The 56031-nt window shown below is 72.2% G+C and carries 51 protein-coding genes (1 of these 51 only partly in view); 25 read left to right on the plus strand and 26 right to left on the minus strand.

Translation table 11 applies throughout. The features are described from left to right. Positions 1-350: 350 nt before the first annotated feature. The 4 genes from VQ02_RS02495 to VQ02_RS02510 all read left to right on the plus strand — a co-directional run bounded on the left by VQ02_RS02495 (position 351) and on the right by VQ02_RS02510 (position 3478). Positions 351-956 carry a glutathione S-transferase family protein gene (locus tag VQ02_RS02495; RefSeq protein WP_048442579.1) on the plus strand — a complete coding sequence of 202 codons (606 nt, stop codon included), beginning with the start codon at positions 351-353 and terminating at the stop codon, positions 954-956. Positions 957-1032: 76 nt separating this feature from the next. Then, complete coding sequence (locus VQ02_RS02500) at positions 1033-1287, plus strand: hypothetical protein (protein ID WP_048442580.1); 255 nt, start codon at positions 1033-1035, stop codon at positions 1285-1287. Positions 1288-1460: 173 nt separating this feature from the next. Then, positions 1461-2249, plus strand: a complete 789-nt coding sequence (locus VQ02_RS02505; RefSeq protein ID WP_048442581.1) for an SDR family NAD(P)-dependent oxidoreductase — start codon at positions 1461-1463, stop codon at positions 2247-2249. Positions 2250-2587: 338 nt separating this feature from the next. Then, a complete protein-coding gene (locus VQ02_RS02510) occupies positions 2588-3478 on the plus strand; it encodes a DUF3313 domain-containing protein (RefSeq protein WP_048442582.1) in 891 nt (296 codons plus the stop codon). Between the two features lie 43 nt (positions 3479-3521). Here the strand turns inward: VQ02_RS02510 and VQ02_RS02515 are convergent, their stop codons facing one another. From VQ02_RS02515 to VQ02_RS02525, 3 genes are all read right to left on the minus strand, one after another. Next, positions 3522-3995, minus strand: coding sequence for a DUF2269 family protein (locus VQ02_RS02515; RefSeq protein WP_048442583.1), 474 nt, complete (start codon positions 3993-3995; stop codon positions 3522-3524). Between the two features lie 3 nt (positions 3996-3998). Beyond that, positions 3999-5294, minus strand: coding sequence for an SDR family oxidoreductase (locus tag VQ02_RS02520; protein ID WP_048442584.1), 1296 nt, complete (start codon positions 5292-5294; stop codon positions 3999-4001). Positions 5295-5452: 158 nt separating this feature from the next. After that, a complete protein-coding gene (locus VQ02_RS02525; protein ID WP_048442585.1) occupies positions 5453-6637 on the minus strand; it encodes an amidinotransferase in 1185 nt (394 codons plus the stop codon). Between the two features lie 298 nt (positions 6638-6935). Between VQ02_RS02525 and VQ02_RS02530 the strand changes: the two genes are divergently transcribed. From VQ02_RS02530 to hpnK, 6 genes are all read left to right on the plus strand, one after another. Further along, the gene (locus VQ02_RS02530) at positions 6936-8009 is read left to right on the plus strand and encodes a lysylphosphatidylglycerol synthase domain-containing protein (RefSeq protein WP_048442586.1); all 1074 of its coding nucleotides are present in this window, start codon (positions 6936-6938) and stop codon (positions 8007-8009) included. A gap of 4 nt (positions 8010-8013) precedes the next feature. After that, on the plus strand, positions 8014-8685 hold the full coding sequence (locus VQ02_RS02535) for an MlaC/ttg2D family ABC transporter substrate-binding protein (RefSeq protein ID WP_245239607.1): 672 nt from the start codon (positions 8014-8016) through the stop codon (positions 8683-8685). Between the two features lie 118 nt (positions 8686-8803). Next, positions 8804-9988, plus strand: a complete 1185-nt coding sequence (gene hpnI / locus VQ02_RS02540) for a bacteriohopanetetrol glucosamine biosynthesis glycosyltransferase HpnI (RefSeq protein WP_048442587.1) — start codon at positions 8804-8806, stop codon at positions 9986-9988. A gap of 91 nt (positions 9989-10079) precedes the next feature. Then, positions 10080-11516 carry a hopanoid biosynthesis associated radical SAM protein HpnJ gene (gene hpnJ / locus VQ02_RS02545; RefSeq protein ID WP_048442629.1) on the plus strand — a complete coding sequence of 479 codons (1437 nt, stop codon included), beginning with the start codon at positions 10080-10082 and terminating at the stop codon, positions 11514-11516. Positions 11517-11816: 300 nt separating this feature from the next. Then, positions 11817-12593, plus strand: coding sequence for an SPFH domain-containing protein (locus VQ02_RS02550; protein ID WP_053080161.1), 777 nt, complete (start codon positions 11817-11819; stop codon positions 12591-12593). Between the two features lie 2 nt (positions 12594-12595). Beyond that, entirely contained in the window at positions 12596-13471 is an 876-nt protein-coding gene (gene hpnK / locus VQ02_RS02555; RefSeq protein ID WP_048442588.1) for a hopanoid biosynthesis-associated protein HpnK, read from the plus strand. Between the two features lie 94 nt (positions 13472-13565). Here the strand turns inward: hpnK and VQ02_RS36665 are convergent, their stop codons facing one another. The 3 genes from VQ02_RS36665 to VQ02_RS02565 form a co-directional block, all read right to left on the minus strand. Further along, complete coding sequence (locus VQ02_RS36665) at positions 13566-13931, minus strand: hypothetical protein (protein WP_157080464.1); 366 nt, start codon at positions 13929-13931, stop codon at positions 13566-13568. 271 nt (positions 13932-14202) lie between these two features. Continuing rightward, positions 14203-15678 (minus strand): SulP family inorganic anion transporter, encoded by a 1476-nt coding sequence (locus VQ02_RS02560; protein WP_048442589.1) that lies wholly within the window; start codon positions 15676-15678, stop codon positions 14203-14205. Positions 15679-15951: 273 nt separating this feature from the next. Further along, positions 15952-18594 (minus strand): MMPL family transporter, encoded by a 2643-nt coding sequence (locus tag VQ02_RS02565; RefSeq protein ID WP_048442590.1) that lies wholly within the window; start codon positions 18592-18594, stop codon positions 15952-15954. Positions 18595-19026: 432 nt separating this feature from the next. Between VQ02_RS02565 and ispH the strand changes: the two genes are divergently transcribed. Then, positions 19027-19977: a 4-hydroxy-3-methylbut-2-enyl diphosphate reductase gene (ispH, locus tag VQ02_RS02570; protein ID WP_048442591.1), complete on the plus strand. Its 951-nt coding sequence runs from the start codon at positions 19027-19029 to the stop codon at positions 19975-19977. 101 nt (positions 19978-20078) lie between these two features. Continuing rightward, positions 20079-21233 (plus strand): adenosyl-hopene transferase HpnH, encoded by a 1155-nt coding sequence (gene hpnH, locus VQ02_RS02575; RefSeq protein ID WP_048442592.1) that lies wholly within the window; start codon positions 20079-20081, stop codon positions 21231-21233. On the opposite strand, the gene VQ02_RS02580 is transcribed toward hpnH, so the two are convergent. Together VQ02_RS02580 and VQ02_RS02585 are read right to left on the minus strand one after the other, a co-directional pair. Then, positions 21156-21896, minus strand: a complete 741-nt coding sequence (locus VQ02_RS02580) for a phosphorylase (protein ID WP_048442593.1) — start codon at positions 21894-21896, stop codon at positions 21156-21158. The genes hpnH and VQ02_RS02580 overlap by 78 nt on opposite strands. A gap of 184 nt (positions 21897-22080) precedes the next feature. Further along, positions 22081-22287, minus strand: coding sequence for a hypothetical protein (locus VQ02_RS02585; RefSeq protein ID WP_157080465.1), 207 nt, complete (start codon positions 22285-22287; stop codon positions 22081-22083). A gap of 256 nt (positions 22288-22543) precedes the next feature. On the opposite strand from VQ02_RS02585, the gene VQ02_RS02590 reads away from it, so the two are divergent. Beyond that, the gene (locus tag VQ02_RS02590; RefSeq protein WP_048442594.1) at positions 22544-23770 is read left to right on the plus strand and encodes a hypothetical protein; all 1227 of its coding nucleotides are present in this window, start codon (positions 22544-22546) and stop codon (positions 23768-23770) included. On the opposite strand, the gene VQ02_RS02595 is transcribed toward VQ02_RS02590, so the two are convergent. The 3 genes from VQ02_RS02595 to VQ02_RS02605 all read right to left on the minus strand — a co-directional run bounded on the left by VQ02_RS02595 (position 23758) and on the right by VQ02_RS02605 (position 26824). After that, positions 23758-24192, minus strand: coding sequence for a GtrA family protein (locus VQ02_RS02595; RefSeq protein WP_048442595.1), 435 nt, complete (start codon positions 24190-24192; stop codon positions 23758-23760). The two genes, VQ02_RS02590 and VQ02_RS02595, sit on opposite strands and share 13 nt — an antisense overlap. Beyond that, entirely contained in the window at positions 24192-25703 is a 1512-nt protein-coding gene (locus VQ02_RS02600; protein WP_425339876.1) for a UbiA family prenyltransferase, read from the minus strand. The genes VQ02_RS02595 and VQ02_RS02600 overlap by 1 nt, the downstream gene beginning before the upstream one ends. A gap of 227 nt (positions 25704-25930) precedes the next feature. Next, complete coding sequence (locus VQ02_RS02605; protein ID WP_048442633.1) at positions 25931-26824, minus strand: 3'-5' exonuclease; 894 nt, start codon at positions 26822-26824, stop codon at positions 25931-25933. A gap of 602 nt (positions 26825-27426) precedes the next feature. On the opposite strand from VQ02_RS02605, the gene ada reads away from it, so the two are divergent. The 3 genes from ada (at position 27427) to VQ02_RS02620 (ending at position 29960) form a co-directional block, all read left to right on the plus strand. After that, complete coding sequence (ada, locus tag VQ02_RS02610) at positions 27427-28602, plus strand: bifunctional DNA-binding transcriptional regulator/O6-methylguanine-DNA methyltransferase Ada (RefSeq protein ID WP_083469000.1); 1176 nt, start codon at positions 27427-27429, stop codon at positions 28600-28602. Positions 28603-28725: 123 nt separating this feature from the next. After that, positions 28726-29430: a DUF4142 domain-containing protein gene (locus tag VQ02_RS02615; RefSeq protein ID WP_048442596.1), complete on the plus strand. Its 705-nt coding sequence runs from the start codon at positions 28726-28728 to the stop codon at positions 29428-29430. Positions 29431-29744: 314 nt separating this feature from the next. Further along, positions 29745-29960, plus strand: coding sequence for a hypothetical protein (locus VQ02_RS02620; RefSeq protein ID WP_048442597.1), 216 nt, complete (start codon positions 29745-29747; stop codon positions 29958-29960). A gap of 31 nt (positions 29961-29991) precedes the next feature. On the opposite strand, the gene VQ02_RS02625 is transcribed toward VQ02_RS02620, so the two are convergent. From VQ02_RS02625 to VQ02_RS02675, 11 genes are all read right to left on the minus strand, one after another. Next, positions 29992-30708 (minus strand): ribonuclease activity regulator RraA, encoded by a 717-nt coding sequence (locus VQ02_RS02625; protein ID WP_048442598.1) that lies wholly within the window; start codon positions 30706-30708, stop codon positions 29992-29994. 469 nt (positions 30709-31177) lie between these two features. Next, a complete protein-coding gene (locus VQ02_RS02630) occupies positions 31178-31654 on the minus strand; it encodes a hypothetical protein (RefSeq protein WP_048442599.1) in 477 nt (158 codons plus the stop codon). Between the two features lie 83 nt (positions 31655-31737). After that, on the minus strand, positions 31738-33324 hold the full coding sequence (locus VQ02_RS02635) for an ABC transporter ATP-binding protein (protein ID WP_048442600.1): 1587 nt from the start codon (positions 33322-33324) through the stop codon (positions 31738-31740). Between the two features lie 18 nt (positions 33325-33342). Further along, on the minus strand, positions 33343-34464 hold the full coding sequence (locus VQ02_RS02640) for an ABC transporter permease (protein WP_048442601.1): 1122 nt from the start codon (positions 34462-34464) through the stop codon (positions 33343-33345). After that, positions 34461-35384 carry an ABC transporter permease gene (locus VQ02_RS02645; RefSeq protein WP_048442602.1) on the minus strand — a complete coding sequence of 308 codons (924 nt, stop codon included), beginning with the start codon at positions 35382-35384 and terminating at the stop codon, positions 34461-34463. The genes VQ02_RS02640 and VQ02_RS02645 overlap by 4 nt, the downstream gene beginning before the upstream one ends. A gap of 111 nt (positions 35385-35495) precedes the next feature. Beyond that, positions 35496-37592, minus strand: coding sequence for a methyl-accepting chemotaxis protein (locus tag VQ02_RS02650; protein ID WP_053080164.1), 2097 nt, complete (start codon positions 37590-37592; stop codon positions 35496-35498). 264 nt (positions 37593-37856) lie between these two features. Continuing rightward, complete coding sequence (locus tag VQ02_RS02655) at positions 37857-39449, minus strand: peptide ABC transporter substrate-binding protein (protein WP_083469001.1); 1593 nt, start codon at positions 39447-39449, stop codon at positions 37857-37859. Between the two features lie 8 nt (positions 39450-39457). Beyond that, positions 39458-39892, minus strand: coding sequence for a GlcG/HbpS family heme-binding protein (locus VQ02_RS02660; RefSeq protein ID WP_048442637.1), 435 nt, complete (start codon positions 39890-39892; stop codon positions 39458-39460). Between the two features lie 150 nt (positions 39893-40042). Further along, entirely contained in the window at positions 40043-40906 is an 864-nt protein-coding gene (purU, locus tag VQ02_RS02665) for a formyltetrahydrofolate deformylase (protein WP_048442603.1), read from the minus strand. Between the two features lie 49 nt (positions 40907-40955). Then, a complete protein-coding gene (locus VQ02_RS38660; protein WP_048442604.1) occupies positions 40956-41585 on the minus strand; it encodes a class I SAM-dependent methyltransferase in 630 nt (209 codons plus the stop codon). Further along, a complete protein-coding gene (locus VQ02_RS02675) occupies positions 41582-43450 on the minus strand; it encodes an ABC-F family ATP-binding cassette domain-containing protein (RefSeq protein WP_048442605.1) in 1869 nt (622 codons plus the stop codon). The genes VQ02_RS38660 and VQ02_RS02675 overlap by 4 nt, the downstream gene beginning before the upstream one ends. Before the next feature lie 162 nt (positions 43451-43612). On the opposite strand from VQ02_RS02675, the gene VQ02_RS02680 reads away from it, so the two are divergent. From VQ02_RS02680 to VQ02_RS02690, 3 genes are all read left to right on the plus strand, one after another. After that, positions 43613-44944, plus strand: coding sequence for a nucleotide sugar dehydrogenase (locus VQ02_RS02680; RefSeq protein WP_048442606.1), 1332 nt, complete (start codon positions 43613-43615; stop codon positions 44942-44944). Positions 44945-45075: 131 nt separating this feature from the next. Next, complete coding sequence (locus VQ02_RS02685; RefSeq protein WP_048442607.1) at positions 45076-45762, plus strand: Crp/Fnr family transcriptional regulator; 687 nt, start codon at positions 45076-45078, stop codon at positions 45760-45762. A 394-nt stretch (positions 45763-46156) separates the two neighbouring features. After that, on the plus strand, positions 46157-47149 hold the full coding sequence (locus VQ02_RS02690; RefSeq protein WP_048442608.1) for a Rossmann-fold NAD(P)-binding domain-containing protein: 993 nt from the start codon (positions 46157-46159) through the stop codon (positions 47147-47149). Here the strand turns inward: VQ02_RS02690 and VQ02_RS02695 are convergent. Continuing rightward, a complete protein-coding gene (locus VQ02_RS02695) occupies positions 47128-47760 on the minus strand; it encodes a TetR/AcrR family transcriptional regulator (RefSeq protein ID WP_083469002.1) in 633 nt (210 codons plus the stop codon). The genes VQ02_RS02690 and VQ02_RS02695 overlap by 22 nt on opposite strands. A 169-nt stretch (positions 47761-47929) precedes the next feature. Between VQ02_RS02695 and VQ02_RS02700 the strand changes: the two genes are divergently transcribed. The 3 genes from VQ02_RS02700 (at position 47930) to VQ02_RS02710 (ending at position 51986) form a co-directional block, all read left to right on the plus strand. Then, complete coding sequence (locus VQ02_RS02700) at positions 47930-49189, plus strand: HlyD family secretion protein (protein WP_048442610.1); 1260 nt, start codon at positions 47930-47932, stop codon at positions 49187-49189. Positions 49190-49442: 253 nt separating this feature from the next. After that, positions 49443-51005, plus strand: a complete 1563-nt coding sequence (locus tag VQ02_RS02705; RefSeq protein ID WP_048442611.1) for a DHA2 family efflux MFS transporter permease subunit — start codon at positions 49443-49445, stop codon at positions 51003-51005. Between the two features lie 156 nt (positions 51006-51161). Beyond that, a complete protein-coding gene (locus VQ02_RS02710; protein WP_048442612.1) occupies positions 51162-51986 on the plus strand; it encodes a class I SAM-dependent methyltransferase in 825 nt (274 codons plus the stop codon). A gap of 7 nt (positions 51987-51993) precedes the next feature. Here the strand turns inward: VQ02_RS02710 and VQ02_RS02715 are convergent, their stop codons facing one another. After that, positions 51994-52410: a hypothetical protein gene (locus VQ02_RS02715; RefSeq protein WP_053080166.1), complete on the minus strand. Its 417-nt coding sequence runs from the start codon at positions 52408-52410 to the stop codon at positions 51994-51996. A gap of 603 nt (positions 52411-53013) precedes the next feature. On the opposite strand from VQ02_RS02715, the gene VQ02_RS02720 reads away from it, so the two are divergent. Genes VQ02_RS02720 through VQ02_RS02730 form a run of 3 tightly spaced genes read left to right on the plus strand, consistent with a single transcriptional unit; the run spans position 53014 to position 55818 of the window. Further along, on the plus strand, positions 53014-54111 hold the full coding sequence (locus tag VQ02_RS02720) for an ABC transporter ATP-binding protein (protein ID WP_245239608.1): 1098 nt from the start codon (positions 53014-53016) through the stop codon (positions 54109-54111). Beyond that, positions 54108-55013 carry an ABC transporter permease gene (locus VQ02_RS02725; RefSeq protein WP_048442614.1) on the plus strand — a complete coding sequence of 302 codons (906 nt, stop codon included), beginning with the start codon at positions 54108-54110 and terminating at the stop codon, positions 55011-55013. The genes VQ02_RS02720 and VQ02_RS02725 overlap by 4 nt, the downstream gene beginning before the upstream one ends. Before the next feature lie 28 nt (positions 55014-55041). Further along, complete coding sequence (locus VQ02_RS02730) at positions 55042-55818, plus strand: ABC transporter permease (RefSeq protein WP_048442615.1); 777 nt, start codon at positions 55042-55044, stop codon at positions 55816-55818. Here VQ02_RS02730 and VQ02_RS35300 read toward each other — a convergent pair. Together VQ02_RS35300 and VQ02_RS02735 are read right to left on the minus strand one after the other, a co-directional pair. After that, positions 55792-56019 (minus strand): type II toxin-antitoxin system HicA family toxin, encoded by a 228-nt coding sequence (locus tag VQ02_RS35300; protein ID WP_083469004.1) that lies wholly within the window; start codon positions 56017-56019, stop codon positions 55792-55794. The genes VQ02_RS02730 and VQ02_RS35300 overlap by 27 nt on opposite strands. Then, a protein-coding gene (locus tag VQ02_RS02735) for a DUF1902 domain-containing protein (RefSeq protein WP_048442616.1) crosses the window boundary here: on the minus strand, positions 56016-56031 show its 3' portion. The gene runs 218 nt beyond the window's last position; the window shows 16 of its 234 coding nt (coding positions 219-234); its start codon lies beyond the right edge, outside the window; it ends in the stop codon at positions 56016-56018. Before VQ02_RS02735 ends, VQ02_RS35300 begins: the two co-directional genes overlap by 4 nt.

The raw sequence follows: 56031 nt of genomic DNA on the forward strand, positions 1-56031 counted from the left end.
GCCGATCAACACGCCCCGACGCGAGAGATCCGGCGATGACGCTGGGCTTTCTTGCGTCGGAGCCTGCTCCCCTCTCGGAACGGCATTGACACCCTCCCCTGTCATCCGGCGCCGCGCCGTCGAACGGCCTCGTTCGACGGGGCACACCAAGCGAATGATACCCTCGCGCCTTCGCATCGACACGTCGATGCGAAGGCGCGAGGGTATCAGCGCCGGCGCCCGTTCGGGCTTGCCTTGCGCCTCCGAACGGGTCCGTTCGAAGGCGCGGCGGTATGACAGTGGAGAACGTCGCTCCCGTCATTCCGGACGATCGAACGCTCGACGAAAAAGAACCCACCAGGAGGAAACACATGAAGCTGTTCTACGCCAAGGCGTCGCCGTTCGTCCGCAAGGTGCTGGTCGTCGCCCACGAGCTCGGGCTCGCCGACAGGATCGAGCTGCTGCCGACCGCCGCCCACCCGATCAACCGCGACGCCGGCATCGTGGCGCAGAACCCCCTCGGGCAGGTGCCGACGCTGCTCCTCGACGACGGCACGGTCCTGGCCGACAGCCGGGTGATCTGCGAGTACCTCGACCATCTGGGCCAGGGCGGTTTCTTCCCGGCCCCGGGCCCGGCCCGCTGGGCGGCCCTCACCGCGCAGACGATCGGCGACGGCCTGCTCGATGCGGCCCTGCTCTGCGTCTACGAGACCCGGGTGCGCCAGGAGACCGAGCGCTCGCCGGCCTGGGTCTCCGGCCAGCGGGAGAAGATCGCCGACGCGCTCGGGAGGATCGAGGCGGCGGCGCCGGAGTTCGGCGAGCGGGTCGACATCGCCACCATCACGTATGGCTGCGGCCTCGGCTACCTCGACCTGCGCCTGCCCGACCTGGGCTGGCGCGAGCGCGCCCCGGCGGCGGCGCAGTGGTTCGCGCGCTTCGGGGACCGGCCGTCGATGCAGGCGACGCGGCCCGAATGAGCCGCAGGGCCGGGACCGGCCTGGCGCGGCTCTTGCTGGGCCCGCGAGGCGCGTCCCTGCCCGCGGGGTCTCTCCCATGCACGATACCCCCACGAACGACACCCCCGGGGTGGCCGATCTCCCCAGGAGCGACTTCGTCGCGCTCCTCCTCGCCGCCCTGACCTTCTGCCTCGGCTACTGGGCCGCGGGCGCGGCCGTGCGCCTCGCCGTGCGGCTCGGGCTCGGCCACGCCCATCTGGGCGAGGGCAGCCTGGCCCAGCTCTGCCTCGCCCTCGCGGCGGGGGTCGCGGCCTGGCGCTGGGCCCGGGCCGCCGGCCCCGCCCGGGCCTGAGCCCGCGGGCCCGGCGCCGCGCACGGCCGCCCAGCAGAGCCCGGACCAGGTGCCATCGGGGCAAAGCCCTGGTCAGGTGCCATGCGGGCGAATACTGGCGGCCCTGCTTCCTCGCCCGTTGCGCGGGCGGGGGATTTCTCGCGACTGTCCTCCGAGCACGCGGAGGCCGCGCCATGTCGACACGCCTGGTGAAGAAGATCGCGATCGTGTTCGGGGCGGGCTCCGCCGGCACCGGATGGGGCAACGGCAAGGCCGTCGCGGTGGCCTTCGCCCGGGAGGGCGCCCGGGTGATCTGCGTCGACCGCCTGCTCGCGGCCGCTGAGGAGACGGCCCAGATCATCGCCGAGGAGGGCAACGAGGCCGAGGCGCTCTGCGCCGACGTCACCGACTTCGATGCGGTGGCGAAGGCCGTCGCCGCCGGCGAGAGGCGATTCGGCCACATCGACATCCTGCACAACAATGTCGGCCTGCCGGAGGCGGGCGGCCCGGAGGACCTCGACGAGGAGGCCTGGCGCCAAGCGCTCGAGGTCAATGTCGGCGGCGTCTGGCGCACCTGCAAGGCGGTGCTGCCGGGGATGCGGGCCCGGCGCCGGGGCGCGGTGGTCAACATCTCGTCGGTGGCCTCCCTGCGCTGGACCGGGACACCGTCCTTCGCCTATGCGGCCGCGAAGGCGGCGGTGAACCAGGCCACGGTCTCGGTGGCGATGCAGTACGCCCGCGATGGCATCCGGGCGAACGCGATCCTGCCGGGACTCCTCGACACCACGGTCGCCGACGAGTGCCGGGGCGCCGGCACCCTGGATGCCGGCCGCGACCGACGGGTGCCCCTGGGCCGCCTGGGCGAGGCCTGGGACATCGCCCACGCGGCAGTCTTCCTCGCCTCCGACGAGGCCCGCTTCATCACCGGCGTCTGCCTGCCTGTGGATGGCGGCCAAAGCTGCAGCATGGCGGCGATGGCCTGACGAGGCCCGGAGCAACGTCCGACGACGGGGATGCCGGCTCGTCGAGGACGATTGCGGCCCATCGACAACCAGGAGGCTCGCCCGGCCGCAACGCGGTCGGGCGAGGCGATAGGGCTCCGGCCGCCAGAAACAATGTGGCCGAAGCGTTACAGCTCGGGCCGAACCGTCCGCTGCCGCCAAGCTCGTCTTCCCGGCCCGGGCCGCGGGCGTTAGGCTTCGGACCATCACGGCGCGGCGGCCCGGAACGGGCCCGTCCTGCGCCGCCAGGAGCCGGTCTCCGGGAGCCTCCGCCAGGGTCCCCGCGGGTCCGGCTACGCGTCATCCGGGAAAGCGACCGAATGCGGACGACAATCAAGGCTGCCCTGGGCGCGCGGACCATACGCCGCGGTGCGACCGCGGCGGCGCTGGCCGCGCTCGCAGGCTGCGCCACGCCGGTGCTGACCCAGACCGGCCTGCTGACGCGCTACGATCACCTGACGGCGAGCGACGCCACCGCCACGAAGTCGCGGATCTTCATCGACAAGGCGGCGATGGCCCAGGTGCGGACCGTCCGCATCATCCCGACCACCTTCCCCGAGGCGGTCTCCGGCCCCGGCCTGACCGAGCAGGAGCGCCGGGTCGTCGCCAACGCGGCGGACCGGGCGCTCTGCTACGAGCTGTCGCTGCGCTACGACGTGGTCTCGTCCGGCAAGGCCGACCTGACCGTGCGGTCCAGCATCACCCGCGTCGGGCTGACCAACGTGCCGGCGGCGGGCGTCGCGGTCGGCGCCTCCGCGGCGATCTCGATCGCCGCGCAGGTCGGCGTCGGCTTCGCCGACACGATCGGCAAGGTGCCGGTGCCGCGCCTGCCGATCGGCCTCGGCGACCTGACGGTGGAGGCCGAGGCCCTCGACGCCCGCCGCCAGCAGCGCGCCGCCATGGTGTGGGCCGGGGGCGCCAACTCCTTCACCAACCAGGCCCGCTTCTCGCCGGCCGCCGACGCCTACGACCTCGCCGGCGATTTCGGCCAGGATTTCGGCTCGTTCCTGGCCACCGGCGAGGACCCGTTCGAGGCCGAGCTCACCATCCCGACCTACGATCGCGTCCGCGTGACGGTGCTGGGCGAGATGCCCCGCGACCCCGACTGCCAGGCCTTCGGCCGTGCCCCGGGCATCGACGGCATCATCGGCGATTCGTTCGGCCTGCCGCCGGACTGGACCGACAAGGGCCCTCTCGCCGGGCGCCCGTGAGGCGGGACTTGGCCTTGAGGCGGGATCTGGCTTTGAGTTCGCCTCAGCCCAGCGTCGGCTTGGCAGTCATCAGCCAGAGGATCGCCAGCATCGCGGCGAAGGCCGGCCAGCCGCAGGCGAACCAGATCCGGAACAGCCGGTCGTAGGCCGCCAGCAGCTCCTGCCCGCCCGCGGCCGCCGCCCGCGCGAGGTCGCGCAGGCGGAGCTGAATCCGCACCACCGGCAGCCAGAACAGGCCGACGAGGACGTAGAGCCCGATCGACGCGAGGAGCCAGCCCTCGGTCAGCGGCCAGCCGACGAGACGGGCGAGGGCGTAGCCGGTCAGCGGCTGCACCACGGCGGCGGTGGCCGTGAACAGCGCGTCGGCGATCACCACCGTGCCGGCGACGTGGGCGACGAGGGCCGGGTCGCGGGTGCGGTGCGCGGCCAGCATGAAGAAGGCGATCCCCGTCCCCGTGCCGAACAGCACCGTCGCGCCGATCACGTGCAGCCAGCGCAAAAGGTCGATCCAGGGCACCGCTCAGCGCTCGGCGGCGAGGGCCAGGGCGACGAGCGCCAGGAGGGCGGCGGGCAGCGTCTTCACGAAGGGGCCGAGGGGGTCGGCCCAGAGGTCGGGAGCGAGCAGCGTTCCGGCCGCCAGGTAGGCGAGGGTGCCGCCGACCATCGCCAGGGCGGCGAGCGGCATGGTGCGCCGCACCAGCATCGCGGCCCCGAGGGCGAGGTCGAGGGCGATGCCGGCCGCGACCGCGGCGCCGGCGAGGCCGGGCCCGATGCCCCGCGTGGTGAGCACGGAGGCCGCCGCGTCGAACCGGGCGAGGCCGACGAGGCCGGAGACGAGCCAGAACAGCGCCAGACCGCCGACGACGAGCGGCTTCAGCAGCCAGAGCCGGCCGAACCAGCGCTCCTGCACCGTGGAGGGCAGGCGGCGCAGGCTCGCCCGGAGACCGGACGGCGCCGGCCCGCCGGCCCGCCGCCAGGGGCCGGGATCGCCGGTGACGCCCTCCGTGACCTGAACGAGCGCCGTGCACCGTAGGGGCGAGCGCCAGCCGAGCCGGCCGAGGCCGTCGCTGACCGCCGCCACCAGCCGCACGAGGGGCCGCGGCACGGTCGCGACCGCGGCCGGGGGATGGCCGAGCCAGGCCCGGAACGCCGCGACCACGGCGCACATGGCATGCGCCTCGTCCTCCACGAGGTCGTAGGCCGCCCTGGGCGGCACCGTGCCTGCGACGGCGAGGCGCACGGCCTCGGCGACGTCGTCGACGTGGACGGTCTGGATCGGCCCGGCCCCGCCGACGACCGACACGACCAGCGGGACGGAGGCCAGCGCCCGCAGCAGCGCCGTGCCGCCATAGGCGGTGGGGCTGAGCACGAGGCCCGGGCGCAGGATCGTCCAGTCGAGGTCGAGCGCGGCCAGGGCCGCGTCGGCCTCGGCCTTGGTGCGCATGAAGGCGGTTCGCGCATCGGATGAGGCGCCGACGGCAGAGACCTGCACGACCGTGCGAAGTCCCGCCTCGGCGCAGGCCCGGAAGAGCGCCCGCATGGCGGTTGCCTGCACGGCGCGCACGTCGTCGCGCGGGCCGTCCTGGAGCACCCCGGCGCAGTTCACCACCGCGTCGCAGCCGGCGATCACCGGGTGCCACGAGGCGGGATCGGTGAGGGCCGCGAGGTCGCGCGTGATCCAGGTCGCCTCGGGGAGGCGGCGCCGCGCCGCGGCGGTGTCGCGCCCGAGGGCGCAGACCTCGTGGCCCGCCTCGAGCAGGCGCGCGAGCACGGCGGAGCCGATCAGGCCGTAGCCGCCGAGTACCAGGATCCTCATCGGGCGACGGCCTTCGGGGTGCGGGCGGCTCCCCGCGGTTTCACCCGCCGGGCGGCCGGGGCGCAAGCCGATTCCGCCGCCCGGTCACCCGCCTGTGGCCGAACGGCAACCCGATCGGAAACGGCGTCCCGCGCTCCCGGCGGGCCGCCGTACCTTGCTCAGAAGTACGACTTCAGCGGGCCGCGCCGGCGCACGTCGAGCGTGGCGCAGTGGAACGAGCCGCCGAACGGGCCGTAGGACAGGAACGGCGTCGGGATCGGGTCGAAGCCCCAGTCCTTGAGCGCCTTGATCAGCGTCGGCTGGCTCGAATCGACCACGATCTTCTTCTCGTCGATGGCGAGCACGTTGATCGAGGTCCAGGGCGAGCACATCGAGATCTTGCTCATGAAGCCCTCGACGGGGTCGGGGCGGGGGGCGATCAGCACGTCCCACTTCTTGAGCACCGCCGGCAGCTTCTCGACGTCGATGTAGTCGGGGTTGACCAGCACCTTGCCGGGGGCGAGCGGCATGAACGACGAGTCGATGTGCATCGGCTGCGGGCAGCGGCTCTCGATCTCGTGGATGCGGAAGCCCGGCCCGAGGTGGCGGCGCAGCCACTCGATGCCCATCAGGTTCGTCACGTTGGAGCGGGTCACGAACAGGTCGCGGCCGCAGCGCACGAAGTCGGCCGCGTCGAAGACCGGCTCGAACTCGTTGACCGTGAACTGCATCGGCTCGCCGGCCTTCAGGTTCGGCACCCGGTAGCCGTAGTTGTAGAGCTCGTCGGTGAGCTGGGGCCGCGGCGCCGAGGTCCAGCGCGCGCCGGCCCGGAAGTACTCCTTGAACAGCGAGCGGTAGGCGTCGCCCTCGAAGTAGCGCGAGCGCCAGCACATCGGGCTCTCGATGATCTCGTCGCCGATCACCAGGTACGGGTCGCGCGGGCAGGCGACGCAGAAGCCGCGCGACGACCAGCGCGGCGCCTTGAACTTCTTCGAGAAGTCGACCGAGTCGGGACGGCGGATCTTCACGCCCTCGCCGGCCAGGATCTTGATGAAGCCGTCCAGCTCCTGCTGGGCGAGCTTCTTCATGAACCCGGGGTACTTCCAGCCGGAGGCGAGCCGGTAGAACGGCTGGGCGGCCCGCGGCAGGTTGAAGATCACCGTCAGGTGGTGGGTCGGGATCGTGGCGCCGTCGAGCGAGCCGACGATCACCTCCTCGAGCGGGTCCCACTCGTTCCAGGCCATCACCGGCGATTGCGGCGCCGGAGCGCGGCCGGGACCGTCGCCCTGGAAGGCCGGCAGGTCGTGCGCGGCCGCATCGTCGAGCGGGCTGCGCTCGGCCTCGAAGGTCGTCTCCCGATCCATGCCTCGTCCATCCCCTGACGGCCGTCACAAGCGGCCTTCTCTCGCGTGATTCCAGAGCCCCGCCGGTCCGCGCCGGCCGGGGAGGAAGCTGCGCCATAACATAAGCTTGCGGCGATGCTTGGTCGGGCTCGCCGGGCCGGTGGGACATGCCGGATTCACCGGCAGTGTGTCCGGGCGGTGATAGACAGGGCCCATCAAAGCTGCAACGTGCCGGGATGCAACGGCGCTGCTTTGTTTCGCCTCCGTTGCCGGAATGGCGCGCCCCCGCGGTCGCTGCCGCGACGACAGAAAGAGGGTCATGAAGCGACTGACGACTCTGGGCCTGATCGCCGGCCTGTGCACCGTGATCGGCCTGTTCGTCTCCTCGGGACCGGAGGCGGTCGCGGATGCCCTGTGGGCCTCCGGCTGGGGCGCCGTGCTGGTGGTGGCGGCGCGCTTCGTGGCCGTGGCCTGGGCGGGCCTCGGCTGGTGGGTGGTGTTTCCCCGCGACGAGAGACCGCTGCTGCGCACCTGCGTCGGCGTGCGCTTCGTGCGCGAGGGCGTGAACACCCTGCTGCCGGTGGCGCAGGTCGGCGGCGACCTGATCGGCGCCCGGCTGCTGACGCTCCAGCGCGTGCCGGGGGCGCTCGCGGGCGCGACCACGCTGGTGGACCTGATGATCCAGGCGCTCACGCAGTTCCTGTTCACGGTGGCGGGCCTCGGCATCCTGGTCGCCCTCGGGGGCGACGGGCCGATCGTGCACTATGTCGGCCTCGGCCTCGTCGTGGCGGCCCCGGCCCTCGTGGCGTTCTACCTGGTGCAGCGGCGCTTCGGCCAGGCCCTGCTGCAGGCGGCGATCAACCGCTTCGCCGGCGGGCGCGAGTGGCGGATCTTCGGCGCGGTCGACGTGCTGTTCGAGCGCCTGCGCGGCCTCTACGCCGCGCGCGGCCGCATCGCCACCGCCATCGGGACCCACCTGATCGGCTGGATCATCGGCACCCTCGAGGTCTGGATCGTCCTGCGCTTCATGGGCTACGAGGTCGGCTTCCTCGAGGCGATCGTGATCGAGAGCCTGGCGCAGGCGGTGCGCGGCGCCGCCTTCGCGGTGCCGGGCGCGCTCGGCGCGCAGGAGGGCGGGCTGATCGCGCTCTGCGCGGTGTTCGGCATCCCGGCGGAGGCGGCCCTGGCCCTGTCGCTGATCAAGCGCCTCGCCGACCTGACGGTCGGGCTGCCGAGCCTGCTGCTCTGGCACGCCCTGGAGGATAACGCCGATCAAGGCCGCCGCCCGGCGGCCGGGATCGGCGCGGCCCTGCGGGCGCGCCTGCGCCCGCGCCAGGGCCTCGGGCCCGCCTTCGGCTACGCCGCGGCGCCCGTCGATGGCAAAGGAGAGTGACCTGGTGCAGACCCGACGCGAGATCCTGCGCAGCCTGACGATCGCCGGCCTCCTGGCGGCGGCCGCCCAGGCGATGCCGCTGCCGGCCGCGGCCCAGAGCGCCGCCGCGCCGGCGGCCGAGGCCGGGGAGGGCGACCCGGCGGTGGCCACCGTGCGGCGCATGACGGAGGCTCTCGAGGCCGCCCTGAAGGCCGGCGACGTACGCGCCCGGGCCGAGATCCTGTCCGGACCGATGCAGCAGAACTTCGACCTGCCGGCGATGCTGCGCCTGGGCGTCGGCACGCGCTGGAAGGAGATCCCGGCCGACAAGCAGGAGGCCCTGACCGCCGCCTTCGGGCCCTACCTGACCGCGACCTACGCCACGCGGCTCAGCGCCGCCGCCGGCAGCAAGTTCGCGATCGACCCGAAGAGCGAGGCGCGCGGCAACGGCCGCATCGTGCACGTCACCGTGACCGACGGCAGCGGCGACACCTCCCCGGTCGACTACGTGCTGAACGCCGAGAACCGGATCACCGACGTCTACCTCCAGGGCACGGTGAGCGAGGCCGGCACCCTGCGCACCGGCTTCTCCGAGCCGCTGCAGGAGGGCGGGCCGGACGGCCTGCTGGCCCACCTGCGCAAGTCCACCGAGACGATGCTGGCGGCCCCGCCGCCGAAGGCGGCGCCTAAGCCCTGAGCCGGATCACGGTGCCGGCGACAACCGGGCACGAACGATCCGTCCGTAGCATCAGAGCCATAAGACAGCCCGCCGCGCCCCGCGCGGCCAACTCCTCCCAGGGATCGTGCGTTTCGCCATGGACTGGACCTGGATCTCCACCCTGCTGATCATCCTGGCGCTCGCGGGATGCGTGTACGGCCTGACCACGGCCTGGCTCGCCGGGCGCCTCGCCCGGCGCCCGGTGCCGCACCTGGCCGCGCAGGCGCCGCGCCCCTCGGTGACCGTGCTCAAGCCGCTCTGCGGCGACGAGCCGAACCTGCACCAGAACCTCACCACCTTCTGCACCCAGGCCTATGCGGGCGCCGTGCAGGTGATCTTCGGGGTGCAGACCGCGACCGACCCGGCGATCGCGGTGGTGCACCGGCTGCAGGCCGAGCACCCGTCCCTGCGCATCGACCTGGTGATCGACGCCCGCCAGCACGGCGCGAACCGCAAGGTCTCGAACCTCATCAACATGGCGGGCCTGATCGCCCACGAGATCGTGGTGCTGGCCGACAGCGACATGGTGGTGGCGCCCGACTACCTCGAGCGGATCGTCGCCGAGCTGGCGCAGCCCGGCGTCGCCGGCGTCACCTGCCTCTACCACGGCGTGCCGGCCAACCGGGGCGTGTGGGCCCACCTCTCGGCGCTCGCCATCGACACCCAGTTCCTGCCCAACGTGCTGATGGGCACGGGCTTGGGCCTCGCCGATCCGTGCTTCGGCTCGACCATCGCGTTCCGCACCGAGCTCCTGCCCAGCATCGGCGGCTTCGAGGCGATCCGCGACGACCTCGCCGACGACTACGCCCTCGGGGCGGCGCTCCGGGCACAGGGCGGCATCGTGGCGATCCCGAGCTTCACCATCGGGCATACCTGCGTCGACACCTCGCTTGCCGGGCTGTGGCGGCACGAGACCCGCTGGAACCGCACCATCCGCAACCTCGATCCGGTCGGCTACGCCGGCACCCTGGTCACCCACGCCTTCCCGCTGGCGCTCATCGCCGCGCTGCTGCCCGGCTCGGGCGTCACCGCCCTGGCGGCGGCGGCCCTGGCGCTGGCCTGCCGCATCGTGCTGTGCGTGCGGATCGAGCGGGCCTTCGGCCTCGAGCCGCACCCCTACTGGCTGCTGCCGATCCGCGACCTCCTGTCCTTCGCCGGCTTCGCTTGGTGCTTCGTATCCGGCGCCGTGACTTGGAAAGGTCATGATTATCGGGTCGTTGCGGACGGCACGCTGATCCCCGAGCCCGGCCTCGCCCGCGAGTCCGGCGCTCCCTCGACCTGACGACACGACATCGGCCGTTCGACGGCCTCATCGGCCGCGCAGGCGGCCTCACGGCCGCTCTGGCGGCCCCTCCTCAGAGACGACCCCGATGATGCGGACCCTCTTCCTCCAGGCCCCCACCTTCGACGGCTTCGACGGCGGCGCCGGCTCGCGCTACCAGGCCAAGCGCGAGATCAAGTCGTTCTGGTACCCGACCTGGCTCGCCCAGCCGGCGGCCCTGGTGCCGAACTCCAAGCTGATCGACGCGCCACCGCACGACATCAAGCTGCCGGAGATCGTGGCCCAGGCCAACGACTTCGACCTCGTGGTGCTGCACACCTCGGTGCCGTCGTTCAAGTCGGACGTGAAGACGATCGAGGCGCTGAAGGCGGCGAACCCGAAGCTGATCGCCGGCCTGATCGGCGCCAAGGTCGCGGTGGACGCCGCCGGCTCGATGGCCCAGGCCCCGGTGGTCGATTTCTGCGCCCGCAACGAGTTCGACTTCACCGTCAAGGAGGTCGCCGAGGGCGTGCCGATGGCGGAGATCAAGGGTCTCTCGTACCGGAACGCCGACGGCGTCGTGGTCCACAACCCGGACCGCGAGATCATGACCGACATGGACCAGCTGCCGTTCGTGACCTCGGTCTACAAGCGCGACCTCGAGATGGAGAAGTACTTCATCGGGTACCTGAAGCACCCCTACATCTCGTTCTATTCCGGCCGGGGCTGCAAGTCGCGCTGCACCTTCTGCCTGTGGCCGCAGACGGTCGGCGGCCACACCTACCGCACCCGCTCGGTCGCGCACGTGATCGAGGAGATCAAGTACTGCCTGAAGGAATTCCCGCAGACCAAGGAATTCTTCTTCGACGACGACACCTTCACGGACAACCTCCCGCGCGCGGAGGAGATCGCCCGCGAACTCGGCAAGCTCGGCGTGACCTGGTCGTGCAACGCCAAGGCCAACGTGCCGCGCGAGACCCTGAAGGTCCTGAAGGAGAACGGCCTGCGCCTGCTCCTGGTCGGCTACGAGTCCGGCAACCAGCAGATCCTGCACAACATCAAGAAGGGCATGCGGGTCGAGGTCGCGGAGAAGTTCACCAAGGACTGCCACGAGCTCGGCATCGCGATCCACGGCACCTTCATCCTCGGCCTGCCGGGCGAGACCAAGGAGACGATCCAGGAGACGATCGCCTTCGCCAAGCGGATCAACCCGCACACCATCCAGGTCTCCCTCGCCGCGCCGTATCCTGGCACCTTCCTGTACAAGCAGGCGGTGGAGAACGGCTGGCTCGACAAGGACAACGCCGAGCTGGTCGACGAGAACGGCGTGCAGATCGCGCCGCTGCACTACCCGCACCTGTCCCACACCGAGATCTTCAATTCGGTGGAGGAGTTCTACAAGAAGTTCTACTTCCGCGCCCCGAAGATCGCCTCGATCGTCAGCGAGATGGTGCGCTCGCCCGACATGATGAAGCGGCGCCTGCGCGAGGGCGTCGAGTTCTGGCACTTCCTGCGCGAGCGCCAGGGCGTCGCCAAGAAGGCCGCGTAAGCGCCGCCTCATCACCGCATCGTCACGACGGCCGGGCTCGCGCCCGGTCGTTCTCGTCCGGCCCCCCTCGACAGGGGCGCCCCGCCTCGTGCTACGTCACGCAACGGCAGACCCGTGCCGCGCGATGCCCGCCAGGGCACGGCCAGCGGTGATCAGTCCGCCTCAGGCAGCCAGTCAGGATAGCCCAACCCCGCCCTCCGGCGCCGGCCTCCGGGCAGCCAGGATCGGACCCTGCGGGCTACGGGCCCCCGTTCGGTCCCCGCGGCGGGGTGTGTTTCAAGCCAGACGGAGCAGAAGAGAATGCCGCCGACCGGCCTCGGCCTCATGAGCGTCGCGCTCTGCGTCCTGGTGCTGGCCATCCTGTGGCGGCAGGTCGGACGGATGAGCCGAACCATCCACGAGTGGGAGCAGGGCCTGCTCTACGTCGACGGCCGCTTCGCCGGGGTGCTCGGCCCGGGCCGCTCCCGCACCCTGGGCCGGAGCGACCGCCTCGTGGTGACGCTGCCGCGCGGCTTGAGCTTCGAGAACCTCTTCGCCCTCAAGGTCACGAGCGCCGACCGCCTGCTCTACCGGGTCTCGGCGACGATCGCCTTCGAGATCGTCGATCCGCGCGCCGCCCACGCGGGCAACTATCGCGAGGCCCTCAAGCTCGCCGTTACCGACGCGTTGGTGCACGCCGCCGCCCGCAGCGTCGAGGCGATGCTGGCCGACCGGCCGGGGCTCGGGGCGGCGCTCGCGAGCGATGTCCCGCAGCCGGTCGCGGGCTGCCGGCTCGCGTCGATCACGGTCACCGCCCTCACCCTGCCGCCGGATCCGCGGCGCCTCTACGTCGAGGTCGAGCGCGCCCGCCTCGAATCCCAGGCCGCCCTGGAGCGCGCCCGCGGCGAGCAGGCGGCCCTGCGCTCCCTCGCCAATGCCGCCCGGATGCTCAAGGGCAATCCCGAGCTGATGAACCTGCGCCTGATCCAGGCGCTCTCCCCCTCCGGCGGCAAGGGCGGCGCGACGCTGGTGCTCGGCCGCGACGCCCTGGTGGCCGCGAGGCCGGGGGATGCCGCCACGATGGAGCAGGACAGCTGACGATGCCGGCATCGGAGAAGCGCCTCGTCGTCACCTCGGACGATTTCGGCCTCTCGCCGCAGGTGAACGAGGCGGTGGAGCGGGCCCACCGCGACGGCATCCTCACCGCGGCGAGCCTGATGGTGTCGGCACCGGCCGCCGCCGACGCGGTGGCGCGGGCCCGCGCCCTGCCGTCCTTGAGGGTGGGCCTGCACCTCGTGATGGTGGAGGCGTGGCCGACCCTGCCGGCGTCGGAACTTCCGGACCTCACCGACGGCGCCGGGCTGATGCGGGCCGACCAGGCGCGGCTCGGGCTCGACCTGGCCCTGAGGTCCGGCGCCCGGCGCCAGCTCGCCGCCGAGATCCGGGCGCAGTTCGAGGCCTTCCGGGCGACCGGGCTGCCCCTCGACCACGTCAACGCGCACAAGCACTTCCACGTCCACCCGATCATCGCCGGGATGGTGCTGGCGATCGGGCGCGATTACGGGATGCGGGCGATCCGGGTGCCGCGGGAATCGCGAGACACCTTGCGCCTCGCCGAGCCCGGCGCGAAGCCGGGACTCGCCCTCGACACCGCCCCCTGGGCGGCGCTGCTCGGCGCCCGGGCGCGGCGGTCGGGCGTCCTCACCCCCGATCGTGTGCTCGGCCTCGCCTGGTCGGGCGCCATGACCCCGGCCCGGGTCGCGGGCCTGCTGCGCCACCTGCCGGACGGGCTGACCGAGCTCTACCTGCACCCCGCCACCGCCGGCGGCTTCCCGGGCGAGGCGCTAGGCTACGCCTACGCGGCGGAGCTCGACGCCCTGGTGGCGCCGGAGAGCCGGTCCGCGCTGGCGGCCTCCGGCGCACGGCTCGGGGGCTTCTCGGATTTCCTGAACGACCGGCACCGGTCATTGACCTGACTATCGAGCGGCCGGCCAGTCAGTGCCGAGACGGTCACCGGTTCGGCTGCGAAAACGATGCAGGATTCGCCCGCCAGCGCGACTCGGCTCAGCCTCAGCTTCTCCACTGGAACGTCGCCCACCGGGTGCAGGTCGATCGTGCTCCGAAGCCGCCGCGGTCACAGGCCTGGACGCTGTAGGTTCCGCGCCGTCCGGGCTCCTGGTCGAAGGAGTATCCTCCCCGGATCTCGATCTGTGCACCCGGATTGGTCTTGAAGTTGAAGTGCGTGGTCCGCGACAATCGGCTGCCCACGGAGATCCGCACCCGGCCGCCGTAATACTTGGACGACCCGCAGACGCCGTTGCTGCACTCTCTCGGAACAGTCACGACGGGCTGTGCTTGTGCGTGACCAAGGGACGAGACGACGAAACCACCCGAGACGACGGCCAGGGCGCAACCGGCCATGATCACTCTCTTCACGACCCGTCTCCTTGCAAACCATTATCGATGGTCGATATTGCCGCTTGTCGGACGGGCGGTATGTTACAAAATGTTTCTTCCCAAGATCATCATCCATTTGAAGGAATGATGTACGCCTCGACTCTTCGATCTTGGGGGCGGGCCTCCGGCCCGTGACCGGAGGGAGGATCCGCACGCCTGCGGTCTGCCCAGGCAGCCCGAGCCCCGCGGCGGCCCGTTCCCGAGACGCGGGGGGGCCTACGGGCGCCGGGGGCGTACCGGGAGCCGGAGCTCAATGCCCCGAGGACAGCGCCGCCCCCGGCTTGTCGTGGGTGGCGAGCCGCTCGACCATCGTGGCCGAGGCCGCGTTGAGGCCGGTGATCTCCACGGCCAAGCCGTGGTGGCGGAACTTCAGGACGATGCGGTCGAGGGCGCTGACGGCGGTGATGTCCCAGAAATGCGCCGCCGTGAGGTCGATCACCACGCGGTCCAGGTCCTCCTCGCGGAAGTCGAAGGCGGCGTGGAAGGCCTCGGCCGTGGCGAAGAAGATCTGGCCGGTGACCCGGTAGGTGCGGGTGCCGGCCTCGCGCGCGGAGGCGACGGCGAAGAAGCGGGTGACCTTGTGGGCGAAGAACAGCCCGCTCAAGCCCACGCCGAACAGCACGCCCTTGGCGAGGTCGTGGGTGGCGACCACGACCGCGACGGTGCCGAGCATCACGATGCTGGACGTGGTCGGGTGGGTGACCAGGGTGCGGATCGAGCGCCACTGGAAGGTGTTGATCGACACCATGATCATCACCGCGACGAGGGCCGCCATCGGGATCTGCGCCACGTAGGGGCCGAGCACCACGATCAGGAACAGCAGGAAGGCGCCGGCCCACAGGGTCGAGAGCCGGCCGCGGCCGCCCGACGAGACGTTGATCACCGACTGGCCGATCATCGCGCAGCCGGCCATGCCGCCGAACAGGCCGGCGGTGATGTTGGCCAGCCCCTGGCCGGCGCATTCGCGGTTCTTGTTCGAGGTGGTGTCGGTGCGCTCGTCGATGATCGCCGCGGTCATCAGGCTCTCGAGCAGGCCGACCATGGCGAGGGTGAGGGCGTAGGGCAGGATGATGCGCAGGGTCTCGAGGGTGAGCGGCACTTGCGGCAGGGCGAAGCTCGGCAACTCGCTCGGCAGCGCCCCCATGTCGCCGACGGTGCGGATGCCGAGGCCGAGGCTCATCGAGACGGCGGTGAACAGCACGATGGTGACGAGCGCCGAGGGCACCGCCTTCGTCAGGTAGGGCAGGCCGTAGATCAGCGCGAGGCCGGCGGCCGTCATCGCGTAGACCACCGGGCCGCGGCCGATGAGCTCCGGCATCTGGGCGAGGAAGATCAGGATCGCGAGCGCGTTGACGAAGCCGGTAACGACCGAGCGCGAGACGAAGCGCATCAGGTTGCCGAGCTTGAACGCGCCGGCGGCGATCTGGATCAGGCCGGTCAGGATCGTGGCGGCGAAGAGGTGGCCGAGGCCGTGCTCCTTCACCAGCGTGGTCATCACCAGGGCCATCGCGCCGGTCGCGGCCGAGATCATCGCCGGGCGCCCGCCCGCGATCGCGGTCACGACCGCGATGCAGAACGAGGCGTAGAGGCCGACCTTCGGGTCGACGCCGGCGATGATCGAGAACGCGATTGCCTCAGGGATCAGGGCGAGGGCGACGACGGTGCCGGCCAGGAGTTCGCGCGTGACGTCGGGCGCCCATTCGCGCCGCAGGCGGACGAGGTTCATGGGAGAGGAGCTTTCGGAGAGGCGCCCAGGCGGGGAGGGCGCGCGAGGAGAACCCGCCGATCGAATCGGGCGGGCAGGAGAGCGGAAATGGGAGAGGGATGCGGGAGAGCGGGCGCTACGGCGGCGTGGGCCGCGAGACCGGTATGGCTCGATCCTGCATCATGCCCGGTGCCTTAGCACGGGGCCTCGCTGCGCCGCAACAGGGCGGGCGACGAAAAAGCCCCGCCCCCTCGGCGAGGGCGGGGCTGCTTGGCCAATGGTCCGGCCCGGATGTCAGGCCGGGATCAGGGGATCGCGCTGGGCCGCGTTCTCCGGTGCGCCGTCCTTCGCCTTCTGCTTCGGCGGCGGCCCCAGGAAGGCCGGCACGATGAAGAAGGCGGCGAGCAGGGTGAAGAACAGCGACAGGGCGAGGAGCTTGCCCATGCTGGCGGTGCCCGGGTGGCTCGACAGCACCAGCGAGCCGAAGGCGGTGCCGGTGGTGAGCGCCGAGAAGAAGATCGCCCGCGTCAGGCTCGAGGCCAGCATGTCGGCGACGCCGGCCCGCCAGGCGATCACGTAGTAGATGTGGAATGCGACGCCCACCGCCAGCATCAGCGGCAGGGCGATGATGTTGGCGAAGTTCAGCGGCATGCCGATGAGGTAGAGCGCCTCCAGCGTCCACAGGGTGGCGAGCACCAGGGGCCCGAGCGCCATGGCGACGTCCCAGGGCCGCCGCAGGGCGACCGACAGGATGATGAAGATCGAGGCCAGCGCCAGCAGGCCCGCCTCGATGAAGGCGCCCAGGATGGTGTGGCTCGACCGGGTGGTGGCAACCGGCGCGCCGGTGGCGTGCGGGGCCACGCTCAGCACCTCCTTCGAGAAGCGCCGCAGCACCGCGTTGTCGTTCGAGTTGCCCTTCGGCTGCACCTCGATCCGGGCCTTGCCGTCGGCGGCGATCCAGCCGGAGCGGATCTGCGCCGGCAGGTTCTCGAGGGTGATCTTCTCCGGCGTGAGCAGGCTGCGCAGGCGGGTGAGCAGGGCCTTGAGGTTCGGCACCGTCGCGGCGGCGGCGGCCTCGCGCACCGACGGCTCGGCGCCGGCGAGGCGCTCGAGGGTGTCGGTGAAGCCCTGGATCGTCGCCAGCGGGCCGGACGCCGCGGCGCCCTGGCCCCCCTGCGCGATGCCGCGCAGGGCCGTGACGGCGTTGCGGATCGCCGTCACCACCTCGCGGTCACTCGGGGCTGGAGCGACGCGGGGCGGGCTCAGCACCGGGCCCATCACCTGCGCCGCGTCCTCGATGATGGCGAGCTTCTGGTCCTGGTCGGCCGGCACGAAGGTGTCGATGTCGATCACCCCGGCGACGCTCGGGAGCGCCGTCAGCTTCTTGACCATCGGGGCGATGGCGTCGCGGTTGGGGACGACCACGTCGATGGTGTTGGGGCTGGTCTTCGGGTCCTTGGTCAGGTCGAGATAGGTCGCGACCGATTCCACCTTCGCGCTGCGCAGGTGCATCGGGTTCGAATCGAAGGGCAGCCAGTAGAGCAGCGGCAGGCCCGCCACCGTGACGACGCCGGTGAGCACCAGGACCAGCTTGCGGTTGGCCAGGATCCAGTGGTCGACCGAGGCCATGCTGGCGGTGCCGACCTCCTGCTTCTCGCCCGGCGGCCGCAGCACGGCGATCAGGGCCGGCAGCAGGGTGAGGGAGAACAGGTAGGCGACGATCATGCCGACGCCGGCGATCAGGCCGAGTTCCGACACGCCGCGGAAATCGGTCGGCAGGAACGAGAAGAAGCCGGCGAGCAGCGACACCGCCGCCAGCGTCAGCGACCAGCCGACGCCGCGGGCCGCCGAGCGGATCGCCCGGACGAGGTCCGACTCGGCGAAGCGGTCGGCGCGGTAGCGTACCGCGAACTGGATGCCGAAATCGATGCCGAGGCCGACGAACAGGGCCGCGAAGGCGACCGAGATCGGGTTCAGCTCCCCGACCATCAGGAGGCCGAGGGCGGCGGTGACGACGAGCCCTGCGAAGGTGGTGACGAGCACCGCGACGACGAGGCTGCCCGAGCGCAGCGCCAGCCACAGGAACAGCACGATGGCGCCGCCGGTGACCGAGTAGTTCAGCGCCGCGTCGTCGGCGAGCGTCGCGAACTCGTCGTCCGCCACCGCGACCTGGCCGGTGAGGCGCACCCGCACCCCGTTGGCCTCGGTCAGGCCGAGATTGCGGGCCGTGTCGCGGATCAGCTGGGTCGCCTTCTCGCCCGGCTGGAGGGCGTCGTAGTCGAGCACCGGCTGGGCGATGACGAAGCGGCGCAGGTCGCTCGGCTCGGCCTTGCCGCCCGCGAGCAGCAGTTGCCACGAGAGCTGGGCCGGCTCGCCCTTGAGCACCTTGTCGAAAACCTCCTTCATCTGGCCCATCGGGCCGACGAGGTCGTCGGGCTTGGCCTGGCCGGCCTTCACGCCCTGGGCGCCCATCACCATGGCCTGCATGATGCCGCGCAGGGACGGGTCCGCCGCCAGCGGCCCGAGCAGGCCCTGCTGCTGGACCAGCTTCTCGGTGGTCTGCTCCAGCTCCTTCTGGGGCATCAGCAGCAGGCCGTTCTTGTCGAAGAACGGGCCGCCATCCGGCCGGTAGACCACCGGCAGCAGGTCCTTGTGCGAGGACAGGGCCTGGGTGAGGCGGTTGGCGGCTTCCTCGGCCTGCTCCGGCGTCCGGCCGTCGATCACCGCGACGAGCAGGTTGCTGCGCTGCGGGAAGGTCTTCTCGAACTGGATCTCGTCCTGCCGCCAGGGCACGTCGGACGTGATCAGGCGCTCGACGTCGGTGTTGATGCGGAAGAGATGCGCCGCCGTGACGGCGCTCGCGACGGTGAGCAGCAGCGCGGCCACGATGACGAGCCAGCGCCGGTGTACGGAAAACGCCACGAGCCGTTCGATCACGATGCGAAGCCTGCCTCTTGCTCTCGAGACGCGCGGCGGATCCGGGCGGATCGCGACGGCCCCTGAAATCCCTGGATCGCACCGGCACGACCCACCGGGACAGCGACATCCCGCGCGAGTCCGCGCCGGCCGGGACCAACATAGCGCGCGGTGCAGCGACGCCCATGGTCACGGCACGCATCGGCGGCACGGCCCGGCTGGCGGACGCACCGGAACGCGCGTCCGTGGCGCGCTAGGTAGTGACCCGCAGGCCCGATTGCAACGCGTTGGCCCGAAACGGATCCCCGGCCCGCCGGGGTCCGCCGCGCGTCCCCGGCCGGGCGAGCTCGGCTTTACGAGGCCGCGGCCCTGGCCTTAAACCTCGCAGCCGGGAGCGTTTTGCCCGCGGGGGCGGAGCCCGGGACGGGGTCGCAGCGAGGGGGACGGGGCTCGGTGGAGGGTAGGCAGGAGAACGGGCTCGACCTCGTGCTGGCCCAGCCCAGGGGCTTCTGCGCCGGAGTGGTGCGGGCGGTCGAGATCGTCGAGCGCGCGCTCGCCCGGGGCGACGGGCCGGTCTACGTGCGCCACGAGATCGTCCACAACGGCCGCGTCGTCGCCGACCTCAGGGCCAAGGGGGCCCGCTTCGTCGAGAGCCTCGACGCGGTGCCGGACGGCGCCACTACGATCTTCTCGGCCCACGGCGTCTCGCGGGCGGTGGAGGCGGAAGCCGAGCGCCGCAGGCTTCCGGTCATCGACGCCACCTGCCCGCTGGTGGCCAAGGTGCACGGGGAGGGCCGGCGCTACGCCGCGCAGGGACGCACCGTGATCCTGGTGGGACATGCCGGCCACGCCGAGGTCGAGGGGACCCTCGGGCAGATCGACGGGCCGGTGCTCCTCGTCGGCAGCGTCGCCGAGGCCGAGGCCCTGGACCTGCCGGCGGAGGCGCGCCTCGCCTACGTCACGCAGACGACCCTCAGCGTCGACGACACCCGGGCGATCATCGCGACCCTGCGCCGGCGCTTCCCCGACCTCGTCGGCCCCGAGACCCGGGACATCTGCTACGCGACCCAGAACCGCCAGGCCGCCGTGCGGGCGCTGGCGGAGATCGCCGACCTGATCCTGGTGGTGGGGGCCCGCAACTCGTCGAACTGCAACCGCCTGCGGGAGATCGCCGCCGAGGCGGGCCGGCCGAGCCACCTCGTCGAGGGGGCGGAGGACCTGGCGGCCCTCGATCTCGCCGGGGCCCGCACGCTCGGTCTCACCGCCGGCGCCTCGACCCCGGAGGTGGTGATCGCGGAGGTGATTGCTGCGCTGCAGCGTCGCACCCCCCTGAGGATCTCGACCCTGCCGGGTATCATTGAGAGCGCGAGCTTCCCGCTGCCGTCGAGTTTGGGCCACACTTAGACCCTTTCGAACCTAGCTTGCTGGAAATCCGCCACTTTTCGCGCTAATCAGCCCGCTTGGCACAGCGTTTGATACGAACCACGACACAAGGAGCCTTGGTCTTGGGCATTCCGCTACGGTACGTCGCGAAGATCGGCGGCTACATTCTCAAGCAGCACATCACCGGGCGCAAGCGCTACCCGCTGGTGATGATGATGGAACCGCTGTTCCGGTGCAATCTCGCCTGCGCGGGATGCGGCAAGATCGATTATCCGGACGAGATCCTCAACAAGCGTCTGCCGGTCGACGAAGCACTCGAGTCGGTCCGCGAGTGCGGCGCACCGGTCGTCGTCATCGCGGGTGGCGAGCCGCTGCTGCACAAGGACTTGCCGCAGATCGTCGAGGGCATCATCGCCCAGAAGAAGTTCGCGATCGTCTGCACCAACGCGCTGCTGCTCGAGAAGAAGATCGCGCAGTACAAGCCGAGCCCGTACTTCACCTGGTCGATCCATCTCGATGGCGACAAGGAGATGCACGACCAGTCGGTGTGCCAGCGCGGCGTCTACGACAAGGCGGTGGCGGCGATCCAGAAGGCCAAGGAGATGGGCTTCCGGGTCACGATCAACTGCACCTTCTTCAACAACTCCTCGGCCGACAAGATCGCCGACTTCTTCGACAGCGTGACCCGGATGGGCATCGACGGCATCACCGTCTCCCCCGGCTACGCCTACGAGCGCGCGCCCGACCAGCAGCACTTCCTCAACCGCCGGGCGACCAAGGACCTGTTCCGCGGCGTGTTCCGCCTCGGCAAGGAGAAGGGCCGCGAGAAGTGGACCTTCCAGCAGTCCGGCCTGTTCCTGGACTTCCTGGCCGGCAACCAGACCTACCACTGCACCCCGTGGGGCAACCCGACCCGCACGGTCTTCGGCTGGCAGAAGCCGTGCTACCTGCTCGGCGAGGGCTACGCCAAGACCTTCAAGGAGCTGATGGAGACCACGGACTGGGACGCCTACGGCACCGGCAACTACGAGAAGTGCGCCGACTGCATGGTGCACTCGGGCTACGAGGCCTCCTCGGTGGTCGACTCGGTGAAGAAGCCGTGGAAGCCGCTGGTCTACGCGATGCGCGGCATCAAGACCGAGGGCGAGATGGCCCCCGAGATCTCGCTCGAGAACCAGCGCCCGGCCGAGTTCGTGTTCTCACGCAACGTCGCGCAGAAGCTCTCCGAGATCCGGGACGCCAAGGCCGACGCCAAGAAGCGCGCGACAGCGGCCTAACGCGGCGAACGCCGCCGACGAATCGCGGGCGAGGCGCACCAGCCCGCCCACGGTGGCCGAGCGGCGCGCCAGAGCCGCCAGGACGGCGAGGATGTCGGGCTCGCCGTCCGGCTTGAGGGCCTTGGCGATCGCCGCTGGCAGGGCGCGGTCGGCGGGGTCGCACACCACCCGCACGGCGCAGAACGGCAGGCCGTGCGCCTCCGCGAAGGCGGCCGCGACGTGGGATTCCATGTCGACCGCCGCGGCGCCGGTCTCGGCCCGCAGAACCGCCTTGGCGTGCGGCGACAGTACCGCCGCCTCCACCCCGGCGAGATCCGCCCTGACGACCCGCGTCGGCGCGTCCGCGAGCCGGCGGGCAAGGGCGTCCACGACCTCCGCACGGGCCGCGGTGCGCCGTCCGCCCGCCACGACCCCGGTCGCCACCACGACGTCGCCCGGCGCCAGGTCCGGATCGAGCCCGCCGGCGATGCCGATGCTCATCACCGCCCGGCAGCCCGGCGCCGCACGACCGTTGAGCAGATCCCGCAGCCGCTCCGGGTTGCCCCCGGCCCCGACCGTCGCCACGCCGGGCCCGGCAGCCAGCCGCGCCTCGCGGGCGAGGCCCGTGACGGCCAGGACGGGATGGGGCCCGTTCGGACCAGTGGTGTCCTCGACGACGATCATGCGGGGCTCGGGGTGTCTCGGTGGGGGAGGCTGGTCAGCAGGGCATCCCTCATACCAAACTGGGTGAGGCGGGCGTGTGGCGCCGGTGACACGGGTCGCGCCGGTGGATCAGGGCAGTGCCCGACGGGGTGGACGCTGCATCGTGGCGGACCGCGGCTGCCGAGACGGACGCCCGGGCGTAGGATCAGACAGTCTCGTAGAACAGGACTCGCCCTTCGGGCCGCATCTGCTGCAGGCAGCCGACATCGGCGACGTTCGCGGTCAGCAGGGCGCAGCCGAGCTGGCCGGCCTGGAAGAAGAGCGTGCAGTCGAGCAGGGCCTTCCTGCGCCTATTCCCGGCGTAGCCTTGAAGGCGGCACAGGATGCCGGCGTAGACGGCGGCGTCGGCCATCGCATCCTGCGTGGGCGTGTACAGGCGATGCGCGGGGATGCCGTGGCCTTCCCGCCCCTTGTAAAACAATTAGGCGCTTTCGTTTGACGACGCCGATCGCACTCGCAACGGCGACGGGCCTCTCTCCAGTCGCACCGCGGCACGGGCGCCGCCCTCGGGGTGTAGAAGGTTCGTTGCGAAAGACCCGGTTAAGCTTGGGTGCGAAGAAGGGATCGCCGGTCACGGCACCTTCGCACCCTTATGCCGCAGGACCGTCATGCACCGCACCTCCGAGGACAACCGCAACCGGGCGCTCGCATTCCTCGCCGGGCTCGGCGCCCTCGCGCTCCTGGGCCTCCTGATCCTGCGGGGCGCCTTGCGCGATCCGGGCCTCAACTCGCACGGGGCGCTGGCGGACGCCTTCCTGCACGGACGGCTGTGGGTCGAGAGCTGTCCGGAGATCGACTGCGCCCTGTTCCAGGGCCGGACCTACGTGATCTTCCCGCCGCTGCCGGCCGTGGTGGCGCTGCCCTTCGTGGCCGTGTTCGGCTTCCCCGGCTTCAAGGGCTTCGTGCTCCTCGCCCTGGCGCTGGCGGGCTTGAGCCTGTGGGCCTGGCACCGGATCTTCCGGGCGCTCGACGTCGAGGATGCCGACGCGTTCTGGCTCTTGGCGGCGATCGCCTTCGCGAGCCCGCTGTTCCAGGTCACCCTGCGGTCGGAAGGGGTGTGGTTCTACGCCCAGGCGGTCGGCTTCCTGATGACCACCTTGAGCCTGTGGGCGGTGATCTGCCGGCGCTCGCTGCCGCTCGCCGGGCTGTTCGTGGCGCTCGCCTTCCTGTGCCGGCAGATGGCGATCTTCTATCCGCTGTTCCTGCTCGTCCTGGCGATGCCGCGGGAGGAGGGGTGGCGCGAGACCGCGCGGCGGCTGGTGCGCCCGGTGCTCCTCGCCGGGATCCCGGTCGTCGCGGCCCTCGTCGCCTACTTCGTCTACAACTACGTCCGCTTCGGCAGCCCGACCGAGACCGGCTACGCCTTCATCCACAATCCCGGCAGCACCGGCTTCATCTGGCGGCGCATCACCGAGGTCGGGCTGTTCTCGCGCGACTACGTCCTGTTCAACGTCCTCTACCTGTTCCTGCAGGGCATCCACTTCGAGTTCGGCGGGCCGTACCTGACGCAGCTCACCGGCCTCGACCGCTCCGGGTCGGCCCTCCTGGTGATGTGCCCGTGGCTGCTGCTGGCCTTCTACGCCCGCCTCGACCGGGCCTTCGCGGCGGGCGCCGTCGTGATCGCGATCATCGCCGGCATCACGCTGTTCTACCACTCGAACGGCGCCGACCAGACCGCCACCCAGCGCTACGCCCTCGACTGGCTGCCGATCCTGATCGTGCTGATGCTGAGGGCCGAGCGGCCCCGGGCCTACGCCGCCCTGCCGCTCCTCGTCACCTGGGGCATCCTCGCCAACGCGGCGGTGACGCTGCTGACGAGCGTCTACAAGGTGTGAGCCCCGGCCGGGGCGTGGCCGCCCCGGCGCACCCCGAAGGTCAGGATCTGGTGGCCGAAGTAGTTCGACACCGCGCCGGCCGCGATCCCGACGCCGTGGCCGAGCGCCTCGGCCACCGGCAGCGGCAGGGCCGGCAGCACGGCCGTGAGGGCCGCGATGAGGAGCGTGCTCACCCCCAGCACCACGCCGGCCCCGGCGGCGTTCACCGCGACGAAGACCGCGGCCTGGCGGGGGAGCCGGCCGGTGGCGCCCCGGAACACGAAGGTCCGGTAGAGCCAGAACCCGGCCGCCATGCCGATCCCGTAGGCGACCAGCATCGAGGCCCAGTACGGCAGCACCCATGACAGGGCGATGCGGGACAGCCAGTTGATCGCGGCGGCCGAGCCGCCGGCGATCAGGAAGCGGACGACCTCGGGCCGCATCACCACCCCCAGCCCGGCAGCCCGAAGGCCGCGACCGCGAAGGAGAGGCCGGCGAAGGCGGCGAGGCTCAGGGACGGCCGGTCCTTGACCGCGAAGGCGACGGGATCGTCGTTGAGCTCGTCGCGCCCGGCCAGCAGCCAGACCCGGCCCATGAACAGCACCAAGACCGGGGGGAAGGCCCACAGGGCCAGCGGCGCGGAGAGGACCGCGTGCCGGAAGGCCTCGTTGGCGAGGTAGAGGATGAAGATCACGATGCTGGCGAGGCCCGCGGCGATCCCGAAGGCGAGCACCACCGGCTCGTCCGCCGGGCGGTAGCCGCGCCCCGAGAGCTGGCCGGTGCGCCCGCGCCTCACCGCCCCGCGCAGCTCGGTGTGGCGCTTGGCGAAGGAGAGCGAGGTGAACAGGAACATCGAGAAGGTCAGGAGCCAGGGCGACCAGGCCACACCCACCGCCGCGACCCCGATGACGAGCCGCAGGGTGAACAGGCTGCCGAGGACGAGGGCGTCGAGCATCGGCACCCGCTTCAGCGAGAACGAGTAGGCCAGGGTCACGGCGAGGTAGGCCAGCACGGCGGCGAGCAGCGCCGGGCCGCCAAGGGCCGCGAGGCCGAGGCCGAGGGCGAGGCCGCCGACCATCGCGGCGAGCCCGGTCGCGAGGGGCAGCCGTCCGCTCGCCAGGGGGCGATGGCGCTTCGACCAGTGCGCCCGGTCGTGGGGCAGGTCCCAGAGGTCGTTGATGAGGTAGCTCGCCGAGGCGACGAGGCCCAGCGCCACGAAGGCCAGCATCGCCTCGGCCCAGGCGCCGGCGCTGCTGGCGAGCCCGCCGAGCAGCAGGGGTACGAAGACGAGGCCGTTCTTCGCCCACTGGTGCAGCCGCAGGGCCTTGGCCAGCGCCCGCAGGCGCGGCGCGGCGGCGAATTCCTCGGATGGGCGTCCGCCGGCCCGGGCCGCCCGGGCGACGCCCGCCGGGGTCTCGACCAGGATCACCCGCTGCGCCCGCGCCCAGATCGGCAGGTCGACCGCGGCGTTGCCGGCATAGTCGAACCCGCGCGGAAACAGGGCGGCGAGGCGCCGGGCCTTGACCTCGCCCTTCAGGTTGACGAGCCCGTCGCTCGACACCGCCCGGTCGAAGAGCGGGAAGCGCTCGACGATGCGGCGCGCCATCAGTTCGTCGGCCGCGGTGGCGAGCACGATCTCGCGCCCGAGGGTCTTCTGGAGTTCGATGTAGGCCAGCAGCTCCTCGTTCGCCGGCAGGGTGGCGAAGTCGAGGGCGGCCCGCTCGGCGACCCGGCGCTTGAAATAGGCCCGGCCGCGGGGCAGCCAGGCCAACATCCAGAACAGCATCAGGACGTTGCGGCGCAGGATCGCCACCACGCCCTCGAGCAGCAGGTCTGTGCGCAGGAGCGTGCCGTCGAGGTCGACGACGAGGGGCACCAGCGGGCCCTCGTCCCGCCCCGGGATCGCGGCGGCCGGAACCGGTTCGTCGCGCTCGCGCGCGCGCGGACTTGCCAGGGACGAGCTGGCCAGGGAAGAACTCGCCAAGGACATCGTGTGCGGCCTGCGCTGCTGTGATCTCGGCGCAGGCTACGGCGCGGTGGACGGCGCAAGTCTTAATCGGACCGGAGGCGCGCCGTCCTTCGTCCGGCAGGATGATCGCCGGGTTGACGCGACCGGCGATATTCGGCGCGATCCCGGCAAGACCCGGTTAATCACGATCGGGGCGGAGAGGCCGGCGACCTCTACGATTCCGGATCGGCCCGGGTGGAGAAGCGGTCGCGGGCGGTGAAGCGGTCCGCCGGCAGGGCGGAGGGGGGCGTGCCGCGATAGATCTCCCGGGACAGGAACGAGCGCTCGATCTCGATCTGCTCCTCGTCGAGGTCGACGTACCAGCAGCGGCGCCGGGGCGACCAGCGGTAGTTGCGGCCCTTGAGGCGGTCCTTGAGGGCGATCGGCGCCTCGGAGGCCCAGAGCCGGACGGTCGGCCGCCGCGCCGCCTCGAGGAGGGCGGCGAGGGCCAGGCGGCCCGAGGCCCGCAGCGGCCGCGCGAGGATCGCCAGCAGGGCCTCGCAATCGTCGATCGCCCGGTGGCCGTTGTGGAAATGGCCGTGATCGGCGAGCAGGTGGCCGAGCCGCATGCCCTCGTGCCCCTCCGCCCGCCAGGGGATCTGGTGGCAGGAGCAGGCCCAGTTGCGGGTGACGAAGATCGGCCAGCGGCGCTCGCACATCTGCCGGTCGAAGCGGGCGTTGTGGGCGATGACGACCCGGGCCTCGGCGGCGAGGGCCGTCACCGCATCGTCGTCGATGCGCCGGCCGGCAACGTCGGCGTCGGTGATGCCGGTGAGGCGCACCACCGCCTCGGGGATCGGGCCGGACGGCTCGTGGAGCTGGTTGAAGCGCTCCAGCACCCGGTAGATGCGGCCGCTGGCCCCGTACTCGAACTTGACGATGCCGAACTCGATCACCTCGTCGGCCGCGACGTCGATGCCGGTGGTCTCGGTGTCGAGGATCAGGCCGACATAGGTCGGCTCGTCGGCCGGCTCGGGCGGGGGCACGAACGGGCCGAGGCGGCGCAGCACCCGGTAGTCGCCGGTGCGCTCCAGGATGGCGGCGATGTCGTCGAGCGCGTCGGTCAAGCGGCGGGTCACCCTGGCAGGCGGCCGCGCGCGGGCGGCCCATGTCGTTGCTTGGACCCTCGGCTTAATCCCGGCCCGCCCGCCGGGCCAAGAGCCCCGCCGCCACGCTCCACCGCATTCGCATCCGGCAAAGGACAGCCCGGCCGTGGGGAGGACCGACGGATCCCCACCTCATCCGCAAAGACCTGAGACAGTGTGAGCGCGGGCGCCTTTCCCCCTCCGGCCCGCGGGGAGGCTCCCGCTCGTGCGCAGGGGAGATGCCGGGTCTGCCGTCATCCCCCCACGAAGGAAAACCCCGCCGCCGAGAGCCTGGGACTTTCGGCAGCGGGGAAGTCGAGGAGATCCGAGAGACAAGCCCCACGCCGGCTGGGGAGGGAACGGCGCCGGCGGGTGCACGGGGGCGGCTCCCATGCCACCCCACTGAAGGCGCAACATCCCGCCGCTAGACCGGTTTCGGGGGCGACGCCGAAACTTCGTCGGGAGTAAACCTGCAGCAAGCCGGGAGAGCGGCGAGGCCCGGATTCGGGAGCAAGCGCCGGGATGCGCGACGCGGGGCGCGGGGCCAGGATGGCGCCATCGCCCGGACAGGGAGGCACAGGACCATGCGCAACCCGGATCTCGACCTCGCGGCCGTCGGCCCGATTCCACCCGGCCAAGCCTCACTTGGCCAAGCCCCGCTTGGACAAGACCAAGTTGGACAAGTCGCGCCCGACCACGTCACGCCGCTGGACGACGCCGCGCGCTTCTCGGCCATCGCCCGGCGCGACCGGGGAGCCGACGGGCTGTTCGTCTACGCGGTGCGCAGCACCGGCGTGTATTGCCGGCCGAGCTGCGCGGCCCGGCCGGCCCGGCCCGAGAACGTCAGCTTCCACCCGACCTGCGCCGCCGCGGAGGAAGCGGGGTTCCGGCCGTGCCGGCGCTGCCGGCCGAACGAGCCGAGCCTGGAGGAGCGGCAAGCCGCGGCGGTGGCCCGGGCCTGCCGGCGGATCGAGGCGGCGGAGACCCCGCCGGCGCTCGCCGCGCTCGCCGAGGAGGCGGGCCTGAGCCCGTACCACTTCCACCGGGTGTTCAAGCAGGTGACCGGCGTCACCCCGCGGGCCTACGGCGCAGCGCGGCGGGCCGAGCGCGTCGCCGCCGGCCTGCGCCGGGCGGACACCGTCACGGAGGCGATCTACGAGGCCGGCTACGGCGCGGCGAGCCGGTTCTACGCCGGCGCGACCGCCCGTCTCGGCATGACGCCCACGGCCTACCGCCGGGGCGGCGAGGGCGCGACGATCCGCTTCGCCGTCGGCGCCTGCTCCCTCGGCCACGTCCTGGTGGCGGCAACCGACAAGGGGGTGTGCGCGATCCTGCTCGGGGACGATCCGGAGGTCCTGGTGCGCGACCTCCAGGACCGCTTTCCGAAGGCGGCGCTGACCGGGGGCGATGCAGGCTTCGAGGCTTTGGTGGCGCAGGTCGTCGGCCTCGTCGAGGCCCCCGGCGGGCCCTCGAGCCTGCCGCTTGACATCGGCGGCACCGCCTTCCAGCAGCGGGTGTGGCAGGCCCTGCTGGCAATCCCGCCGGGCCGCACCGCGACCTACGCCGAGGTCGCCCAGGCGATCGGCGCCCCCGCTGCCGCCCGGGCGGTGGCGCTCGCCTGCGGCGCCAACCCCCTCGCGGTGGCGATCCCCTGCCACCGGGTGGTGCGCCAGGACGGCGGGCTCTCGGGCTACCGCTGGGGCGTCGCGCGCAAGCGGGCGCTGCTCGACCGCGAGCGGGAGCCGGCGGAGAGGCCCTAAAGGAGCCGGGCTCCACCTGCGGAATTTTCGCGCAAGGGAAAGGTTGTGGGGCCGAAGGGGATTCAGGATTCTCACTGCACAGCATCCGATGCGGCGAAGACCTGTTCTTATGGATGCCGCAACATGTCTCGTGCTTCTCTTCTGGCCGTCGTTGGACTGACGATCGCCGGGACCCTGCCGGCCGCGGCACAGAACCTGGCGATCTTCCCGAACAACCGCCCGGCGGCCGAGTCCACCGAGGCGTTCCGGGCCGAGGCCCTGCGCAGCGACGCCTACAACATCGAGGCGAGCCGCCTCGCGCTGCAGAAGTCGAACAATCGCGCCGTCCGCGACTACGCCGAGCAGACGATCGTCAACCGCCAGGCGACCACGGACGCGCTGCTGCCGCGGGGCACCTCGCTCAGCGCCGCCGGCACCGTGGTCGGCGACGCCGGCTCGGGCAACCTGCTCACCGCGCCGCTGTCGCTGGCCACCGCGCCGATCGTGGCGGTCGGCAACGTGCTCCAGGGACGTCCCGTCTTCGAGCGCACGATCGTCGACACCAACCCGGCCACCCCGGGCCGCCGCGTCACCCTCGATCCGGTGCGCGAGCAGCGCCTGTCGCGCCTCCAGGCGGCGCCGAACGGCCGCCGCTTCGACGCGCTCTACACCGCCGACCAGGCCCGGGCCCAGAGCGATGCGGTGCAGCTCTACGAGGCCTACTCGCGCAACGGCGACAGCGCCGTCGGCCGCACCTTCGCGAACGAGGCCAAACCCATGCTGCGCGGCGACGCCGGCGAGGCCGATCGCCTGGCCGGCCGCTACGCGGACGGCGGCTCGCTGTTCTGACCGGTCCCGCCGGGGCCGAACCGGGCCTCCCGCCCGGCCCCGGCGGCTCCCCGTTCCGGCAGGCCGGCGCGGATGAATCATTCCTTTAAGGAACCCCAACCGGAATTTGCGCCGGGACGGATCGTCGGGTCAGGATCGGCGTTCTCTCACCAGCCCCTGACGCAAGGGCCCGGCGGCGAGCGCGTCCTTCGACGGAACGGAGGCCGGCTCGCTACGGAAAATGCGGCATAATCAAAGGCCTAGAGCGGCGCCCTCGGCTGCTCTAAGGTCGAACGCAAACTCAGCGCGGGCCTCCCCTGACGGAGCGCAGTCCCATGTCGTGCCGCCACAACGCCGTCGCACCCCTGCCGCACCTGATCGCGACGGCACCGTCCCACCTGCGCAAGTGGCGCCGCTTCCCGCGCACGCTGCCGCAGCCAGCCAACGACAATGCCCGCCCCGGCTCCACCGCCGAGGTCGGCCTGTGGGCCGCCGCCCTCGGGGCCACCGCCACCATGGTGGCGGTGCTGATGGTCGGGATGATGCTGTGACCTCCGGACCCGTCGTCGCGCGCCGTCGCCCTCAGCGCCCGGTCTTCTCGCGCCAGGCCGCGAAGTCGGCCTTGGCCGCCTCGTCGATGAGCGGGTAGAGGCCGATCACGGCGCGCCCGCGCTGGACCTCCTCGAGCACGAAATCCTCGAACACCGTCATCTCGGCCGCCTCGGCGGCGACTTCGTCGGCGATCTCCGCCGGGATGACGATCACGCCCTCACCGTCGCCGACCACCACGTCGCCCGGGAAGACCGCAACGTCGCCGCAGCCGATCGGCACGTTGATGTCGAGGGCCTGGTGCAGGGTCAGGTTGGTCGGGGCGGACGGGCGGCTGTGGTAGGCCGGGAAGGGCAGGGCGCCGATCTCGGGCGAGTCACGAAAACCGCCGTCGGTCACGACGCCGGCGGCGCCCCGCTTCATCAGCCGGGTCACCAGGATCGCGCCGGCCGAGGCGGCGCGAGGGTTCTTGCGGCTGTCCATCACCAGGACCGCGCCCTCCGGGCACTGGTCGACGGCGACGCGCTGCGGATGCGCGGGATCGCGGAACACCGCGAGCGTGTTCAGGTCCTCCCGGGCCGGGATGTAGCGCAGGGTGTAGGCCTCGCCGACCATCGTCCCGGCATTCGGGTTGAGGGGGCGCACGTCCTGGATGAACTGGTTGCGCAGGCCGCGCTTGAACAGGGCGGTGGCCAGGGTCGCGGTGCTGACCGTCTTCAGCGTCGCGCGGGTCTCGGGGCTCAGGGGCATCGGGGCTCTCCGGTCGGGGTGGGCGCGCGGCCGTACGCGACGGGCAAGCCCGCGAGGCCGTCGCGGCCGTGCCGCCCGCCTCCGGATCCTCCCCACCGCACCGGACGGCTTCGCCGTTCCGCGGCCGCCCGCACGGCGGCCTGTGACGCGCGCATTGAAGCACTAATGTTTTAGTACATCAACTGGGTCAGCGCAGGATGGCGCGCGTGAATCAGCCCGACGAAGCTCGGGCCCGCCCGAGCCCCGCCTCGACCGGCGCGAGCCGGGCACGCCCCCTTTGGAGGGGAAGAGCCCGACTTGGAAGGGACGAGGGTTAAGCCTGCGCCGTGACCCGTGCCGGGACCCATCGGGCGGGCCGAGCGCCCGGCTCGTACGAAATCCGACTAATTGCTTCGCAAGGCGGCTTTCGGCGTCGCTCAAGCGCCGCACGGGCTGCCAGCACTTCCGGAAGGAGTCTTCGGGAACGGTGTCACTTCCTGCGCGGCGCCGGTGCCGGGGGTTCGGGAGTGTCCTCGTCGGGCTCGCCGCCGCCGATGGCGGACTTGATGGCGAAGGCCACGAGGGGGCTCGCGACGTCGACCACCTCGGCCCTGGTCAGGCCCTCCTTCGGGTCGTAGGCGCCGACGAGCATCACGGTCCGGTTCTCGGTCTTGGCGAGATCGATCCCCTCGCCGGCGACGGCGAGCGGCTTGCCGGCGATCGTCTCGGCCTTCGGGTCGTTGGTGAACAGGACCATGACCTTGCCGTCCTTGACCACACCGACGTAGCAGGTCTCGGCCGGGCTGCGGCAGGGAAACAGGGCCGCAGCTGTCGGGTCGGGCTGCGGCGCGGGGGGCGCCTCCTTCGCCGGCCGGGGCGGCTCCTTCGGCCGAGGCTGGGCCTGGGCCGGCACAACGAGGAACTGGGGGGCGAGCGCGAGCAGCGCGAGGACGAGCGCGGGGCGCATGGGTGTCGTCTCCTGGGGGTTCGTTGCCCTCTGGGCAGGCCGCCAACTGGCGCGGCGGCCTCCGGCGATCAAGGGCCGCGGGCTCACGCCTGCGCGAGGTCGGCCGCCGCCACGAGGGCGCGGGTATAGGCCTCCCGCGGGCGCTCCAGCACCGCGTCGGTCGGGCCGCGCTCGACCTCGCGGCCGTCGCGCAGCACCAGCACGGTGTCGGCGAGCGCCCGCACCACCGCGAGGTCGTGGGAGATGAACAGGTAGGCGAGGCCGTGGGCCGCCTGCAGGTCGCGCAGCAGGGCGACGATGTCGCGCTGCACCGTGCGGTCGAGGGCGGAGGTCGGCTCGTCGAGCACGACGAGGCGCGGCCGCAGGATCATCGCCCGGGCGATGGCGATGCGCTGGCGCTGCCCGCCCGAGAAGGCGTGCGGGAAGCGGTGGCGCCAGGCGGGATCGAGGCGAACCTCGCGGAACGCCTCCGCCGCCCGCGCGTCGCGCGCCGCCGCGCTCAAGCGAGGCTCGTGGACCCGCAGGCCCTCGGTGACGATCTCGCCGGCGGTGAGCCGGGGCGAGAGCGAGCCCATCGGGTCCTGGAACACCGGCTGGAAGCCCCGGCGCAGGGGCCGCAGGGCGGCGCGGCCGAGGGCGGTGAGGTCGCGGTCCTCGAACCGCACCAGGCCGTGGGCGGCGGGCTCGAGGCGCAGGAGCGCCCGGCCGAGGCTCGACTTGCCCGAGCCCGATTCGCCGACGACCCCGAGGGTCTGCCCCGCCCGCAACGTCAGGTCGATGCCCGCGACCGCGAGGCGGGGGAAAGCGGCCCGCAGCAGGCGCGGGCGGCCCGGATAGGCGACGGACACCCCGCGCGCCTCCAGCACCACGGGGGCTCCCTCCGGCACCGGGCCCTTCCGGCCGGCGGGCTCGGCGGCGAGGAGGTCGCGGGTCTCGGGCGCCCGCGGATCCCGGAACAGCCGCTCGGTCGGGCCGGCCTCGACGAGGCGGCCGGCGCGCAGCACGGTGGTGCGGTCGGCGATCCGCCGCACCAGCCGCAGGTCGTGGGTGATGAACAGGAGCGCGAGGCCGAGCCGCGCCTTGAGGTCGGCGAGCAGGCCCAGGATCTGCGCCTGCACGGTGACGTCGAGCGCGGTCGTCGGCTCGTCGGCGATCAGCAGGTCGGGCTCGCAGGCGAGCGCCATCGCGATCATCACCCGCTGGCGCTCGCCGCCCGACAATTCGTGCGGGTAGGCGGAGAGGCGCGCGCCCGCGTCGCGGAGGCCGACGAGGCCGAGGAGGTCGCGCGCCCGCGCCGCCGCCTGGCGCCGGCTCAAGGAGCGATGGGCCCGCAGCGGCAGGGCGATCTGGTGGCCGATGGTGAAGAGCGGATCGAGGGCGGTCATCGGCTCCTGGAACACCAGGCCGATGCGGGCGCCGCGGATCCGGTCGAGGGCGGGGCGGGCGAGGCCGACGAGTTCGGTGCCGTCGAAGCGCACGCTGCCCGAGACCCGCGCCTGCGGCGGCAGCAGGCCCATGACGGCGAGCGCGACCTGGCTCTTGCCCGAGCCCGACTCGCCGACGAGGGCGAGGGTCTCGCCCCGGGCGAGGTCGAGGTCGAGGCCGTCGAGGGCGGTCACGTCCCCGTCGGGGTAGCGCACGGTGAGGCCCCGCAGGGCGAGGAGGCTCATGGCTGCAGGCTCATGGCTCTACGCCCGCACGTCGAGGGCGTCGCGCAGGCGCTCGCCGAGCAGCGTCAGGGCGAGCAGGGTGGCGACGAGGAACGAGGCCGGGACGACGAGCATCCAGGGCGCCGTCTCGAGGCTGCGGGCGCCGTCGGCGATCAGCACGCCCCAGCTCGTCGCCGGCTCCTGCACGCCGAGGCCGAGGAAGGAGAGGAAGCTCTCGAGCAGGATCACCCGGGGCACCATCAGGGCCGCGAAGGCGATGACAGGGCCGAGCAGGTTCGGCACCACGTGCCGGCGCAGGATCGCCCCCGTCGTGAGGCCGAGCGCTTCCGCCGCCCGGACGTAGTCGCGGCGCCGGATTCCTTGCGCCTCGGCCCGGACGATGCGGGCCATGTCGAGCCACTCGACGGCGCCGACCGCGACGAAGATCAGCGCGACCGAGCGGCCGAAGAACACCACCAGCATGATGACGAAGAACACGAAGGGCAGGGAGTACAGGATGTCGACGAGGCGCATCATCGCCGCATCGATCCGCCCGCCGAGGGTGCCGGCGAGCGCCCCGTAGGCGACCCCGATGCCCAACGCCACCGCGGTCGCCATCAGGCCCAGCGCCAGCGAGAGGCGGCCGGCCACGAGCGTGCGGGTGAGGAGGTCGCGCCCCAGCGTGTCGGTGCCGGCGAGGAAGCGCAGTCGGTGCAAGGGGGCCTCGACGGTGAGCCGCCGCCCGTCCTCGGCGCGGGCGATCACGCGCGGCTCCCCGAAGGTGTCCGAGCGGGAGAAGAAGGTCAGCACCCGCGGATCGATCGGGCGGTCGGAGGCCAGCGTCAGCCGGACCGCGTCCGCCGTGACGGCGACGTCCTCCGCCCGCACCCGCATGCGGAAGGCGAGCCGGTCGAGGGCGGGGCGCACGGCCTCCGGGGTGGGATAGAGCGACGGCGAGGGCGGCGTGCCGGGATAGTCGTAGTAGAGACGGTCGTAGGGGTGGCCGGTGACGAAGGGCCCGAGGGTGCAGGCGAGGGCGACGAGCAGCAGCAGGGCGGCGCAGGCCCGCGCGAGGCGGTCGCCGAGGAGGCGCCGGCGGGCGCGGGCGAGGAGCGAGGCCTCCGCCCAGGCGGGGGCGTGGCCGGCCTGGGACCGGCTCATCCGACGTCCCGCAGCCGCGGGTCGATGAGGGCGCAGGCGAGGTCGGCGACGAGGTTGAGCACGAGGACGAACCCCGCGATCAGCACCACGGTGCCGAGCACCAGCGTGTAGTCGCGGTTGATCGCGCCGTCGACGAAGTAGCGCCCGACGCCCGGCAGGCCGAACACCGTCTCGACCACGACCGAGCCGGTGAGGAGGCCGGCCGCGGCGGGCCCGAGATAGGACACGACCGGGAGCGCCGCGCCGCGCAGGGCGTGGAGCGCCAGGGTGCGGGGCGGCAGGCCGAGCGCCCGCAGGGTGCGCCAGTGCGGCCGGTCGAACACCTCGACGAGGCCGGCCCGGGCGAGGCGGGCCACCACCGCGACCTGCGGCAGCGCCAGGGTGACGACCGGCAGGACGAGGTTTCTCGGGGATCCGTCGTCCCAGCCGCCGACGGGGAGCCAGCGCAAGGAGAGACCGAAGGCGATCTGGAGCAGCGGGGCGACCACGAAGCCCGGCACGGTCAGCGCGAAGGTCCCGAGGGTCGTGACCGCGTGGTCGAGACTGGTCCCCCGCCGCAGGGCCGCCAAGCCCCCGAGCACCGTGCCGAGGAGGAGCGAGACCAGGAGGGCGAGGCCGCCGAGCGTCATCGAGACCGGCAGGCCGCGGGCGAACAGCTCCGCCACCGAGAGGTCGCGCACCGAGAACGAGGGCCCGAGATCGCCCCGGGCCAGGGCCGCGAGGTAGCGCCCGTACTGGACGAGGAGCGGCTGGTCGAGGCCGTAGACCCGGCGCAGGTTCTCCATCGCGGCGGCCGGCAGCGGCCGCTCGAGGTCGAACGGCCCGCCCGGGGCGAGCCGCACCAGGAAGAACGACAGGGTGACGACGATGAAGAGCGTCGGGACACTCTGGGCGAGGCGGCGCAGGATGGTGGCGAGCACGGAATCGGGACGGGCGGACCGGGGTGGAGCGGCCGGCAGGATAGAGCATCGGCCCGGGAAGCGATGCCCACTTTCTCGAGCCGCGAGCCGGAGCGGACGTCCGGCCCCGCCTCACGCCGCCCGCAGGCCGGACAGGAACGCCCCGACCTCGCCGCGCAGCGCCTCGGCATCGGCCGACAGGCGGCGCGCCGCCGCCGCCACCTCGTCCGCCGCCGCACCGGCCTCGCCCGCATGCGAGCGCACCTGTGCGATGCTCGTCGTCACGCCCGCGCTGCCCTCCGCCATCTGCGCCACGTTGCGCACCACCTCCTGCATCGTCGCCTGCTGCTGCTCCACGGCGGCGGCGATCGCGCTCGAGCCCGCATTGGCCCGTTCCAGCGTCCCGCCGATCCCGCCTACCGCCGAGACGGTCCGGCGCGTCGCCTCGCGGATCTGCGCCACCTGGCCCGCGATCTCCCCGGTCGCCCGCGCGGTCTGGCTCGCCAGCTGCTTGACCTCGGCGGCGACCACCGCGAACCCGCGGCCGGCCTCACCCGCCCGGGCCGCCTCGATCGTCGCGTTGAGCGCCAGCAGGTTGGTCTGGTCCGCGATCGAAGAGATCAACGCCACCACCTCGCCGATCTTCTGCGCCCCGGCCTCGAGCGCCTGCACCGTCGCGCCCGTGTCCCGCGCGTCCGCCACCGCCCCGGCGACCAGCTCGGCCGAGCCGGCGATCTGGCCGGCGATCTCGCGGGCCGTCAGGCTCATCTCCTCGGCGGAGGCGGCGACCATCTGCACGTTGGACGAGGTGTGCTGGGCGGTCGCGGCCACCGAGGCGGCCTGGCGGCCGGTCTCCTGCACGGCGCCGGCCATGGTGCCGGCATTGCCGCCGAGCCGGGCCGCGGCCTGGGACAGGGAGTCGACGAGATGGCCGATGCGGGCCTCGAAGGCGCCCGCGGTCTCGACCGTGGTGGCGCGGCGCTGGACCTCGGCGTCGGCCCGGGCGAGGGAGGCCTCCGCCTCCAGGGCGCGGTTGCGCACGAGGCCGTCCTTGAACACCGCGAGGGCGCGGGCCATGGCGCCGATCTCGTCCCGGCGCGCCTGCCCGGCCACGTCGGCGGTGAGGTCGCCCTCCGCCAGGCACTCCATGGTGCGCGTCATCCGGGCAAGGGGACGGGAGACGCGGGCGACCACCGCGAGCCCGGCGCAGGTCAGCGTCAGGGCGAGGGCGGCGACCAGTGCGCAGCCGACCAGATCCGCGCGCGCGGCGGCGGCGTGCCCGTCGGCGGCCCGGCTCAGGAGAATCACGGCCTCCTCGGCGATGGCGACGATGGTGTCGAGGGCCGTCCCGATCTCCTTGCGCCACGGCACGACCTGGGGCCGCGGCAGGGCGAGGTCCGAGAGGGCCGCGACGACGGCCTTGCGCCGCTCGTGGAAGGCGCCGCCGAAATAGGCGGCGTCGGCCGCGGCCACGGCGGCCTGGAGCGAGGGCTGGTCCGCATTGCGCCGCGCGAGGGTGCGCACCGTCGCCATCGCCTCGTCGGCCTTGGCGCGGTTCACGACGAGGTCGAGCGCCTCCTGCGGGGTGATCACCCGGCCCTGGGCGAGCCCGGTCGTGATGACGACGTCGGCGTTGCCGGCGTGGTTGCGGGCGGTCCAGGCGTGGGCGCGCGCGGCGATCAGGTCGGCGAGCGCGGCGTCGCTGCGCTGGATCTGCGTCTCGACCGCGGTCGCCAGCGCCTCGATGGCCGCCAGGAACGCGGTCCCCTGCGTGGAGACGCGGCCGCCGAGGGCCTTGTCGCGGCCGGGAAGCGGCCGGCGCATCTGCTCCGCCACCGCCTGGCGGATCTCGTGCCAGGTCGCGGCCGCCTGCGTCAGGGCCTCGACGGCGGAGGCCTGGAGATGCCCGGCCTCCCGGAGGGCGACGAGCTCGGGCAGGGCGGAGCGGAGCAGTTCGTCGAGCGCCGCGGTCTTCGCGGACACGGCCTTCTGATTGTCCTCGGCCGCCTGCCCTTCGAGGGCCAGGAGCGCGACGGTCCCGACCCGCTCGTAGCGCAGGTTCGAGAGGGCGCGCAGCAGAAGCACGTCGACGCCGGCGAGGCGGGCGACCTCGCCGGAGGCGTGCCAGGCGCGCCACGATGCGTGCAGGGCCCATCCGGAGCTCATCGTCAGGATGAGGCCGAGGGCGAGGATGACGCTGGTCAGCTGGTGCCGGATCGACAAGGTCATGGCGATGTCTTTCCTCCTGGTGCGGCCGTGTCGCGACGGGCCGCCCGTGGCGCGTACGGCGCCGGGGTCGGCCGGCGGGCGTTCGGCATTCCGCTGCCGGTCAGGTTCGTGGGAAGACGCATCCGCTCCCGCGGGGCGCACCACCCGGGCGCGATGCCTTCCTGAAGGTCAATTCCTAGTGCGACGGCCTTAACAAGGCGAGAACGCGAGGTAATAACAGAGGCATACTTGCGACGACGCCGGAAACCCTGCGGCAGAGCGCGATCAGGGCGCGAGCGACAGCCAGCGGGTCGGCGAGACGCCGCGCAGGTTGGGCGTGAAGCCGCGCAGGCGCGGCCCGATCAGGTGCTTGTGCCGGTAGTGCAGCAGGGGGATCCAGGGCAGGTCGGCGAGGAAGACCTCCTCGGCCCGGTAGAGGATCCGGGCCCGCGCGGCGAGGTCGGTCTCCCGGGCGGCGTCGCGCATCAGGGCGTCGTAGGCCGGGTTGGCGTAGCGGCCCGAGTTGAAGCCGTCATTGCCGCTCTCGACCAGGAACAGGAAATTCTGCGGGTCGGCGTAGTCGGCGATCCAGCTCATCCGGGCGAGGTCGAAGGGACCGCCGTCGCGCAGGTAGGCGAAGTGGGTCTTGGCGTCGGTGGCGGCGAAGGACGTGGCGACGTTGAGCGGCCGCCACATGTCGGCGATCGCCACCATGGTGTTCCGGTTGTTGTCGGTGATGTTGTAGCGCAGCTCGACCGCGAGGGGCTTTCCTCCCGGGCCGTAGCCGGTCTCGCGCAGGAGCGCGATCGCCGCGTCCTCGCGCTCCAGCGGCGAGAGGTCCCGGCCCGGCATGACGGGCGGCGGGAGCGCGTTGTCGAGCCCGGCCGGCGTCAGGGAATAGGCCGGCAGCATCGTCTCGCCCCAGACCGCCTCGGCCAGGAACTCGCGGTCGAGGGCGAGCGACAGGGCGCGGCGCACCCGCACGTCGTCGAGGGGGCGCTTCCTCACGTTGACCATCAGCGCCAGGACGCCGAGGGCCGGGTTGAGCACCACCCTCTCGCCGAAGCGCCCCTTCAGGGCGCGCACCTGGTCGGCGGGCAGGTCGTCGAGGGAGTCGATCTCGCCGGCGGCGAAGCGGCGCACGGCGGCGGCGAGGTCCGGGGTCGGGATGTACTCGACCTGGGGAATCGCGACCCGGCCGGCCTCGCGGTAATGCGGGTTGCGGACCGCGGTGATGCGGTCGTTGGGGGAGAAATCCTTGAGGAGGTAGGCGCCGTTCGACACGAGGTTGCCGGGCCGGCTGAAGGCCTCGCCGTGGCGGGCGAGGGAGGGGCGGTGCACGGGCGTGCTCGCCTGGTGGGTCATCAGCTCGACGAAGTAGGGGGTCGGCTGCTCCAGGGTGATGACGACGGTGAGCGGGTCGGGCGCGGCGACGCCGACGGCCCCGACCGGCATCGCCCCGCGGTTGACCGCCTCGGCGTTGCGGATCGGCGCCAGCACGCTGGCGTACTTCGCCCCCGTCGCCGGATCGAGCATGCGGCGGAAGCCGTGGACGAAGTCTTCGGCCACGACGGGATCGCCGTTCGACCAGCGTCCGTCGGGGCGCAAGGCGAAGGTCCAGGTCAGGCCGTCGGCCGAGGTGGTCCAGCCCGCGGCGGCGCCCGGCACCAGGGCGCCGTCGGGGCCGTAGGTGCTCAGGCCCTCGTAGAGGTCGAGCAGGATCGTCGCCTCGGCTACCGTCGAGGTCTTGTGCGGATCGAGGGTCTCGGGGTCGGCGCCGTTGCCCCGCCGGTAGATCGCGGGGCCGGCGGCCCGGGCGGGGGCCGGCGCGCCCGCGGCCGCCCCCACCAGGCCGGCGAGGACGTCGCGCCGCCGCATGACGATGGTCAGGCGCCGGTCTCGGCCTGGAGCCCGGCGGCCTCGATGCCGGCGACCGCTGCCTTCTCGTCGTTGTCGGAGGTGTCGCCCGAGATGCCGACCGCGCCGACGAGCTTGCCGTCGCGCTTGATCAGCACGCCGCCCGGGACCGGGATCAGGCCGGCCGGACCCGCGACGTGGGTGACGGCGGCGACGAAGTAGGCCTGCTCCTCGGCCCGCTTGGCGATGGCCCGCGAGCCGATGCCGAGCGCCAGCGCGCCGCTGGCCTTGCCGGTGGCGATCTCGGCCCGCTTCAGGCTGGTGCCGTCCTCGACGGAGGCCGCCTTGAGGGCGCCGCGGGCGTCCAGCACCACGACGGCCAGGGGCTTGAGCCCGAGCGCGCGTCCGGCCTTGAGGGCGCTCGCGACGATGGTCGAGGCGGCGTCGAGGGTGAGGTCGGACATCGTGGGAAGCTCCGGGTCGTCGCGCGAGCGGCCTTCGGTTCGCGCGCAGGGAAGAACTCTCGGGGCTTACCCCGCCTGACGGGGCGCCGCCAAGCGGTGCCGCCAAGCGGTGCTGTCATGCGGCGGGGCGGCCCGTCGGCACCGGCCGCCTCAATCCGTGAACACCACCGTCTTGCGGCCGTTGGCGATCACCCGGTCCTCGAGCACGTAGCGCACGGCCCGGGCCAGTACCCGGCGCTCGATGTCGCGGCCCTTGCGCACGAGGTCGTCGGGGGTGTCGCGGTGCGAGATGCGCTCGACATCCTGCTCGATGATCGGCCCCTCGTCGAGATCGCCGGTGACGAGGTGCGACGTGGCGCCGATCAGCTTCACGCCCCGGGCATGGGCCTGGTGGTAGGGGCGCGCGCCCTTGAAGCCGGGCAGGAACGAGTGATGGATGTTGATGCAGCGCCCCGAGAGCTTCTGGGCGAGGTCGTCCGACAGGATCTGCATGTAGCGGGCGAGCACCACGAGCTCGGCGCCGGTCTCCTCGACCAGCCGCCACAGGGCGGCCTCCTGCTGCGGCTTGGTGTCGGGGGTGATCGGCAGGTAATGGAACGGCATCCCGGCGAGGTCGGCGGCGCCGTAGGTCTCGCGGGGATAGTTCGCCACGACGGCGCAGACCTCCATCGGCAGCTCGCCGATGCGCCAGCGGTAGAGCAGGTCGTTGAGGCAGTGGTCGAAGCGCGAGACGAGCAGCATCACGCGCCGCCGCTCGGCCCGGTCGCGCAACGACCAGTCCATGCCGAAGCGCTGCGCCACGGCGGTGAAGCCCTCGGCCAGCGCGTCGCGCCCCGGCGCGCCTTGCACGGGGTTGAACACGATCCGCATGAAGAAGCGGCCGGTCTCCACGTCGTCGAATTGCTGCGCGTCGAGGATGTTGCAGCCGGCCTCGAACAGGTAGGCCGACACGCCGGCCACGATCCCCGGGACGTTGGTGCAGGAGAGGGAAAGGACGTAGGAGGGGGTGGTCATGGGAGCCCGGGCCGGAAACAAGGATCGGCCCACGCCCTAGGCGATCGTCTCAGGCGCGTGAAGCCCCTTCCCTGACGAAGGCGATCCGGTCCCAGGTGACGCCGGGACGGCCGAGCTGGGCATCCCCGTCGGTCCGGCAGAGGACGCAGCGCAGGCCCTCGGCCCGCGCGAGATCGATCGTCTCGGTCGCCTCGACGTCGAACATCCGGCGTCCGGGCGGCACCGGACCGTGGCGCAGCGAGAGCGCCATCAGGCCGCCGGCCCGGAGCAGGGCGGCGATGCGCGTCATGCCGCGCCGCCGCTCGTCCGCGTCGAGGTGCATCCACACGGCCGTGAGCATCACGACGTCGAAGGTCTCGCCGCTCCCGGCCAGCACGGACAGGTCCGGCAGGCCGTCGTCGAGCCACGTGATCCGCGGCGACCGATGCAGCGCGACCGCGTGCCGGCGCAGCTCGGCCGTCGGCTCCACGGCGGTCACGCGGTAGCCGAGGGCCGCGAAGCCCGCCGCATCGCGTCCGGTCCCGGCGCCGACATCGAGGACATGGGCCGGCGGCGCGGGCAGGAGCGGCAGGATCGCGGCGTGGATGTCCGAAAAGGCGATGCTCTCGTATTGTGAGACCAGCGCCTCGGCCTGCGCGGCATAGCCGTCGGTCCCGTGCGGGATCCCGGTCCGCGTCACCCGTCCGCCTCCAGTTCCCCGCTCACCATCAGCCACTCCTCCTCGGCGCTCCCGAGCGCCGCCGCGGCTTCCGCGCGCATGCGGGCGAGCTCGCCGGCCTTGGTCGCGTCGGTGCGGAAGGCGGTGCCGTCGGCGAGCGCGGCGTCGATCTTGGCGATGGCGGCCGAGAGCTTCGCCATGCGCGCCTCCACCGCCTCGAGCTTGCGGCGCAACGGCGCCAGCGCCGCCCGGCGCTCGGCGTTGGAGCGGCGCTCCACCGCCTTCATGCCGCCGGCGGGCTCCTGGCTCTTGCTCGCCTCGGTCTCCGGGCCGGCGAGCACGAGGCGGCGGTAATCGTCCATGTCGCCGTCGAAGGGCTTCACGGTGCCGTTGCGCACGAGCCAGAGCCGGTCGGCGCAGGCCTCGACCAGGAAGCGGTCGTGGCTCACCAGGATCACCGCGCCCTCGTAGTCGTTGATCGCCTCGACGAGGGCCTGGCGGCTCTCGATGTCGAGATGGTTGGTCGGCTCGTCGAGGATCAGCAGGTGGGGGCCGTGGAAGGCCGCGAGCCCCATCAGGAGCCGCGCCTTCTCGCCGCCGGAGAGCTGCGAGACCGGGGTGTCGGCCTTGTGGCCGGGGAATCCGAGGCGGGCCGCCGCCGCCCGGGCCTTCGCCTCGGGCACGTCCGGCATCAGGTCGCGGACATGGGCGTAGGCGCTCTCGGCGGGCCTGAGTTCGTCGAGCTGGTGCTGGGCGAAGTAGGCGACGTTCATCTTGCCCCAGCGCCGCACCTCGCCGGACAGGGGCTCGAGCCGCCCGCCGATGAGCTTGCAGAAGGTCGACTTGCCGTTGCCGTTGGCACCCAGCAGGGCCACCCGGTCGTCGGGGGCGAGCGTCAGGTTGAGGCCCGTGAGCACCGTGCGGTCGGGATAGCCGGCCTGGACCCGCTCCATCGCGACGAGCGGCGGGGAGAGGGCGCGCTCCGGGCTCGGCAGGTGGATCACCGGCACGTCGTCCTCGATGAGCGCCGCGATCGGCTCCATCTTGGCGAGGCGCTTCATCCGCGACTGCGCCTGGCGGGCCTTGGTCGCCTTGGCCTTGAAGCGGTCGACGAAGCTCTGGAGGTGGGCGCGCTCGGCCTCCTGCTTCACCCGGGCCTTGGCCTGGAGGGTACGCTTCTCGGCGAGCTGGCGGGCGAACGCGGTGTAGCCGCCGCGGTAGAGCGTGAGCTTGCCGCGGTCGAGGTGGAGGATGTGGTCGACCGAGGTGTCGAGGAGGTCGCGGTCGTGGCTGATGATCAGCGCGGTGCGGGGATAGCGCTCGAGGTAGTCGTAGAGCCAGAGCGTGCCCTCGATGTCGAGGTAGTTGGTCGGCTCGTCGAGGAGCAGCAGGTCCGGCTCGGAGAAGAGCACCGCGGCGAGCGCCACCCGCATGCGCCAGCCGCCGGAGAAGTCGGAGCAGGGTCGCGCTTGCGCCTCCGCGTCGAAGCCGAGGCCGTGCAGGATCGCGGCGGCCCGGGCCGGGGCCGAGTGGGCGTCGATGTCGACCAGCCGCGTCTCGATCTCGGCCCGGCGCAACCCGTCGGCGGTCTCGGCCTCCTGCATCAGCCGCGTGCGCTCGGTGTCGGCGGCGAGCACCACAGCGTGCAGGGTCTCGGGGCCGGCCGGCGCTTCCTGGGCGACGCCGCCGATCCGCGTGCCCTTCGGCAGCCCGATCGTGCCGCCCTCGGTCGGGATCTCGCCCTGAATGATGCGGAACAGGGTGGTCTTGCCGGCGCCGTTGCGCCCGACGATCCCGACCCGCGCCCGCTCGGGCAGGGCGAAGCCGGCTTGGTCGAGGATCAGGCGGTCGCCGATCCGGTAGGTGAGGTCGTTCACGCGGAGCATGGCGGCGTTGTGGGGGCGGGCGGCGTGCGAGGCAAGGGGAAGCGGGCGGCCGCATCGTCTCGCGGCACCGGGGCGGCGGGGATGCGCGAGAGGGCGGCGAGTTGACAGGGCGCCGCCGCGGCCCGTTAAGCGGGGGCCATGACAGCCGAGCCCGGATCCGCGATGACGTCCACCTCCGAGATCCTGGGCACGCTCCTCCACGAGCGCCGGGCGCTGATCGGCATCGTCGGCCTCGGCTATGTCGGACTGCCGCTGGCGCTCGCGGCGCTGCGGGCCGGCTTCCCGGTGCTCGGCTTCGACATCGACCCGGGCCGGGTCGCGGCCTTGAACCAGGGCGAGGGGGCGTTCCACCACATCCCGGGCGAGGCCCTGGGCCCGGCGCTGGCGGCGGGCACCTTCCAGGCCACCGGCGACATGGGGCGCCTGTCGGAGCCCGACGCGGTGCTGATCTGCGTGCCGACGCCGCTCACCCGCCACCGCGAGCCCGACCTGTCCTACGTCGAGGCGACCGCCCGCGCCATCGCGGCCGCCCTGCGCCCGGGCCAGCTCGTGGTGCTCGAATCGACCACCTATCCGGGCACCACCGCCGAGGTGATGCGGCCGATCCTCGAGGCCGGGGGCCTGCGGGCCGGGGAGGCGTTCTTCCTCGCCTACTCGCCGGAGCGCGAGGACCCGGGCAACGATCAGTTCGACACCGCCCGGATCCCGAAGGTGGTGGGCGCCGACGACCCGGCCTCGCGGCAGCTCGCCGAGGCGCTCTACGGCGCCCTCACGGTGCGCACCGTGCCGGTCTCCTCCGCCGCGGCCGCCGAGGCGGTGAAGCTCACCGAGAACATCTTCCGCTCGGTCAACATCGCCCTCGTGAACGAGCTGAAGCTCGTCTACGACGCCATGGGCATCGACGTGTGGGAGGTGATCCAGGCGGCCGCCACCAAGCCCTTCGGCTACATGCCGTTCCAGCCCGGGCCGGGACTCGGGGGCCACTGCATCCCGATCGACCCGTTCTACCTCGCCTGGAAGGCGCGGGAATTCGACGTGCCGGCCCGCTTCGTCGAGCTCGCCGGCGAGGTCAACACGCGGATGCCCTACCACGTGGTCGAGCGCCTGGCGGCCGCCGTCGACCGCACCGGCCGCGCCTTCTCGGGCGCCCGCGTGCTGGTGCTGGGGCTGGCCTACAAGCGCAACGTCGAGGACACCCGCGAGAGCCCGGCCCTGAAGCTGATCCGGCTGATCGAGGCGCGGGGGGCCACCACCCTCTACCACGACCCCCTGGTGCCGGTGCTGCCCTCAACCCGCGAGCACCCGGAACTCGCCGGGCGGCGCTCGCAGGCCCTGACGCCCGAGACCCTGCGCGGCGTCGACGCGGTGCTGATCGCCACCGACCACGACGGCGTCGACTATGCCCTGGTGGCGGCTCATGCCCGGCTCATCGTCGACACCCGCAACGTCATGGCCCGCCATGGACTAACAGTCGCGGCCGTCGTGAAGGCGTAAACCCGGGAAAAACTCCTGCCCGACCGGCACATGACTCCGATGGAGGCGGCTCATGCCCTGGCGAGCGGGGCCGCGGCGGGCTAAGAACGCGGGCGGGACCGCCACGGTTCGCGGGGTTCGAGGGCAGCGTCATGGGTCGGCTCGCAGTTTCTCCGTTCTTCAAGGAAGCGGGCATCGACCTGACCCCGTACGAGTCGCGCTGCATCTGGCGCCGGTTCGATGCCAACGAGATCCTGGTCGACTTCGACGACGCCTCGACCGACGTCTACCTGCTCGCCTCCGGCGAGGTGCGCATCCTCAACCGGACGCAGTCGGGCAAGGAGGTGATCCTCGGCGAGATGCGGGCCGGCGAGTTCTTCGGCGAACTCGCCGCCATCGACGGGGTCAGCCGCTCGGCCAACGTCACGGCGCTCACCCGCGGCGAGCTCTGCGTGGTGCCGGCCCCGGTCTTTCGCGAGATCGTGTTCGCCGCGCCGCCGATCGCCGACCGGCTGCTGCGGCTGCTGGCCAAGCGGGTGCGGATGCTCAACGCCCGGCTGATGGAGCACGCGGTCCTCGACCTGCGCCACCGCCTCTACGCCGAGCTCCTGCGCCTGTCGTCGCCCCGGCCCGGCACCGACGGCGAGCGCGCGGTGAGCCCGCCGCCCTACCACCACGTGCTCGCCGCCCGCATCGGCTGCCGCCGCGAGCAGGTGACCCGGGAATTCACCGTGATGGCCCAGGAAGGCCTGGTCGACCGCACCCGCGGCGCCCTGGTCATCCGCCGGCCCGACATCCTCGAGGCCCGGGTGGCGGAGGCGCTGCGGGAGGACGGGTAAGTCCTCCTGCGGAGACCCATGCACCGGCGAACGGTCCAGCCGCGGTGTCGAGCCGGGAGCCGCCGCAATCGAGATGAAGAAATCCGATTGATTGCCTCGGGCGACCTCTGCGAGGTCGCTTTCGCCATGCGGATTTCGACCTCGCTCCGGCGTGCGAAGCTTCTCCGCGCGGGCCGGTGATACGTCTTCCGGAAGTGATCGTCCGGAGAGCGCATCGTCCGCGAGCAGGCGCTTCGGATGAGTGGCGGCGCCAGCCCGCGTCCCGCAGGGCGCATCGATGACGCAAGGCATCGATGATGACACCTTGCTACGAGGCGCGCCCTGTGCCGATCTTTCCCCACCGACACCTGCCGGGATAATTGCGGACTGCGCCGTTTCATCGATGGAGCGAGACATGCGTCTGCTGGTGCTCGGCGGCACGCAGTTCCTGGGCCGCGCCATCGCGGAGCACGCCGCCGGGCTCGGCAACGCCGTGACCTGCGCCGCACGGGGCATCTCAGGCTCCGCGCCGCCAGGCACCCGGTTCGTCGCGATCGACCGCGACCGGCCGGACGGGCTCGTGGCGCTCGGCCAGGAGAGGTTCGACGCGGCGATCGACGTGTCGCGCCATCCGGGCCAGGTCCGGCGGTCGCTGGCGGTACTCGGCGGCCGCGTTGGGCACTGGACCTTCGTGTCGACGACGAGCGTCTACGCCGACACGGTGACGAGCGGACAGCGGGCCGACGCCGCGCCGCTCCTGGCGCCGGTGGGTGACGAGGTCGAGCACAGCGGGCCCGGGACCTACGGCGCCGCCAAGGTCGCCTGCGAGCGGGCCTTCAGCGCCCATGCCCTGATCTGCCGGGCCGGGCTGATCGTCGGTCCCGGCGACCCGACCGGGCGGTTCGGCTACTGGGTGAGGCGGATGAGGCGGGGCGGGGAGGTGCTGGCGCCGGCCGAGCCCGACGATCCGGTCCAGTTCATCGACGTGCGCGATCTCGCGGGCTGGATCGTCCGCGCGGCGCGAGACCGCCTCAGCGGGCCGTTCGACGCGGTCGGACCGGCCTGCACGCGCCGCGCCTTCCTCGACCGCTGTGCGGACGCACTCGGGTCATCCTGCACCACCACCTGGGTCGATCCGGATTTCCTCGACCGGCACGGCGTCGCGCGGGAATCCGGCCCGCGCTCCCTGCCGCTCCCGCTGCCGGACGCGATCGGGGACGCCTCGCGCGACGTGTCGGCGACGCTCGCGGCGGGGCTCAGGGTGCGGCCGCTGGCGGACACCGTCCGCGACACCCTGCGCTGGCTGGACACCGCGCAGGGTCCGGTCACGGGCCTCACGGCCGCCGAGGAAGCGGCGCTCCTCGCCGCCTGGCACGCGGAGCGGTGCTACCGCCCCTCCGGCCCGTAGGCCGCCAGGAACACCCGCACGGCCTCGGCGACCCAGTAGGTCGTCTCGGCCTCGGTCGGCGGATCGCCGACCCCGAAGAGCAGCCGGCGCATCGTCGTGGCGGCGCAGAGGTCGAAGAAGTGGCGGGCGGCGAGATCGCTGTCCATCCGGCGCAGGCGCCCGGCGGCGACCTGGGCGTCGAGATAGGCGCGCAAGCGAGCCCGGCCGAGGAGCGGCCCGGCCTCGTAGAAGGCCCGGCCGAAGCGCGGGAATTTCTCCGCCGCGCCGATCACCATCCGCACCGAGGCGACGTGGTCGGGCCGCACCATCGCCTCGATCAGGCTGGTGCCGAGGCGGCGCAGCACGGCGGCCACGTCCGGGTCGTCGTGGTCGAGGCGGCAGATGTTCTCCGCCAGCGTCCGCTTCTCCTCGACCGTCAGGGCCTCGAACAGGGCCTCCTTGCTCTCGAAGTAGACGTAGAGCGTGCCCTTCGAGACCCCCGCCGCCTTGGCGATCGCCCCCATGCTGGCGCCGTCGAAGCCGCTGGCGAGAAACACCTCGCGGGCCCCGTCCAGGATCTGGCGGCGCTTCTCGGTATCGGCGGGCGGGGAGCTGAGGGAGGCGTCACTCATGGCCGGATCATCTTGGTCGGGAGCCATTGTGGGGGCGGGGCGGCCGCGGTCAACCACGCTCGGCAGCGCGCCCGCCGATTGACCGAACGGTTCGGTCAACGTACTATCGCGGCCGTTCGAGAGCCGTCAACCGATTCGCACGGGGGCGGCGGGCGACGGGTGGAAGACGATGGCGTTCCGAGACGATTACGCGCAGGGCCGGCCCGCCGGCGATGTGGACGGGAAGGCCGCGCCTCCGAGCGGGAAGACCGAGGCCGCGCCGCCCGCCGGCCAGGCCGTCCCACAAGCCCCCCCGTCCGCCCGGCGCAAGCGGCCGCTGCGCCGCCTGGTCCTGGTCGCGCTGCTCCTCGGCGGTGGCGGCTACGGCGCTTACGCCGGCCACGAGTGGTGGACGACCGGCCGCTTCTTCGTCTCGACCGACGACGCCTACGTCCAAGCCGACATCTCGACGCTGGCCGCCAAGGTCTCAGGCTACCTCGAGGCGGTGCCGGTGGTGAACGGCCAGGCGGTCAAGGCCGGCGACGTCATCGCCCGGATCGAGGACGGCGACTACCGCCTGGCGCTGAAGGCCGCCGAGGACAAGCTGGCGACGCAAGGCAGCACCATCGCGCGCATCGCCCGGCAGGCGGAGGCGGCGCGGGCCCAGGTGCTCCAGGGCCAGGCCCAGATCGACGCCGCCAAGGCCGACCAGGTGCGGGCGGCCGCCGACTACCAGCGCCAGATGCAGCTCGCGCAGTCCGAGTTCGCCGCCAAGTCGCGCCTCGAACAGTCCCGGGCCGACCGCGACCGCTCGGACGCCACCGTGAAGGGCGCCGAGGCCAACCTGATCGCGCTCCAGGCCAACGTGGCGGTGCTGGAGGCGCAGACGAAGGAGGCCGAGAACCTGGCCGCCGAGCTGCGCACCGCCGTCGACCGGGCGAAGCGCGACCTCTCCTTCACGGTGCTGCGCGCCCCCTTCGACGGGGTGGTCGGCAACAAGGCGGTGGAGGCGGGCGCCTACGTCGCGCCGGGCTCGCGCATCGCCGCGCTCGTGCCGCTGCAGAGCGCCCGGGTCGACGCCAACTTCAAGGAGACCCAGCTCGGCCGCGTGCGGGTCGGCCAGCCGGTCCACATCCGGGTCGACGCCTGGCCCGACCGCGACATCCTCGGCACGGTCGAGAGCCTGTCGCCGGCCTCCGGCTCGGTGTTCAGCCTGCTGCCGCCGGACAACGCCACCGGCAACTTCACCAAGATCGTCCAGCGCCTGCCGGTGCGGGTGCGGGTGCCGGAGGCGGTCGCCCGCGAGGGCCTGCTGCGGCCGGGCCTGTCGGTGGTGGTGCGGGTCGACACGCGCGGCCTCGACGAGTCTCAGCCGCCGGCCCCGATCGACCCGCACCAGGCGGTGTCCGAGGCCAAGCCGGCGGCATCGCTGCGCACCGCGGGCCGCTGAGGCCCACGCGGATCGTCTCCGGGTGCACTCCCGGGACCTGACACCGTCCTGGTCATCCCGGGGCTCGCCGCAGGCGAGAGCCCGGAATCCAGAAACTCTGGAAGTGCAGGATGAGGCGAGCCGCTTTCCGCTCGTTACTGCACCCCCTGCGGCTCTGGATCCCGGGCTCCGCTTCGCGGCCCTGGGATGACCCTGTGCGGTGGAAGCACCTCCGCACACTCGACAAATTCCTCCCTCACGCAGGCTCTCCGACATGGCCGCGACCCTCGCGCCCGCCGATGCACCGATCGACCGCCGCCGCATGGTGGCGTTCGTCTGCATGGTGTTCGGGATGTTCATGGCGATCCTGGACATCCAGATCGTCTCGGCCTCGCTCGCCGAGATCCAGGCCGGCCTCTCGGCCTCGGCCGACGAGATCCCGTGGGTGCAGACGAGCTACCTCATCGCCGAGGTGATCTCGATCCCGCTCTCCGGCACCCTGTCGCGGGTGCTCTCGACCCGCTGGATGTTCGTGATCTCGGCCGGCGGTTTCACCCTGATGAGCCTGATGTGCGCCACCTCGTCGACGATCGGCGAGATGATCGTCTGGCGCGCCGCCCAAGGCTTCATCGGCGGCGGCATGATCCCGACGGTGTTCGCCTCGGCCTTCACGATCTTCCCGCCCTCGAAGCGCAGCATCGTCTCGCCGATGATCGGCCTCGTGGCGACGCTCGCCCCCACCATCGGCCCGACGGTCGGCGGCTACCTCACCGACCTGTTCAACTGGCACTGGCTCTTCCTCGTCAACATCGTGCCGGGCATCTTCGTCACGGTCTCGACCTACCTGCTGGTCGATTTCGACAAGCCGAACCTCGACCTGCTCAAGCGCTTCGACTGGGCCGGCCTCGGCCTGATGGCGGCGTTCCTCGGCTGCCTCGAATACGTGCTGGAGGAGGGCCCGACCCACGACTGGTTCCAGGAGGAGGCGATCTTCCTTGCCGCCATCGTCTGCGGGGTCGCCTGCGTCGGGTTCTTCTGGCGGGCGCTCACCGCCGAGCAGCCGATCGTCGACCTGCGCGCCTTCTCCGACCGCAACTTCGCCGGCGGCTGCCTGTTCAGCTTCGTCATGGGCATCGGCCTCTACGGCCTGACCTACCTCTATCCCGTCTATCTCGGCCGGGTGCGCGGCTACTCGGCGCTGCAGATCGGCGAGACGATGTTCGTCTCAGGCCTGTGCATGTTCGCCACCGCCCCGATCGCCGGGCGCCTCTCGGCCAAGGTCGACCCGCGGATCATGATGGCGATCGGGTTCTCAGGGTTTGCCGCCGGCACCTGGATCGTCACCGGCATCACCAAGGACTGGGACTTCTACGAGCTGCTGCTGCCTCAGGTGCTGCGCGGCTGCTCGCTGATGCTGTGCATGATCCCGATCAACAACATCGCGCTGGGCACCCTGCCGCCGGCCCGGATGAAGAACGCGTCCGGCCTCTACAACCTCACCCGCAACCTCGGCGGGGCGGTGGGGCTGGCGCTGATCAACACCGCACTCAACGACCGCTGGGACCTGCACCTCGCCCGCCTGCACGAGCGCTTCACCTGGACCAACCCGATGGTGCTGGAGCGCCTCGACAGCATGGCGAAGGGCTTCGCGGGACTCGCCGGCAACCCCGACGCCATGGCCCTGAAGGCGATGATGAACACCGTGCGGATGCAGGGGCTGCTGATGAGCTTCTCCGACGTGTTCCTGATCCTGACGGCGCTGTTCGTGCTGATGGCCTGCGCCACGCCGATGATCCGCCGGCCGCGCCCGGGCGGGGCGGGGGCCGACGCCCACTGAAGGCCGGCCGCTCGCGAGGCGAGCCTTCTTGGCGGCGTCGCTGCGGGCGGACCCGATGTTGACAAGATGGGTGCCTGATGCTCGATTGCCGATCTTGCAGGGCAGCGTGAAATCTTGTCGACGAACAATCGAACCATCAGTCAAGACAATCTTTCATTGGCGAGAAGGCTGGCAGAAGATTACGGCGTTCGGGGCGACATTCACGATCACGATTATATTTATTGGTACGCCTACGATGCGCTGCCCGACACGGACAAGGCCGGCGCGGTCTACGCCTATCTCGAGGGCGGGCGGACGCATGCGGAGGTCCTGCGCGACCTCCTGGAGCAGCATCGTCCGGCGCGACCGGACTTCTCGCTCCTCGACTTCGCGTCCGGCTACGGTCGGGTCTCGCGTCACCTCGCGAAGATGTTTCCCGAGGCCGGCATCTCGGCCTGCGACATTCACCCGGACGCGGTCGCCTTCCTAAACGACCTCGGCATCCCGGCGCACCTGTCGACGGCGCAGCCGGAGGCGTTCTCGCTCCCGGACCGGTACGACGTGATCTTCGCCCTCTCGTTCTTCACCCACCTCCCGAAGGCCACCTGGGGCCCGTGGCTGTACCGGCTCAGCACGCACCTCGCTCCGGGCGGCCTCCTCGTCTTCTCGGCACACGGCGCGATGATCTGGCCCAAGATGGACCGCCCCCCGCTCGACGAGGACAGCTTCTCGTTCGTCTCCTCGAGCGAGCAGAAGGACATCAGCGGGGACGAGTACGGCAATTGCGCAACGATGATCGATTTCGTGAGCAAGGTCATCCGGGAATACTCCCTGCACCTGGAGGGCTTCCGCTCTCCCGGTATCGACCTTCACGACATCTACGTCATCCGGGCCGTCGGCGAGGACCTGATGGTTCCGTCGCTGCACAATCTGCGCCGGCTCCAGCCGCGCCGCCGGGACGGCGTTCTCAGCGCGATCAGGACGTGGCTGAGCGGCCCGTGAGCGGCGGTCAGCGCCCCTCCGGCGGACCGGCCTCGCCGCCCTCGGCCCGCGCCGCCGGTCGCGCAGCCACGGCCGGTGCGGTCACGCCCGCCTGAGGCGATCCCGACCACGCACCGGGCTTCTGCCACCCGGTGCGGCCCTCGCTCAGGCCGTGCTCCAGGAAATGCAGCAGCGGGTTGACGCCCGAGGCCGCCACGTCCGGGTTCGCCGCGAGGTAGCCGCGGGTGCTGAAGCCGGCGCTCGGATCGCGGCCCTCCCGCCAGCCGTGGCGGAGGTAGTGCTCCAGGGGCGTCATCGACTCGAGCGGCAGCCGGATGTTGACGCGGACGTAATACTCTTCGTCGAATCCGGGCAGCGGGGTTCGAAGCAGTCGCCCACCGAGGTAGCGGGACACCAGTCGCGACCGGGCGAAGTGAAATCTCATCGGGCGTTTTCATCCCACTGGGCGCGCTCGGGACGCACGGGACAAGCGCCCGCAGCGACACCGAGGCCCCCGATTTGTCAAGGCGGGGCCGTCGCGGCGCATCGGCGGAGGGCCGGGCGTCCGACCCCGGCACGACGGCCCCGAGCCGGATACCTGACGCCTGAGCGGTCGGACCACGGCCCGGCGCAGCAGAGAAAAGCGCCTTCCCCCGGGAGGGGAAAGACGCCAAGTCTGCGACACGTCTCGGGAGGAGGTGCGGATACCGTCCGGGGCACGGGACGCAACGGACGGGATCAACGCGTGTCGCCGTTATCAGTACACGCCATGTCCCACAACTTGCAAGCCGCTGGATCACCCCCTTTGGTCTGATAAAACTAACGGCAGCGCTTGCCTTCGAGATTGTTGCGTTTCTTTCCGAGCATCGGGCCCGCTTCTAGGTCCGATGGGCGGCGTGGACGCGTCGGGGTCAGGTCGCGCGGGCTCTTCCCGCACAGGGCCTTCTTGCGCGGGCTCTTCCCGCACAGGGCCTTCTTGCGCGGGCTCTTCCCGCGCGGGGCCTTCCCGCGGTAGATGTCGGCCTCCTGCCCACGCCGCCCGGACGACGTGACGACGCCTGCTCCCTCCGCGACCCCGCCCGCCACCGGCCGCCTCCGCTTCGAGGCGGTGTCGAAGCGCTTCGGCGACCATCTCGCCGTCGACGGCGTCAGCCTCGACCTCGAGCCCGGCATCGTCTTCTGCCTGCTCGGCCCGTCCGGCTGCGGCAAGTCCACGCTCCTGCGGATGACCGCCGGCTTCGAGGACCCGAGCGCCGGCCGCATCCTCCTCGACGGGCAGGACCTCGCCGGCGCAGCCCCGCACCGCCGGCCGGTCAACATGATGTTCCAGTCCTACGCCCTGTTCCCACACCGGACCGTGGCGCGGAACGTCGCCTACGGCCTGGAGCGGGAGCGCTTGGCCAAACCTGAGATCGCCGCCCGGGTCGCCGAGATGCTGCGCCTGGTGCAGCTCGAGCCCCTGGGCACCCGCCGGCCCGACCAGCTCTCCGGCGGCCAGCGCCAGCGGGTGGCGCTCGCCCGGGCCCTCGCCAAGCGGCCGCGGGTGCTGCTCCTCGACGAACCCCTGGGCGCCCTCGACCGCTCCTTGCGGGAGGAGACGCAGGGCGAGCTGCGGGCGCTGCAGCGCCGCCTCGGCACCACCTTCGTCGTCGTCACCCACGACCCCGCCGAGGCGATGGTGCTCGCCGACCGCATCGGCGTGATGGCGGCCGGCCGGCTGGTCCAGGTCGGGCCGGCGGCGGAGCTCTACGAGCGCCCGGCCACCCGCTACGTCGCGGGGCTGCTGGGCGACGTGAACCTGATCGAGGGCCGGCTCGGGGAGGGCGGGGCCGGGCGCTTGCGCGGCCTCGACACGCCGCTCGGTGCCCTGACGGCCTTCGACCACCACGGCGCCGGTGCGGCGGGAGCGCCGGGCCTGCTGGCCCTGCGGCCCGAGCGCTTGAGGCTCGGCGGGGAGGAGGGCCTGCCGGGCACGCTCCTCGACGCGACCTACCTGGGCGACAAAATCCTCTACCGGGTCGGGATGGCGGACGGGCGGGTGCTGCGTGCCGCCGGTCCCCCCGGCGCGGGCCCGGGGGTCGGCGCCCCGGTGCGCCTCGCCTTCGCGCCCGAGGCGGCCTCGCTGCTGGCGGCGGAGCCCGCATGAGCCGGCGCGGGACCCTGCGGCGGCTCGGCCTTCCGGCCGTGCCGCTCCTCTGGCTCGTCGCCTTCTTCGGCCTGCCGTTCCTCGTCGTGCTGAAGATCAGCCTGTCCGACCCGGCGACGGCGCTGCCGCCCTACACGCCGGTGCTCGACTGGGACGCGGGGCTGGCCGGCTGGGCCGACGTGCTCGCGGCCCTCGACTTCGAGAACTACCGCACGCTCGTCGCCGACCCGCTCTACCTCGAGGCCGGCCTGACCTCGCTCGCGGTCGCCCTCGGCGCCACCCTGCTCCTGATCCTCGTCGGATACCCGATCGCCTACGCGATGGCCCGGGCGCCGCGCCGGTGGCAGCCGCTCCTCGTCGCCCTGATGGTGATCCCGTTCTGGACGAGCTTCCTGATCCGGGTCTACGCCTGGATCGCGATCCTGAAGGGCGACGGGCTCCTCAACCAGGCGCTCCTGGCCCTAGGGCTGACGCATAAGCCGGTCGAGATCCTCAACACCCCGGCGGCGGTGATGATCGGGGTGGTCTACGCCTACCTGCCGTTCATGGTGCTGCCGCTCTACGCGGTGCTGGAGCGCCTCGACCGGGGCCTCGTCGAGGCCGCCCGCGACCTCGGGGCGAGCCGGCTCACCGCCTTCCGCACCGTGACCCTGCCCCTGTCGCTGCCCGGCCTCGTCGCAGGCGCCCTGCTGTGCTTCATCCCGATCACCGGCGAGTTCATCATTCCGGACCTGCTCGGCGGCCCTGACACCCTGATGCTCGGGCGCGTGCTGTGGAGCGAGTTCTTCTCCAACCGCGACTGGCCGCTCGCCTCGGCGGTGGCGGTGGTGCTGCTGGTGATCGTGGCCGGCCCGGTGGTGCTCTTCCGCGAGGCCGAGGCCCGTCGCCTGGAGCGACCTTAGATGTGCGACCATAGATGAGCGCCCGTCGATGAGCCGCGCCCACCCACTCGCCTGGGCCGCGCTGGGCTTAGGGATGGCCTTCCTGTACGGGCCGATCCTGCTCCTCGTCGTCTACTCGTTCAACGCCTCGCGGCTGGTCACGGTCTGGGCCGGGTTCTCGACCCGCTGGTACGCCGGCCTCCTCGAGAACGGCCCCCTCGTCGAGGCGGCCCTCGTCACCCTCAAGGTCGCCTTCGCGTCGGCCGGCCTCGCGACGGTGCTGGGCACGCTGGCGGCGCTGGCCCTCGACGGGCGCCGGCGCTTCCCCGGCCGGCTGCTCCTCACCGGGCTCGTCTACGCCCCGATGGTGATGCCGGAGGTGATCACCGGCCTGTCGCTGCTGCTGCTGTTCGTGGGCCTCGGCATCCCCCGCGGCTTCTGGACCATCGTGGTCGCGCACGCGACCTTCACGCTGTGCTTCGTCACTGTCGTGGTGCAGGCCCGCCTGCGCAACCTCGACCGCGCGTTGCTGGAAGCCGCCGCCGATCTCGGCGCCACCCCCGTGACGGTGTTCCGCACCGTGACCCTGCCGCTGATCGCGCCGGCCGTCATCGCCGGCTTCCTCCTGGCCTTCACCCTGTCGATGGACGACCTCGTGATCGCGAGCTTCGTCTCGGGCCCCGGCGCCACCACCCTGCCGATGCGCCTCTACAGCCAGGTCCGCCTCGGCGTGACCCCGGAGATCAACGCGATCTCGACCTTGCTGATCGGGGCGGTGAGCGTCGCGGTGCTGGGGGCCTCAGTGCTGACGGCACGGCGGCGGTGACCTCCATAAGAATGCCTTCGGCAGTCCGGCATCCTTCAGGGTGCCGTTGGCGGTGTGTCGGGACTTGATCGCAGCATCGACCGTGAAGGCGCGTTTCGTGAGAGGGCTGAACCAGATCTCGTGATCCCCTCGACCCTGACGCTTGAACGCGCAGCCGGCGGCGAGCAAGAGCGCTTTGACCGCCTTGGTATAGTCGTTCATGCGGCCGCAGGG

It is taken from the genome of Methylobacterium variabile (genome assembly GCF_001043975.1).
GTDB lineage: Bacteria > Pseudomonadota > Alphaproteobacteria > Rhizobiales > Beijerinckiaceae > Methylobacterium > Methylobacterium variabile.

Coding starts and splice junctions, on each gene's coding strand:
- VQ02_RS02495 (WP_048442579.1), top strand. CDS start 351: ATGAAGCTGTTCTACGCCAAGGCGTCGCCGTTCGTCCGCAAGGTGCTG.
- VQ02_RS02500 (WP_048442580.1), top strand. CDS start 1,033: ATGCACGATACCCCCACGAACGACACCCCCGGGGTGGCCGATCTCCCC.
- VQ02_RS02505 (WP_048442581.1), top strand. CDS start 1,461: ATGTCGACACGCCTGGTGAAGAAGATCGCGATCGTGTTCGGGGCGGGC.
- VQ02_RS02510 (WP_048442582.1), top strand. CDS start 2,588: ATGCGGACGACAATCAAGGCTGCCCTGGGCGCGCGGACCATACGCCGC.
- VQ02_RS02520 (WP_048442584.1), bottom strand. CDS start 5,294: ATGAGGATCCTGGTACTCGGCGGCTACGGCCTGATCGGCTCCGCCGTG.
- VQ02_RS02525 (WP_048442585.1), bottom strand. CDS start 6,637: ATGGATCGGGAGACGACCTTCGAGGCCGAGCGCAGCCCGCTCGACGAT.
- VQ02_RS02530 (WP_048442586.1), top strand. CDS start 6,936: ATGAAGCGACTGACGACTCTGGGCCTGATCGCCGGCCTGTGCACCGTG.
- hpnI (WP_048442587.1), top strand. CDS start 8,804: ATGGACTGGACCTGGATCTCCACCCTGCTGATCATCCTGGCGCTCGCG.
- hpnJ (WP_048442629.1), top strand. CDS start 10,080: ATGCGGACCCTCTTCCTCCAGGCCCCCACCTTCGACGGCTTCGACGGC.
- VQ02_RS02550 (WP_053080161.1), top strand. CDS start 11,817: ATGCCGCCGACCGGCCTCGGCCTCATGAGCGTCGCGCTCTGCGTCCTG.
- hpnK (WP_048442588.1), top strand. CDS start 12,596: ATGCCGGCATCGGAGAAGCGCCTCGTCGTCACCTCGGACGATTTCGGC.
- VQ02_RS02560 (WP_048442589.1), bottom strand. CDS start 15,678: ATGAACCTCGTCCGCCTGCGGCGCGAATGGGCGCCCGACGTCACGCGC.
- VQ02_RS02580 (WP_048442593.1), bottom strand. CDS start 21,896: ATGATCGTCGTCGAGGACACCACTGGTCCGAACGGGCCCCATCCCGTC.
- VQ02_RS02585 (WP_157080465.1), bottom strand. CDS start 22,287: ATGGCCGACGCCGCCGTCTACGCCGGCATCCTGTGCCGCCTTCAAGGC.
- VQ02_RS02590 (WP_048442594.1), top strand. CDS start 22,544: ATGCACCGCACCTCCGAGGACAACCGCAACCGGGCGCTCGCATTCCTC.
- VQ02_RS02595 (WP_048442595.1), bottom strand. CDS start 24,192: ATGCGGCCCGAGGTCGTCCGCTTCCTGATCGCCGGCGGCTCGGCCGCC.
- ada (WP_083469000.1), top strand. CDS start 27,427: ATGCGCAACCCGGATCTCGACCTCGCGGCCGTCGGCCCGATTCCACCC.
- VQ02_RS02615 (WP_048442596.1), top strand. CDS start 28,726: ATGTCTCGTGCTTCTCTTCTGGCCGTCGTTGGACTGACGATCGCCGGG.
- VQ02_RS02620 (WP_048442597.1), top strand. CDS start 29,745: ATGTCGTGCCGCCACAACGCCGTCGCACCCCTGCCGCACCTGATCGCG.
- VQ02_RS02625 (WP_048442598.1), bottom strand. CDS start 30,708: ATGCCCCTGAGCCCCGAGACCCGCGCGACGCTGAAGACGGTCAGCACC.
- VQ02_RS02630 (WP_048442599.1), bottom strand. CDS start 31,654: ATGCGCCCCGCGCTCGTCCTCGCGCTGCTCGCGCTCGCCCCCCAGTTC.
- VQ02_RS02635 (WP_048442600.1), bottom strand. CDS start 33,324: ATGAGCCTCCTCGCCCTGCGGGGCCTCACCGTGCGCTACCCCGACGGG.
- VQ02_RS02640 (WP_048442601.1), bottom strand. CDS start 34,464: ATGAGCCGGTCCCAGGCCGGCCACGCCCCCGCCTGGGCGGAGGCCTCG.
- VQ02_RS02650 (WP_053080164.1), bottom strand. CDS start 37,592: ATGACCTTGTCGATCCGGCACCAGCTGACCAGCGTCATCCTCGCCCTC.
- VQ02_RS02655 (WP_083469001.1), bottom strand. CDS start 39,449: ATGCGGCGGCGCGACGTCCTCGCCGGCCTGGTGGGGGCGGCCGCGGGC.
- VQ02_RS02660 (WP_048442637.1), bottom strand. CDS start 39,892: ATGTCCGACCTCACCCTCGACGCCGCCTCGACCATCGTCGCGAGCGCC.
- purU (WP_048442603.1), bottom strand. CDS start 40,906: ATGACCACCCCCTCCTACGTCCTTTCCCTCTCCTGCACCAACGTCCCG.
- VQ02_RS02675 (WP_048442605.1), bottom strand. CDS start 43,450: ATGCTCCGCGTGAACGACCTCACCTACCGGATCGGCGACCGCCTGATC.
- VQ02_RS02680 (WP_048442606.1), top strand. CDS start 43,613: ATGACGTCCACCTCCGAGATCCTGGGCACGCTCCTCCACGAGCGCCGG.
- VQ02_RS02685 (WP_048442607.1), top strand. CDS start 45,076: ATGGGTCGGCTCGCAGTTTCTCCGTTCTTCAAGGAAGCGGGCATCGAC.
- VQ02_RS02690 (WP_048442608.1), top strand. CDS start 46,157: ATGCGTCTGCTGGTGCTCGGCGGCACGCAGTTCCTGGGCCGCGCCATC.
- VQ02_RS02695 (WP_083469002.1), bottom strand. CDS start 47,760: ATGAGTGACGCCTCCCTCAGCTCCCCGCCCGCCGATACCGAGAAGCGC.
- VQ02_RS02700 (WP_048442610.1), top strand. CDS start 47,930: ATGGCGTTCCGAGACGATTACGCGCAGGGCCGGCCCGCCGGCGATGTG.
- VQ02_RS02705 (WP_048442611.1), top strand. CDS start 49,443: ATGGCCGCGACCCTCGCGCCCGCCGATGCACCGATCGACCGCCGCCGC.
- VQ02_RS02715 (WP_053080166.1), bottom strand. CDS start 52,410: ATGAGATTTCACTTCGCCCGGTCGCGACTGGTGTCCCGCTACCTCGGT.
- VQ02_RS02725 (WP_048442614.1), top strand. CDS start 54,108: ATGAGCCGGCGCGGGACCCTGCGGCGGCTCGGCCTTCCGGCCGTGCCG.
- VQ02_RS02730 (WP_048442615.1), top strand. CDS start 55,042: ATGAGCCGCGCCCACCCACTCGCCTGGGCCGCGCTGGGCTTAGGGATG.
- VQ02_RS35300 (WP_083469004.1), bottom strand. CDS start 56,019: ATGAACGACTATACCAAGGCGGTCAAAGCGCTCTTGCTCGCCGCCGGC.